The organism is Streptococcus sp. UBA3373 (assembly GCF_002360305.1).
GTDB lineage: Bacteria > Bacillota > Bacilli > Lactobacillales > Streptococcaceae > Streptococcus > Streptococcus alactolyticus.
In genome coordinates this window covers 7,543-56,863 of sequence record NZ_DEQF01000014.1, presented here as the reverse complement: position 1 = coordinate 56,863, position 49,321 = coordinate 7,543, and the positions used below count along the sequence as shown (strand labels likewise).

Here is a 49,321-nt window from a genome sequence, read left to right as displayed (position 1 = left end):
ATCCCCTTAATAATCGTTTCATAGCGACAATTTCCCTTCTGACTTTTCTAATCCAATAATCTCCTACCAGCATACCATTTCTTGACCAAGGGAGCGAATGATATGCTTTCAAACACACAAAAAGGAATAGCAGTAATAGCTCCTACTCCTTTTTGCTTTTATCATCTGATTAAATGAAATCCCCATTCCAAATCGAATTTTTAACAATCACGTAATCCACGCGCGTCAAGCTATGCAAGTCACGGCCACCTGCATAAGAGATTGAACTTTGAAGGTCTTCTTGCATTTCTTGCAAGGTGTCTTTCAAATGACCTTTGACAGGTAAAAGGATTTTCTTACCTTCGACGTTTTTGTGCTCACCTTTTTGGTATTCTGAAGCAGAACCGTAGTATTCTTTATACTGTTCGCCATCCACTTCAACTAGTTTTCCAGGACTTTCCAAATGCCCTGCAAAAAGTGAACCAATCATAACCATTGTAGCACCAAAACGGATTGATTTGGCAATATCACCGTGTGTTCTCACACCACCATCTGCGATAATAGGTTTTTGAGCGGCTTTCGCACACCAGCGCAAAGCTGCCAATTGCCATCCGCCAGTACCAAAACCAGTTTTTACTTTTGTGATGCAGACTTTACCAGGACCGATACCGACTTTTGTCGCGTCTGCACCCGCATTTTCCAACTCACGAACGGCTTCAGGCGTACCAACATTTCCGGCAATAACAAAGGTGTCAGGCAATTCTTTCTTGATGTGCTTAATCATGTTAATGACGCTATCAGAATGCCCATGAGCAATGTCAATCGTAATAAACTCTGGTGCGTCCTCTTTTAAGCTTGTGACAAAGTCATATTCGTAATCTTTAACACCCACTGAAATCGAAGCAATCAAGCCTTGGTCATGCATGCGTTTCACAAATGGTTTGCGAGAGTCTTCGTCAAAACGGTGCATGATGTAGAAATACCCATCTTTTGCTAAACTTTCTGCAATATCTTCATCAATGATGGTTTGCATATTAGCAGGTACCACAGGGAGTTTAAAGGTGTGGCGTCCCAAGGTCACATGAGTATCAGCTTCTGAACGACTCTTAATAATACACTTATTAGGAATCAATTGAATGTCTTCGTAGTCAAATACAGGCATTTCGTTATACATAATAGTTTCTCCATGGTTTCCCTATCCCTCATCTAAAGCAAGGAACACAGAAACATTTTCATAAATAGTGACCTTCCTATGACTCTTTTCAAGAATGGATCAAAGAGCATCGCTGGGTAAAAACTTACCCTTCCATTAATATATTACAATAGCGTTCGTTTTGTGTCAATTATTTTCCTTTGCTTATTTGCATTATTCGTTTATATCGGATTATTAGAATTCCCTGTAACTATCTGATTAATCTGACAAATATTGTCCGTTAGTTGCGATGACTTTCTTGTACCAGAAGAATGAATCTTTGCGGTAACGTTTGAGGGTACCGATTTCTTCGTCTGTACAATCCACATAGATAAAGCCGTAACGTTTACGAATGCCTTCGTGAGTTGAAATCAAGTCAATGGCAGACCATGGGTTGTACCCAAGCATATCCACGCCGTCAGTAATAGCCAATTGAATTTGTTCGATGTGGGCGCGCAAGTAATTGATACGGTATTGGTCATGAACTTTGCCATCTTCTGTTAGGGTATCGTATGCTCCTAGTCCGTTTTCAGTTACGAGAAGTGGGAGGCGGTAACGGCTGTACATTTCACGAACAGTTGCACGGAAACCAATTGGGTCAATTTCCCAGCCAAATTCGGTTTTTGGTAGGTTTGGATTGTCAACGCCACGGTAGAAACCAGCTTCTCCACGAGCTGTTTGTTGGTCAGCTGATGGGTTTAGGTTTTCTGTTCCATCAGAAGCAGCCACGGTTGCTGTATTGTAGTAGTTAAATCCGATGAAATCAGGTTTTGCAGCCTTCATGATAGCCAAGTCTTCTTCGGTAACAACTGGTGTAGCATCTTGTTCTTCCAAATAAGCCCAAACCAAGTTGTTGTAAACACCGTAAACCGCAGCATCTAAATAAAGCCAGTTACGGATAGCGTTAAAGTTTTGTGATGCCAAAACATCTTCTGGTTTTGATGATGCCGCATAAACAAGTGAGATATTTGGAGCAGGACCAATTTTAGCCTCAGGCAACATTTCGTGACAAATTTGCATGGCTTTGGCTTGCGCAACCAATTGGTGATGGTTTTGTTGGTAAACTTCTTTGGTTACATTTGTTGTTCCTTCTGGAATGTGGAGGGTTCCGATGACAGGACCCACCAAGGTTAGCATATTTTGTTCGTTGATGGTCAGCCAATATTTAACACGGTCACCAAAGTTTTCAAATAAGACACGAGCGTATTCTGCAAACCAATCAACTGATTCATGCGTTGACCAAGAACCACGTTCATCAAGAGCTGCTGGCATATCAAAGTGGAACATAGTCACGATAGGTTCAATGTCATATTTCAAACATTCGTTAATCAAATCATTGTAAAAGGCGATTCCTTTTGGATTCACTTCACCAACACCTTTTGGCAAGACACGGCTCCATGAAATAGAGAAACGGTAAGATTTGAAGCCCATTTCTGCCATTAAGGCAATGTCTTCTTTGTAGTGGTGGTAATGGTCAACAGATACCGACAAGTCTGCTGTTCCTGCAGGAATGTCTTTCACGTCTTGGCATGAAGGCCCTTTGCCGTCTTCTAAGGCTGCTCCTTCTACTTGGTAAGCAGATGTTGATGCACCCCACAAGAAATGTTCTGGAAATGGTTTTAAGGTTTTGTGTAACATAACGATTCTCCTTATTGCTGTGTTTTCAATAGTATTATAACAATCGCAGTTGGTAAAAACTAGTTTTATAAACCGTTTTCTTGGTACTATTCTACGATATCCTCTTTTTACTCAATTTACTTTAATGCTTTAAAAGCATTAAACAAACCATCTTCTTCCACATCATCGGTGACCATATTGGCCATGGCTAGACTGTCAGGACCTCCATTTCCCATGGCAACCCCAATCTCGCAATAATCAAGCATAGGAATATCCACCTTAGCATCGCCAAAGGCAATAGTGTCTTGTTTGTCCGCTTGCAGATACTTTAAAAGCACATCAATGGCATGGGCCTTGGTAATATCTTTGACACCTAGGTCGCCAAATAATGCCGTTTCCCCACGGCCACTCCAAGTCCCTGCTTTGAGATTTGGAAAAACTAGGACAGAATCCAAATGGTCTTGATACGTCTTGAGAATAAAACTCACCTTATTGACATCATCGCAATACAATTCATCCCCATAAACCAAGCCGTACAAAGTATCCTCTGCTTCCAAATCTTTCACCTCTGCTGCTGTTTTTCCCTTACGCATGGCGTATTGGCGCATGATAGGACAAGCCGCTTCTTTGAATTGTCTGAGGCAAAAAGGCCGTTGTTTGATTTCAAATAAAAGGCTAAAACACGCTCCTGCAACCAATCCACAATCACCTTGGTGTCTTCTTTTGATATCAGTTGGTGCATGACAACCTGACCGTCACACTCCACGTAAGAACCGTTGCCACCAATCATGCCATCAAAATCAATTGCCCAAAGCTTATCAGGCATTTCTGCGCCCATGTTTTTCCCTCCTTTTACTGTCATTATAAGAGCTGGCTAAAGGAAAAGATAGTATGATGTTAGCGTTTTCTAATAGAATGGTATGAAAAAACACCTCCTTGACTAGCAAGAAAGGTGTTGCTACTTTGATTAGTCGCGATAAACGGGCTGCGCACCAAATGTCTGTGAAACAGGCATGATTTCAATGCGATTGATATTAACGTGCTCAGGCTGGCTGGCAATCCAAGATACCGTGTTAGCAATATCCTCAGGTTGAATAGCATGTGCTCCTTCGTAGAGTTTGGCAACTCGCTCATCATCTCCCTTAAAGCGCACATTTGAAAATTCTGTTCCTTCGCACAAGCCTGGTTCAATATTAGACACGCGGATTTTAGTACCTGCAAGGTCCGCTCGTAAATTGAGGGAGAATTGTTTAACAAAGGCTTTTGATGCCCCGTAAACATTTGCGCCTGGGTAAGGAACAGTTCCAGCGGTAGAACCAAGATTGATAATCAAACCAGAATTGCGTTTGACCATATCTGGCAGCACTTGTCGTGTGAGGTAAATCAAGCCTACAATATTGGTATTAATCATGGTCATCCAATCGGTAAAATCAGCCTCATAGGCCTTGTCCAAACCTAGCGCCAAACCAGCATTATTGACCAAAACATCGATAGCGCGCCATTGTTCAGGTAAGCTAGCCAATGCCGCATCAATAGCTTTTGGCTGAGCCACATCCATTTGGAGGGGATAGACCTTGTCTTGTCCCAACTCGGCTTGCAACTCTTGCAATTTATCAAAGCGACGGGCACAAGCAATCACTTGATAGCCGTCAGCAACTAATGTTTTGACAATGGCTATGCCAAATCCAGCAGAAGCCCCTGTTACTAAAACAATTTTTGACATGATTTCTCTTTTCTATTTGCTAAATGAGAAAGTCAGTTGGATTATCCAACTGAACTTTGTGTTTATTCGTCATCATCAATAGCTTGGGCAGCTGTGATAATGGCTAATTTGTAGATATCTTCGGCACTTGAGCCACGAGATAAATCGTTAACAGGCTGGTTAAGACCTTGGAGAATTGGCCCGATAGCCTCAAACATTCCCAAACGTTGGGCAATCTTGTAACCAATATTTCCTGATTGAAGGTCTGGGAAGATAAAGACATTTGCTTGTCCTGCAACGTCACTACCTGGCGCTTTAAGAGCTGCAGTTCCAGGCACAAAAGCCGCGTCAAATTGTAATTCCCCGTCAATAGCAAGGTCAGGTCGTGCTTCCTTAGCCAATTGCAGAGCTTCTTGAACTTTTTCCACTTGGGGGGCTTTAGCGCTGCCCTTAGTTGAGAAGCTAAGCATAGCTACTTTAGGATCTAGGTTGAAAATTTTAGCGGTGTCTGCTGTGTTGACAGCAATCTCAGCGAGTTGTTGGGCATTTGGGTCTACATTGATGGCACAATCAGCAAACACCAAACGTTGTTCGGTTGTCTCACGGCTCATCAAAAATACTCCTGAAGTTCTTGATACGCCTGGTTTAGTTTTAATGATTTGAAGGGCTGGTCGAACCGTAGCTGCCGTTGAATGCATGGCACCTGATACCATCCCGTTAGCAAGCCCCATTTTAACTAACATAACTCCAAAATAATTGACATCGTGTAAGAGTTCATCAGCTTCTTCAGGTGTTACCTTGTCTTTGCGAATTTCTAAAAAAGCTGCTTTCATCTCATCAAAGCCATCGTATTCCTCTGGGTTAATGATGATGTAATTCAAATCAGCAAATCCAATCATGTCAAGTGTTTCACGAATGACCTGAGGTTCTCCTAGAATAATCGGTTCTATTAATCCCTCAAATTTCAAACGTGTTGCCGCACGCAAAACACGTTCGTCACTGCCTTCAGGAAAGACAATCTTGAGGTTTTTTCCAATGATTTTTCCGCGCAAACTGCCAAATAAAGAGCGAATTCCCATATAAACAACCTTCAATTCTAATTTTTTTGTAATTTAATGATAACGTTTTCAAAGTCTTTTGTCAAGGGGATTTTCTGGATAATCTCCTTATTGTCATAAGGATTTCTAAAACGCAAGTAATGGCAATGCAAAGCTTGACGTGTGACGCCTAAATCCATCCGACCGCCATACATATCATCTCCCAGCAAAGGAAAGCCAATGTGCGCAAAATGCACGCGAATTTGATGGGTGCGTCCTGTGTGCAACCGAATGTCCACCAAGGCCACATCACCAAAACGTTCGACCACTTGATAGCTGGTGTGAGCGTATTTGCCTGATGGGTGAACACGGCGCGTGATGATGCTGTCATCTGAGCGAGCAATTGGTGCAATAATCTCGCCGCTATCTTCCAATTCTCCCTTGCCAGAAACCAAAGCCAAATAACGTTTTTCAATAGACTTGCTTTGCAGCTGCTTATCTAGTCTGGCATGAGCGTAGCCGTGTTTGGCAAAAAGCATCAAACCACTCGTATCCTTATCCAAACGGGTCACAATATGAACCTGCTTATTAGGGTAATCATTTTCCATATAATAAGCCTTCACAAAATTAGCGATGGTGTTAGAGTGCAAAACACTTGGAATGCTAGCAAAGCCGCTTGGCTTATTGATGATTAGAAAATGCTCGTCCTCATAGACAATATCCAAAGGGTGTTTGACGGGAATGAGGGTTTCGTGCTCTTGCTCGTCAGGAATCTCAATCGTGACGACATCTCCTTTTTCTAAGAGGTAAATCGCATTTTGCTCAACGCCGTTAACCCAAATATTCCCCCCTTTAAATTTAACCTTGGCGAGTAACCCTTTTGAAACATCATGGCTTTTTAGAAATGTCTTGACCTTGGTTTGACGGTCGGCAACAAATTCAAATCTCACGAATCCAAATCTCCTATGAAAGCATCTGTGACACGTTCCCAAAAACTTGTATGCGATGGGGTTGCCACAAAGCTAATTTTTTTAGAATCAATCCGATATTCCACTTTAGATAAATTTTTATAATGCATGGTTTTATTGTCCACTGAAATGGTATAGATACCTTGGCGGGTCGGCTTGATTTCAATCTTATCTTTTTTAGGCACAACAATTGATGACCCTAAGGTGCGATAAACACGGTTATTTAAACTTGAAATTTCAGCTAACTGCATGGCTTCAATGGTTGGGTACAAAAGAGCCCCACCTAATGATTTGTTGTAAGCCGTGCTTCCTGTCGGTGTTGATACAGACAAGCCATCACCACGGAAACGCTCCAAGATAACATCGCTAACCATGACATCTGCCACCATGGTTTTTTCAATCCGTTTGATTGACGATTCGTTCAAGGCTCTAAGGTTAATGACTTTGCCGTCATCAAGGGTAATTTTCACTTTCAAGATAGGGTAAGAAGCCTTGTCGCCCTTGTCTGAGCGCAAATTATCAACCAATTTGTCGACTTCAAAATCACGGTAATCGGTGTAAAAGCCCAAATGCCCCGTGTGAACCCCCACAAAACGGACGGTGTCTAGATTTCTTTCGTACATATGGAAGGCTGAAAGCAACATACCATCGCCACCAATTGAAATCACTACATCAGGGTCTTTTTTGGTTAAGTAAAAATCCTTGTCTTCTTTAAAAATCGCAAACAATTTTGAAGCTACTCGGCGACTTTGTTTTTTTCCATTTGAAACAATAGCCACACGCATAGCTTTTTTGTTTTTACCTGTAGTATTCGTCTGTGTCATCGCTATTCCACACTCCATCATTTAATTTTCGACTCGCTGGATCAAATAAAAGCTGTGCTTCTCTGATATCTTCCCTAATTTTCCGCATTTCCTCGTCCAATTCCAAAGCAATTTTTGCCGTGATTTCCAAACGTTTCTTGATTTCTTCTGGAAATTCCCCCTTGTACTTGTAGTTCAAGGAATGTTCAATCGTTGCCCAAAAATTCATGGCCAAAGTCCGAATTTGAATTTCGGCTAGGACTGTTTTTTGACCATCTATAGTATCAACAGAATACTCAATAATCACATGGTATGAACGGTAACCACTTGATTTCATATTGTTGATGTAGTCGCGTTCTTGGATAATGGTCATATCATGTCTGCTACGCAATAGCGTCAAGACTTCCTCCACGTCATCGACAAATTGAACCATAATACGTACCCCAGCAATATCTTGCAAATCTTGAGCGATATTTTCAAGCTTAATGCCTCGGAGTGCCATTTTTTCTTGAATACTCTCAACCGATTTCACACGTCCTGTGACAAACTCAATCGGAGAGTGTCTGTTTTGCTTTCGAAATTGCTTTCGAATCCCTCGCAGTTTGATTTTTAACTCTCCTACGGTTTGGATATACGGATCCAAAAACTTTTCCCAATCCAAAAATCATCATCCCCCTTTATCATGACAAGTCCATTCTTGTCAAATAAATAACTTTTTTATAGAATTAGTATAACATTCTAATTATATCATATTCACTATTTTTATCACAAAGGAAAACTGGCTTATGACACATCTTGAAATAGAATACAAAACCTTATTAAACAAGGATGATTTTAACCGTTTGAGCCCACAATTTGCACAAGTCGCTCCTGTTACTCAAACCAACTACTACTTTGATACAGCGGCATTTGATATGAAAGCCAATCGGATGTCCTTGCGCATTCGCACATTTGACGACCGCGCCGAACTCACTCTTAAAGTGCCCAAAAAAGTTGGCAATTTGGAACACAATCACGATTTGACTTTAGAAGAAGCAAAAAACATTATTCAAACCAATCATTTTCCAAAGATTGCATTTTTTGATCACATTCGAGAAAATGGAGTTGATCCAGCTGCATTGAAGTGTTTTGGGCATTTGACAACCACTCGCCGCGAAATGAAAACGTCTATCGGTTTAATGGCGCTAGATAGCAATCAATACGCTGGCAAACAAGATTATGAGTTGGAGTTAGAGGTGGAAGATGCCGATAAAGGTAAGGCCGATTTTGACCGTTTCCTAGCCCAAAACCACATTCATTTTAAATACGCTAAAAGCAAGGTGGCTCGTTTCAGTGCCACACTAAAATAATTTCAGCCCATTTTTCGTTATAAAATGCTGAATAATTCCATCTTTTTTGATAGAATAGAACTATTAATGTTTAAAGGAGTATATTTATATCATGGCAGAACTTTACGCCGACAAACAATTTAAGCTTTTTTCTCTTTCTTCTAATGTGGAAATTGCCAAAAAAATTGCGGATGCCGTTAAGGTGCCGCTAGGAAAAGTGTCAACACGCAAATTCTCAGACGGCGAAATCATGATTAACATCGAAGAAACTGTTCGTGGTGATGATATCTACATTATCCAATCAACGAGCTACCCAGTGAATGACAACCTTTGGGAGTTGCTCATCATGATTGATGCTTGTAAACGTGCCAGTGCCAACACCGTAAACGTGGTGATTCCTTACTTTGGTTACTCTCGTCAAGACCGCATTGCCGCATCACGTGAACCAATTACTGCTAAACTAGTGGCTAATATGCTTGTTAAAGCTGGTGTTGACCGTCTTCTTACACTAGACCTTCACGCTGTCCAAGTTCAAGGTTTCTTTGACGTTCCAGTAGATAACTTGTACACTGTACCTTTGTTTGCAGAATACTGCTACAACCTTGATTTAAAAGGGGAAGATGTTGTTATTGTCAGTCCTAAAAACTCAGGAATCAAACGTGCTCGTAGCCTTGCCGAATACCTTGATTCACCTATCGCTATCATCGACTACGCTCAAGACGACTCACACCGCGAAGAAGGTTACATTATCGGTGAAGTTGCAAATAAAAAAGCCATCCTTATCGATGACATTTTAAATACAGGTCGTACGTTTGCTGAAGCAGCTAAAATCCTTGAACGCGAAGGTGCAACTGAGATTTATGCGGTAGCCAGTCACGGATTGTTTGCTGGCGGTGCCGCTGATACGCTAAATACTGCTCCTATCAAAGAAATTGTTGTAACCGATTCTGTTGACACTAAGGAACTTCTTCCTAAAAACTTGAAATACCTTTCTGCCAGTGAATTGATTGCGGATGCTATTATTCGTATCCACGAAAAAGCACCACTTAGCCCACTCTTTTCATACGACGCTAAAAAGGATTGAGATATGATTTATTTTGATAATGCTGCTACTACTCCACTAACTCCGTCTGTCATTGAGGCGATGAAGGATATCATGACCACCGATTTTGGTAACCCTTCTAGCATTCACAGGATTGGACGCCGTGCCAACTACCGCCTGCGTACTTATCGGCAAATGATTGCGTCTGCCCTCAAGACAACCCCACGCCGCATTATCTTCACCTCAGGAGCAACTGAAAGCAACAATACTGCTATTAAAGGCTATGCTTTGGCCAATCAAAATAAGGGAAAACACCTGATTACAACGGCTATCGAGCATCACTCTGTCTTACACACAATGACTTATTTGGAAGAAAGTTTTGGTTTTGAAGTAACTTATTTGCAACCTCAAAACGGGACGATTTCTGCCCAACAAGTGGCTGACGCTTTGCGTAATGATACCATTTTAGTTAGCACCATGTTGGCTAATAACGAAACAGGCGACCTCCTACCCGTCAAGGAAATCGGAGAACTCCTTGAATCGCATCAAGCTGTTTTTCACGTGGATGCTGTTCAGGCCGTGGGAAAATTGGACGTTTTTCCTGAGGAGTTAAAAGCCGACTTTTTGTCTGCTTCTGCCCATAAATTCCACGGTCCAAAGGGCGTTGGTATTTTATATTCGACGCCGCAACACTTTGATAACCTACTTCATGGTGGGGAGCAAGAAGAAAAACGCCGAGCAAGTACTGAAAACATGGTTGGTATTGCTGGGATGGCACAAGCCTTGGCCGATAGTGTGGCAAATAAAAAAGCCAATTATGACCACGTTCAAATCTTGCGTGATGCCTTTTTGGAGGCTATTTCTGGCTTGGACTATTACCTCAATGAAACAGCCAACACGATGCCTCATGTGCTTAATATCGGTTTTCCTCATCACAATAATGCCACATTATTAACCCAGTTAGATTTGGCTGGATTTGCCGTTTCAACAGGTTCTGCCTGCACGGCTGGTACGGTTGAGCCAAGTCATGTGTTAGCCAGTATGTATGGCCAAGACTCACTACGTTTAAACGAGTCTATTCGCATCAGTTTCTCTGAACTCAACACACTATCAGAAGTGCAAGAGTTCGCCCAAAAATTAGTAGAAATAATAGGAAAATAAGATGGCATTTGAAAAAACAATTACATTAACAGACTGCCTATATAGCTATACTCTTAGCGATGACGTTAAAAAATATACCCTTCGCGACACGACTTTTACTCAAAATCGTGTAGGACATTATGAATTGATACGTTTATTGGAAAAAGTCCCTAATTCTGGTGAAGGTTTTGCCCTAAAAATCACTATTAACAAAGAGCTAACAGGCTTTAAAATGAACATTACGGACAAATCTGGTCTACGCCTCGTCAACATTTTCAAATCAGAAGATAACACCATTTTACAAGAGAAATTTTACTTCTTGATGGATAGCCTTGTTGAACGTGATATTTTCACCAAAACATCCGTTTAATGATCATCAGCTTGATTTCTAGTTTTACTTAGAAATCAGGCTTTTTTTATCGGAATTTATGAAATTTGTTTTTCTTTTCACAAGCTTTTTGTTACAATAGAAGTAACAAATATGAGGAGATGGTATTGTGACGACTGATAAATCTATTCCTAAAGCGACAGCTAAACGGCTATCCTTTTATTATCGTATTTTCAAGCGATTCAATACAGATAATATTGAAAAAGCGAGCTCAAAACAAATTGCAGATGCCATGGGAATTGATTCTGCAACAGTCCGTAGAGATTTTTCTTACTTTGGTGAGTTAGGTCGGCGTGGTTTTGGTTATGACGTCAAAAAATTGATGAATTTTTTTGCGGATATTTTAAACGACCACTCGACCACGGCAGTTCTATTGGTAGGCTGCGGTAATATTGGACGGGCTTTACTACACTATCGTTTCCACGATCGTAACAAAATGCAAATTGTGATGGCTTTTGATACCGATGATAATGAATTGGTTGGGCAAACAACGTCAGACGGCATTCCTATTTATGGTATTTCAACCCTAAAAGAACACGTCAAAGAATCTGGTATTGAAACGGCGATTTTGACCGTGCCAAGTACCAAGGCTCAAGAGGTAGCTGACTACCTCGTCAGTGCTGGTATTCGTGGTATCTTGAGCTTTTCACCTGTACACCTCAGTGTCCCTAAAGACACCATTGTACAATACGTTGATTTAACCAGTGAATTGCAAACGCTATTGTATTTCATGAATCAATCAAAATAATCAGTCTAAAAATACCCTAGAAACAGGATGTTCTAAGGTATTTTTTATTTAAACTAAAATATGCTCCTCTTCTCGAAAACTATAATAACGGTATTTGCCAACAATAATGTGGTCCAAGCAGCAAATGCCAATCATCTCACAAGCCGTTTTGATTTTTTCGGTAAATCGCACGTCGTTTTCACTTGGATGGGGTAGGCCAGACGGGTGATTATGTACGATAATCACAGATGTCGCCATGTTTTTACAAGCATAATAGAGAATTTCACGCGGTTCTGCTACTGACCGTCTAACCGTTCCAATGAAAATCGTGTGTTGCTCGATGATGTGATTTTGTGTGTCTAGGTAAATGGCAACAAGATGCTCCTGCTTTTGTGCTCCCAATTCCAGCATCATTTTTTGCGCCAATTTTTCACTACTTAAAATGCGCTCGTTGTCTAGGCAAACGTCTTTGAAAATCCGTTTGGATAATTCAATCATGGCCTTGATTTCAATGGATTTGACTACTCCTATGCCGTCAATTTGTTGCAATTCCTGCAAAGAAAGGTGTTCCAAATCAGACAGGCGATTGATTTGTTTTAATATTTGCTGCGAAAGGGCTGAAACAGGGAGTTGCTTGGTGCCCGTTCGCAATAAAATGGCCAATAATTCTTGGTTGCTTAATTGTTCGGCTCCTAAATGTTGCAGTCTTTCTCGAGGCAACTGAGAAGCGGATGCGGCATCGATTCTATACATAAAAAAGTCCCTCCACTTAATTATTCGTAAGCGAAGGAACTTGTGTTTTAATCTTTGCTGTCTTTTAAACGCAAGGTACGGTGCCAATAATGTTTGTAAAGGGCACTATAACGACCTCTATAATCTTTTTTCCAAGGCTTGTCACGTCCACAAAAATGCAAGAAAACGGTATTTTCAATGATCCAGTTCAAGTTCCACTCACCTGAACTTCTGCCGTAATAAAGCACGTTGTAGCGTGCATCGTAATTGTAGATTTGGTCTGGAATGAGCACCGTGCGATGACCATATAAAGCATTTAGAATATCTTGGTCTGGCAAAAAGAGCAGGTGACTATTTTTCTCAATGTAATCCAAAATGTCTTTTCGAAAAACCGATTGCCTAATGGCTTCCAAATTCATCAAAAGCACGCCAGAATTGAAGTAACTTTCGGCTTCAAAATTTCGCAAGCGTAGCTTATTGACCAAATTTGAAATATTACCGTCTGACGTATGGCTGGCCGCTGCGTACAATTTATCCTCCAAATCCATCTCGTAGAGGGCAACCATGTCATTTAAACACAAAATGTCTGCGTCAACATATAAGATTTTATCCAAATCTTGTGGCAAGTATTCATGTGCCAATAAACGATAATAAATGGTTTCAGGATAACGATTTGTTGTCGGTGCATCTTCAAAGGATTTCTCGCCAATCACAACAGGGTGATAATCAAGACCTAGCTTATGGCAAAATGTCTCAATCGCTTCGTTTTGTGCTAGCTCCGTTTTTTGCAGTACATAAACAGAAAATTGCTGATTGGAACTGTTTTGGTGAATGGAATACAAGGTCACCATAAATTGTTGCACATAGCCATCATCGATGGCAAAGAGTAAATTCATTTTTTTCATCGTCATAGTTATTCTAAGTTGTTTGACTGGGCTTGTTGACGTTTGGCAACGTTGTCTTTAATCATTTGATAAAGACTAGCAGCAATTGGCACAGCGACAATCATTCCCAAGACACCCCAAAGTGCGCCACCGATAGTGATGGCCATCAAGACCCACATACCAGGAAGTCCAATTGACCCTCCAACGACACGCGGATAAATCACATTTCCTTCGAATTGTTGCAAAATAACCAAGTAAATCAAGAAGAAGAAAGCTTGTGAAACGGAATGAGTGGCAATGAGGATAAAACCAATGGTTGCCCCAATGTAAGCCCCAACAATCGGAATCAATGAGAAGAAGGCAACAAGGATACCGATAGTTGCTGCGTATGGGAAATCAAGCAGGAACATTCCCAAAGTGGTCAACGTTCCTAAAATCACCGCTTCAATGGTTTGACCCACGAAGAAACCGTGAAAACGCAAGTGTAAAATACCAAAAACATAGCGAATACCGTCAGCGTATTTGCTGATATAAGTATCTATCAAAACATTAAATTGACGTCCCAATTCTTCTTTACTAGCCAAGATATAGATTGAAAAAACAAGGCTAACAAAAATGTTCAAGACTGTTGAAGCAATGGTACTAACAGATGTCAACACGCCTGTTAAAACAGACAAGACTTGATTTAGGAATTGGCGACTGTAATCTGAAAGGGTGGTGGTAATATCAGACAAACTGCCAAAATAATTCAAAGATTCTTTGATGACACTATTGTCACTGATTTCCTTGATAAAATGAGAAAATCCGCTGGTATCAATCCGCAAAAGCGAATTGATACTGACGATTAAGTCTGGCAAGACAATTGAAAATAACCAAAAAATCACAAAAATAAAGGTGAGATAGGCTAAAATCATCGTTATTGACCGCTTGATTTTTTGCAAGATAGGATGTGTCAAAAAGCGGTCATAGAGGCTCTCGTAAGCACTCATGACAATATTGACAATATAAGCAATTCCCGCACCAATCATAAAGGGAATGCTGGCTTGATAAATAGTATAAACCAAAGCCGCTCCGCTATGCCAATAAGCCTGTATGGCGTAACAAATAATGAAAGCAAAGACAACATAATAGACTTGTTTTTTCTCGAATTTCATAATAACTCCTCGTTCAACATTCCCATTATAACAAATTAATACCAAATGCGCCATTGTGCGTTTTATGGTATCTAGTTCCTCTTATGCACACAAAAAAACACCTAGAACATTCTAAGTATCTTATCCTTTGTAAGTAAAACGTAACTTAGATTTGAGTTTTTCATAGAGCTCTACAACCTTTCGAGTCTAGTAATTCAAGGCCTAATGACTCTATAAAAAGTTATAACCTCTTCAGGCGAAGCTCCCATTATGTCCATTTGAATGTATCATCCTTAAGTGTATTATAACGTTTTTCATCAGATTTATAAAAAACTTTCTTCAAATGCCAATAAACTCGCTAAAAACATTTATATGTAGTCAGTTGGATATTTTTACAATTTTTAAAAAGTCGATAAAAGTTTGCTATGATAAAGCATACAGCTATTGAGAGAACTTGCTTTCTCTAACTGTGATTTGACAAAAGCTTGCAAGACCTGTACAATAGATGGGTTGAAATTATTCATTTTTCTGAAAATACCAACATTATTTCAATTGTTCCTGCCGTGTTTGGCTAGGCTTTTTCATAAGAAACGGTTGCAATAACACGGTCGGACTTGATATTTAGGAGTTTGATTTATGTACCATTTTCTATCTTCCTTAGATAGTTTTGTCTGGGGACCGCCTCTTCTTGTCTTGCTGGTTGGAACGGGATTTTACCTTTCTGTTCGCCTAAGACTGCTGCAAGTTTTCCGGCTGCCCAAAGCAATCAAACTGATTTTTGCTTCGGATTCTGACGGTCAAGGGGATATCTCAAGCTTTGCGGCCTTGGCAACGGCACTGGCGGCGACTGTTGGAACAGGAAATGTGGTTGGCGTTGCGACTGCTATAAAACTTGGAGGACCTGGAGCCCTCTTTTGGATGTGGATGGCTGCCTTCTTTGGTATGGCAACCAAGTATGCTGAAGGGGTTTTGGCTATCAAATACCGTACCAAAGACGCTGATGGCTTTATCGCTGGAGGGCCTATGTACTACATCGTTAATGGGATGGGGCAACAGTGGAAACCTCTAGCCATCGCTTTTTCTATTTTTGGTGTCATGGTTGCTCTCTTTGGCTCAGGAACTTTCACTCAGGTGAACTCGATTACCGACTCTCTCAAAAATACCGTCGGCTGGTCGCCACAAGTGATTAGTATTATCTTGGCTATTTTGGTCAGCATCATTATTTTTGGGGGAATCAAATCCATCTCAAAAGTCGCTGAAAGTGTTGTGCCTTTTATGGCTATCATCTACATCATCGCTACTGTGACTATTTTGCTTTCTCATGCAGACAATATTTTGCCAAGTTTGGGACTGATTTTCCAATCTGCTTTCACTGGAAAGGCTGCAACGGGTGGTTTTGCAGGGGCAACAATGGTAACAGCTATTCAAGCAGGGATAGCTCGAGGCATTTTCTCTAACGAATCTGGTTTGGGTTCTGCTCCGATTGCTGCGGCGGCTGCCAAGACCAATGAACCTGTTGAGCAAGGACTTGTGTCTATGACAGGAACTTTCATTGATACCATTATCATTTGTAGTTTGACAGGGCTTGCCATCATCGTAACTGGCGGCTGGTCTAGTGACCTAAATGGTGCCATGTTGACCCAATCTGCCTTTTCATCTGTCTTTGGTAATTTTGGGGTTTATGCCTTAACCTTTAGTTTGATTCTCTTTGCTTTCACAACTATTTTGGGCTGGAGCTACTATGGCGAACGCTGCTTTGAGTTTCTATTTGGCGTGAAAGCCATTCCTGTTTACCGCGTTTTCTTTATTGCCATGGTTGCTTTAGGCGGATACATTAGTTTGGAAACCATTTGGGTCATTGCCGATATCGTTAATGGTCTGATGGCTGTGCCAAACTTAATTGCCCTACTTGCCCTCTCACCTGTTATTATCAGCGAAACCAGACGCTATTTTAACAAACACCAATAATGTACCTCTCTCGTTTTTTTCCGATTGTTAAAGGAGCTATTCTTTATGTCATCTACACCAACTTCTAATCTTCAACTGGCTAAGCGTGGCCCGATTGTTAGTATAGTGGCTTACCTGCTCATCTCGATTGCCAAATTGATTGTGGGTTATAGCATTAACTCATCTTCATTGATTGCCGACGGTTTTAACAACGTTTCGGATATTTTAAGCAATGTGACCTTGTTGATTGGTCTGCATTTAGCCAGCAAACCTGCTGACGAGGACCACCGTTTTGGGCATTGGAAAATTGAAGATTTAGCCAGCTTGATCACATCATTTATCATGTTTATCGTTGGTTTCCAAGTGCTATCGCAAACCATTCACAAAATCATTTCAGGAACAACTACTACTATTGATCCTGAAGGTGCCATTGTCGGAGTGGTTTCTGCGATTATCATGTACGGTGTTTACCTCTACAACCGTCGATTGTCTAAAAAGGTCAAATCAAGCGCCCTCGTTGCCGCTGCCAAGGATAATCTTTCTGACGCCGTTGCTTCTATCGGAACGTCTGTTGCCATTATCGCCGCTTCTTTCCACTTAGTCATCATCGATAGATTGGCTGCCATTGTTATTACTTATTTCATCTTGAAAACGGCTTATGATATTTTCATGGAAAGTGCCTTTAGCTTATCAGATGGTTTTGATGACAAGGAACTCAAAAAATACAAAGAAGCCATTTTAAAATTACCAAAAGTCACTGCGGTTAAATCATTGCGCGGACGTTCATACGGAAGCAATATCTACCTCGATATCGTGGTTGAAATGAACCCTGATTTGTCTGTTTATGAAAGCCATGAAATCACGGAACAAATCGAACGCTTGCTTAATCAAGAATTTTCGATTTACGATACCGATGTTCACGTAGAACCTGCCGCTATCCCAGAAGATGAAATTTGGGAAAATGTTTACCACAGACTCCAAAAAAATGAAAAAATCATTCTCTCAAAAATCCCTGATTACGAAGAATTATTGGCAGATAACTTCCGCTTGATTTCAGACCACGGTCAGACTTATTCTAAAGAAGAAATGATTGCGCGTCAAAGACATTATGTCAGTCAATTTGAAGATTTTGAGATGACATCTATTAGCCAAAAAACCAAATTGATTACTTATACGCTTGGAGGAGAGGCTCACACCAGCATTTGGCGCCGCCAAGAAAATTGGTACCTCGTCTTCCACCAAATCACTCCAAAAAAATAAAAAAATACGAAACCCCATCTCTGAGTAGAGATGGGGTTATTTGTTACCGAATATAAGGAATTAAGCGATAACGTACTTTCTTTTGATATTCTGTATAGCCTGTTAGTTCCTTTGACAACACCTGCTCTTCATTTTTTAGCCTTTTGATAATCATGATTGGATATGGTAAAAAAACTAAAAAAGCAATTAAAGAGCCCAGTACTAAAGGCATCGTCAGAAACAGAATAATTGTTGCACTGTACATCGGATGTCTAACAAGACCGTACAAGCCTGTATTAATGACTTTCTGTTCTTCTTCTACCATAACGGTACGAGATAAGTAGGTATTTTCTCGTAAAACTTCTGCATAAAGCGCATAAGCTAGAAGAAAAAGAAGAGCAGAAACTTTGGAAATAATTTGTGGTAGTGGCAGCCAATCTAATCGAAAATCCAATCCTGCTAAGATAAAGCCCACTACAAACATAAAACCCGTAGCCGCAATAATTTTTCTTTGCTCCCCTGGTTCTTCTTTTACCTTCAAGCGCCTGCGCAACAAGTCAGGATTTTTAACCATCAAGACCAGTCTTGCTAGAAACATAGGAACAAACAAGATAACCATGAGCAAAATAGCGTTTGGATAATTTAGCGTCCCCGCAGGAATAAACAAAAGAGCAGCAACCAGAACAACACCTAACAGAAATTTGAGTAAAGCACTAAGACATAACGTGAAAGTCATACAGGACTCCTAACTAGGTCAGAATAGACGGGCACTCCTATTCCTTAACCGATTGCGTTGCGACGTCTTCGCCAAACCATTTTTGGGAAATCTTTTGGAAAATTCCTTTTTGATAAAGTGTTTTGAAACCTTGGTTAATTTTTTCAACTAGCGTTTTGTCAGCTTTTCTCGCTCCAACTGCAAAATCTTCGCCTGTAAATGCACTCGGAATGATGTTGTAGCGGTCCAGCTCGCCTTCTTGTTTCAAGTAATAATTGGCATACACTTCATCAATCAACAAGCCATCAATACGGTTGTTTTTCAAATCAATGAGGGCTTGCGTCAGCGTTTCATACTGTGTGGCATCCTTGCCAGCTACGATATCTTTTAAGACTTTTGGCGAGGCTAAAAAGGCATCATAACCTGACGAACCTGACTGTACGCCTAAAGTCTTGCCCTTCATGTCCGCAAAATCCGTAATGCCAGATGATTTTTTCGTCACCAACACTTGTTTGTTAATCATGTAGGGATTGGTGAAGCGGACTTTTTCTTCTCGCTCCTTAGTCATCGAATAGCCATTCCAAATCAAATCAATAGTGCCATTGTTTAACTCGGTTTCTTTCATATCCCAATCAATGGGCTGCCAATTAACCTTGATGCCGTATTCTTTAAAGACTGCATTGGCTAAATCAACGTCAAATCCTGTGTAGGTGCCATCTCGGTCCTCAAATCCCATGGGAACGAAGGTATTGTCAAAACCAATCGTGATTTCACCTTTTTTCACATAACTATCCCACTGGTCAGTGCTGGCTGCTTTCTTTTTAGCTGATAAATCACACCCACTCAAAGCCATCAGCAAAAGAAGGAGCGTTGTGACTATTGTCCATTTTTTAAATGTCATTTACCCACCACCTCTACTTGGGATTGATTTTTAAAATATGGTCGGAAATGGTTTCGGCAAAGGCCAAATCATGGGTTACGACAATCTGCGTCATGCCTGCTTCACGATTTTGCAAGAGTAGTCTTTCCACTTCTTGACGCAGCTCAGGGTCTAGTGCCGAAGTTGGTTCGTCATAGCCAATGATTTCAGGGTCAATCATCATGGCCCGTGCCAAAGCCACACGCTGCTTCTGCCCTCCAGATAGGGAATAAGGATAGGCGTTAACGTGTTCGCCCAAGCCCAAACGACGCAACAAGCCCATGGCTTTTTCAGTTGCTGCTTCTTTACTCATTCCCATGGTTTTGGTAGGAGATAAAATCAAATTATCTAAAACTGATAAATGGGGAAATAATTGAAAATCTTGGAAAACAAAGCCCAGCAAGTTGAGGTTTTCCAAGTGGTCAATGGGAAAGGTTTTGCCATTATAGATGATGCTACCAGAATCAATTTTTTCAAGTCCTGCTAACATACGAAGCAAGGTCGTCTTTCCCCCACCAGATGGTCCAACAAGGGATAAAATCTTGCCATCTTCAATGGTTAGGTTGAAATGATCAAAAATCTTTTTTTGACCAAACTGTTTGGAAATATTGCGTAATTCTAACATTGGTCACCTTCTTATTTGTAATAATCAAATTTCTTTTCTGTTTGTCGTGAGATGATCGTCACTACACCAATCATCAGCAAATAAAGTGCCCCTGCGATAAACATCGGTGCCAGTGAGGCATCACGGTTGGCTGCTGTTTTACTAGCAAGCAACAAGTCGCCTACCCCCAAGACATAGACCAAAGAAGAGTCTTTGACCAAGTTAATGGTTTCGTTAAAGACGCTTGGGAGAACGATTTTGAACACTTGTGGCAAAATGACATAAAAAATAGTCTGAAACGGGCTTAATTTTAAGACCTTAGCCGCTTCGTATTGCCCTTTAGGAATGGCAGCAATCCCACCACGGAAAATCTCAGCAAAATAGGCCGCGTAATTCAACGTAAAGGCCACAATGGCTGCTGGTAAACGGTCCATAACAATGCCGATGTTTGGCAAGACATAATACAAGAAAATCAATTGCAGCAGCAAAGGGGTACCACGCATAACCCAAACGTATAGGGTTAACAGCCATTCTAACGGTTTAAACTTAATCTGCATCAAAAACGCTAAGACGGCACCAAGAGGAATTGATAAGATAATCACAATGAAAAAAATCTCAATAGTTACCTTTGCACCGTCCAATAAGCTTGGCAGAATTTCTAAAATATAAGACATGTACTCTCCTAAATTAAAATTTATTCTATTATACCAAAATTTTCAGACGATTTGGGTCATATTAGAAGGATTTTTCACTTGATTTCAGAAAAAAAAGAAAGCAGGCTAAAACCTGACCTTCTTATTTTTTCTCAATTGGTGCCACACTTGCCAAGAGTTTTTTAAGCCCAACTTCTGGGAAATTGATTTTTAACTCTTGGGTTTGACCTGAACCTGTCACTGACAATACCGTGCCATCACCCCATTTTTTATGGTGGGCAATGTCGCCGATTTGCCAATCAATAGCCTCTTTGCTAGCCGAAGCACTTTGCCCAAACGGCACTGCCTTGCCAGCTTTTGCAAATGGCTGCGCACCGCGGCTTGATTGTGGTTGTACCTTGGCTTTGCGAGATTGAATCGCTTGTTGCAAGCTCATGCCCTGCCCAAATGACATGGTGTCATCACCACCACTATAACGCACTCCATAGGATGAATTGGCTGGGCGTGCTAAGCCTTGGTATTGCAACAATTCTTCGTCAATTTCACGGATGAAGCGTGACGGACGGTTGTAATTGGTCTTACCAAACAAAGTTCGCGTGTTAGCATTGGTCAAAAAGAGGAGCTTTTCAGCGCGGGTAATCCCAACATAAGCTAGGCGGCGCTCTTCTTCCAACTCGTCTTGGTCCTCAGTTGCGCGTGACAATGGAAAAACCCCTTCTTCCATACCAATCAAAAAGACAATTGGAAATTCCAATCCCTTGGCGGCATGCAAGGTCATCAAGGTCACTTCGGCACTCTCTGCTTCGCCATCGTCAGTATCAGCAATCAAAGCCAAATCATTCAAGAAACGGCTGAGTTTTTCAAGACCCGTTTCCCCTTCTGGGGCATCTTCTTGATTGTCATCAAAGTTTTTGGTAACCGTCAAGAATTCTTCGATATTTTCAATACGTGCTTGGCTTTCCAGTGTATTTTGCAAACGAAGAGCTTCTAAGTAGCCTGTCTTGTCAAGGACTGCTTCCACCAATTCGGTAACCGTCATGCCATCAAGCCCATCACGCAAGGTCATGAGTAATTGCGCCAAATCCCAAACAGCTTGTGCAGCTTTTCCTTTGACACCTGATAACATGATGTTAGCCGACGCTTCTAACAAACTCATTTGTTGCTGGCTGGCAAAATCACGGATTTTATCCAAAGTTCCAGGCCCCACACCACGTTTTGGCTCGTTAACAATACGCTCGTAGCTGATGTTGTCTGCTGCATTGGCAATGACATTGAGGTAAGAAATCACGTCACGGATTTCCTTACGACTGTAGAATTTGGTTCCACCAACCATGGTGTAAGGAATGTTCGATTTCAGCAAGGCTTCTTCAATGGTACGAGATTGGGCATTGGTACGGTAGAGAACCGCAAAATCTTTGAAGTTTCGCCCTGTTTCACGCACAATATTGTCAATCGTTGAGGCAACAAAAACAGCTTCCTCACGCTCATCACGCGCACGGTAATAAACAATAGATTCCCCAATTTCATTATCCGTCCGCAAGGTTTTTGGACGGCGGTTGCGGTTGTTTTTAATCACGCTGTTGGCTGCCTGCAAGATATTTTTGGTTGAACGGTAGTTTTGCTCCAGCAAAATGGTCTTGGCTTCTTTATAATCTTTTTCAAAATCAAGGATATTTTGCATATCCGCCCCACGCCAGCCATAAATGGATTGGTCGGCATCCCCCACAACACAGATGTTTTGGAAACGTGACGCCAACAATTTTACCAACTGGTATTGCGCGTGGTTGGTATCTTGATACTCATCCACATGAATGTACTGGTAACGTTGCTGGTAATAAGCCAAGACATCAGGATTTTTGTCAAACAAACGCAAGGTTAGCATGATAAGGTCATCAAAGTCCATAGCTTCGCTCTGATGCAATTCCTCTTGGTAAGCCTTGTAACATTTGGCAACAATTTGCGAATACATATCGTTGGCTTGTTTTTCATAAGCCACTTCGTCTAGCAAATCGTTTTTGGCATTTGAAATGGTCCCTAAAATGGCTCTCTCATTCCATTTCTTAGGGTCCAAATTTAGATTTTTGAGAATACGTTTCATCAGGGTGCGTTGTTCCCCAGGGTCAACGATAGTGAAATTACGATTGTAACCAATATGGTCAGCATCACGACGCAAAATGCGCACACACATGCTATGGAAGGTCGCAATCAAGGTATCCTTGGTCGCAGGGTTTAGTTTCATAGCACGTTCACGCATTTCACGCGCAGCTTTATTGGTAAAGGTAATTGCCAAGATATTCCAAGGATTGACAAATTTTTCATCAATCAAATAAGCAATTCGGTGGGTCAAGACACGCGTTTTACCAGAGCCAGCCCCTGCCATGATTAGCACAGGACCTTCTGTCGTTTCAACCGCAAGTCTTTGTTGGTCATTCATTCCTTCTAATAATGGATTCATTGTCTAATACCACGGCTTACCTCACTAGCTAAGTCCGTGTGTTATTCCTCCTAGATAAATAGTCATCAAGATAATGCTTATCTATTGTACCATTTTTTAGAAAAAATGGGGTCCCTTGTCGTTACTTTGTCTGACAGATGCTCAAGAAATAAGAATGAATGCTGTCGTTCTCATCCACCTCAGGATGAAAGGCCAAGCCCAGCTGATTGTGAAAGCGTGCAGCCACAATCTTACCATCTTTTTCAGCTAAAACCTCAACACCCTCGTCAACTTGGTTAATATAAGGCGCTCGAATAAAGGTTGCGGGGACCTCACCCAAATCTCCGAATGAAAGCGGCGTATTAAAGCTCCCCAATTGCCTGCCGTAAGCATTGCGTTTTACCGTGACAGGTAAAGTCGCCAAATGTGTACTCTCTTGGTCTTCAATCTGCTGAGACAGTAAAATCAAGCCTGCACACGTGGCAAGCACAGGCAAACCAGCATCAATTTTACTTTTTAAAGGTTCTAGCATCCCTAAATCACGCAATAATTTGCCCTGAACCGTTGATTCCCCACCAGGTAAAATCATGCCATCCAAGGGAGCTTGCAAATCTTTAGCCTGTCTAATGTCAATGGTTTTGGCTCCCAAAGCGACAATTTTTTGGCGGTGCTCAGCAAAATCTCCCTGTAAGGCTAAAATCCCAATCACTACCATAAAAACCTCCTAGATGCCACGTTCTGCCATGAGCAGTTGAATCTCGTCTTCGTTAATTCCCACCATGGCTTCGCCTAAATTTTCTGATAATTTTGCCAACAATTGTTTGTCTTGGTAATTGGTCACGGCTTGCACAATCGCACGCGCACGTTTTTCAGGGTCACCTGATTTGAAAATACCAGAACCAACAAAGACCCCTTCTGCTCCCAAATGCATCATCAAGGCTGCATCTGCTGGTGTTGCTACCCCACCTGCCGCAAAGAGAACAACTGGCAATTTGCCTGTTTCATGCACGTCTTTGACCAAGTGATAAGGCACTTGCAGTTCTTTAGCAGCAAGGTAAAGTTCATCATCACGAAGCGACTGGAGGCGTGCCATTTCTTGATTTAACTGACGTAAATGGCGCACAGCCTGCACCACATCTCCTGTCCCAGGTTCTCCTTTTGAACGAATCATGCTAGCCCCCTCAGCCACACGGCGTAATGCTTCCCCAAGGTTTTTAGCCCCACACACAAAAGGCACCTCAAATTGAGTTTTATCAATGTGATAGCGGTCATCTGCTGGCGACAAAACCTCGCTCTCATCGATATAATCAATCTCAATCGCTTCTAAAATCTGAGCCTCAACAAAATGCCCAATACGCACCTTGGCCATAACAGGAATAGAAACCGCTGCTTGAATTTCTTGAATCATTTTAGGGTCACTCATGCGAGAAACACCGCCAGCTGCTCGGATATCCGCAGGAATACGCTCTAGTGCCATAACCGCACAAGCTCCAGCAGCCTCAGCGATTTTCGCTTGTTCAGGTGTCGTGACGTCCATAATCACGCCCCCTTTTAGCATCTGAGCCAATTGTTTATTGAGTTGATAGCGTTGGTTTGTCATAAAAATACCTCATTTACTTTTTGATTGCTTTTCATTATAATAAAATCTGACATGGTATCAAGTGCCATTTTAAAGATTTTTAAAAAGGTCAGATTGGAGAATTATGCTAACTTACACTTTGGACGCACAGGCCAAAATCCCACTTTACGAACAACTGTATCGAGCGATAAAAACAGACATTACCAAGGGCGTCCTAAGGTCGCAGGACAAATTGCCCTCAAAAAGAAGCCTAGCCAAGCATCTAGGCGTTTCCATTGTAACGGTGGAAACCAGTTACCAGCAATTAAAGGCAGAAGGTTACATTTACAGCCAAGCTAAAAAAGGCTTTTTTGTAGCAGATATCAAGTCTCAACGTCCGATGGTGAGAAAAACAGCAAGGTTAGTTTCTCTTCCAAAAACCAGGTCAGATGCTACCTCGCCCAGCCTTAACCTTAGCAATAATCAGACCAATCCTGAAACCTTTCCCTTTGCCACTTGGTCCAAATTGCTCCGTCAGGTGCTTAATAACCACCAAACTGAATTGATGCAAGCCTCACCTAGCCAAGGGCTTTGGGAACTCAGACAAGCTATTGCCCAACATTTAAATGATTACCGTGGCATGGTGGTGGACCCTAGGCAGATTGTCATCGGGGCGGGAACGGAATACCTCTACACCCTACTGATTCAGCTGCTGGGTCTAGATAAGACTGTGGCGGTGGAGGAGCCTTCCTATCCTAAAATCACCAAGATTTACCGACAATTCAACATAATACAAGTCCCCATTGCAATGGAAAAAGACGGGCTTAGTGTGGCACAACTCCAAAAAAGTAAGGCTGATATGGTTCATTTATCTCCGTCACATCAATTTCCAACAGGTGCTATTTTATCTGTTAGCAAACGCTATGACTTGCTGAGCTGGGCTAGTCAAGGAGATCGCTATATCATAGAAGACGATTACGATAGTGAGTTTCGTTTTCAGGGCTTACCAATCCCTAGTTTGCAAGAAATTGATTGCTCAGGCCGAGTGATTTACATCAACACCTTCAGCAAAAGCCTAGCTTCAACCCTTCGCATGAGTTATATGATTTTGCCCCCACAATTGCTGGAAGTCTTTGAAAAAAAGCTCAGCTTTTATGCCAATACCGTTTCTAATCTGGAACAGTACACACTGGCTGCTTTTATCCAAGAAGGTTATTTTGATAAGCATTTAAATCGGATGCGGCTTTTTTACCAGAAAAAACGGGATGAATTGATTACCTGCTTAAAGGCTAGCCCGCTAAAGGATTACATCAGCATCCATGAACAAGAATCAGGGCTGCACTTTATCATGACTATTGACAGCCACTTGTCTGAAGATGCCATTTGCCAGAAAAGTCGGCAAAAAGGCTTGCAACTAACGCCTATCTCCCACTACTACCAACACCACAAGCCCCAATCTACCAATGCCTTCATCGTGAACTATGCCAATATTACGGCCCCACAAATTGAGCAAATTGTCCAAATGTTGACGGAAATTCTCCTATCAGAGAGTTAGTTTCCAAACATTTTAGAATATCTCATTGACAAAGTTCGCTTTTTTTGTTATCATATTTGAAAATTTAATAGCAAACCGAATGATGTTATTCAGGAGAAGAAAGGTTTTCCTTTCGCCGAAGGAGTTACGCTCTCAGGTGTCTAAGACAGGACTGGATGACGGACGGACTTCTGGAGAGACCTGATGATGACAATCATCACCACGTTAGAAACGTGGATACAGGCGCCGAAGGGGCAAAGTTGTCACAGACAACTCAAACTCTCAGGCAAAAGGACAGAAGATAAGAAATACTTGTAGGCTCTTGTTTTTTTGAGTACCAGCAGGTATTTTCCTATCACTTTTCAGGAGTTATCGTAATGATAGCTCCTTTTGTAATAGCATCGTTTGGGAGATATGGTATAGGGAGAAAAAGAATGATGCTCAATTTTTTTAACAGTCTTGACAATGTCGTCTGGGGTGCACCACTGCTTATCTTGCTAGTGGGAACAGGCTTTTACTTCACTGTTCGCCTTGGCTTACTCCAAGTCACGCGATTGCCAAAAGCCTTTCGCTTAATTTTTGCGGATGACAAAGGGCAAGGGGATATTTCCAGTTTTGCTGCCTTAGCGACTGCACTTGCCGCCACTGTTGGAACAGGAAACATCGTGGGAGTTGCAACCGCTATCAAATCAGGTGGTCCAGGGGCACTATTTTGGATGTGGGTTGCTGCTTTCTTTGGAATGGCGACCAAGTACGCTGAGGGACTTCTAGCTATCAAATACCGTACAATCGATGACAACGGGGAAGTTTCAGGTGGCCCCATGTACTACATTGTCAATGGGATGGGCAAACGCTGGAAACCTTTGGCAACCTTCTTTGCCATTGCAGGTATCTTAGTCGCTTATTTTGGAATTGGAACGTTTTCTCAGGTTAATTCCATCACATCATCACTTGAAAATTCCTTTGCGCTATCGCCTCAGATTGTCAGCATTGTGATTGCCGTCATCGTGGCTATTGTTATCTTTGGCGGTATCCAATCCATTTCAAAAGTTGCTGAAAAAGTGGTGCCTTTCATGGCCGTCGTTTACATCACGGCAACATTGATTGTTATTTTTGTGCATAGTGAGCAAATCGTGCCTGCTTTTAATGCTATTTTCAAAGGAGCCTTCACTGGTACGGCTGCTGTTGGTGGATTTACAGGTGCGGTTGTTAAAGAAGCTATTCAAAAAGGGATTGCACGCGGAGTCTTTTCAAATGAATCTGGGCTTGGTTCTGCTCCTATCGCGGCTGCAGCTGCCAAAACAAAAGAGCCTGTGGAACAAGGGCTTATCTCAATGACAGGGACTTTTATCGATACCATTATCATTTGTACCTTAACAGGACTTTCTATCATGGTAACAGGACAGTGGAAAGTCGCAGGACTCGAAGGGGCACCACTTACCCAATCAGCCTTTGCATCTGTTTTTGGAACACCAGGTATTCATGCTTTAACCTTCTGCCTTGTTTTGTTTGCTTTTACAACTATCCTAGGCTGGTCTTACTACGGTGAACGTTGTTTTGAATTCCTTTTTGGAACCAAATACATCAAACTCTACCGTATTATCTTTGTCATTATGGTTGCCTTGGGTGGTTTCCTCAAACTGGATTTGATTTGGGTGCTTGCTGACATCGTGAATGGTCTAATGGCTCTACCAAACCTAATCGCTTTGTTGGCTCTTTCACCAATCATTATTTCAGAAACCAAAGATTACTTTGTTCGTCAAAAACAAGCAGCTGACGCTGAAGAGTTGGTAGGGTTAGCAGATAACTTAGTTGAAGACTAAAAAAGAGGGAAATTTCCCTCTTTTTATGTTCTTATTTTGATTTGATATAGTTGACACCATCTGCTTTAGGAGCCACGGATTGACCAAAGAAGACTGCTAAAACAACAATTGTTAAGACGTATGGTGTGATTTTGAGGTAAACAGATGGAATGTTTGAGAAGAGCGGTAATTGTGCTCCGATGATTGCCAATGATTGTGACAAGCCGAAGAATAGACTTGATAGCATGGCACCGACTGGATTCCAACGTCCGAAAATCATGGCTGCAAGAGCGATAAATCCAGGTCCTGCGATCGTTGTAACGGCGAAGTTATTTGAAATGGTTTGAGCATAAACCGCACCACCAATACCACCGAAGAACCCTGAAATCATAACCCCTAAATAACGCATGAGGTAAACATTGATTCCAAGTGTATCCGCTGCTTGAGGGTGTTCACCAACAGAACGGAGGCGAAGACCAAAGCGAGTCTTGAACAAGATAAACCAAGATACAAATGAAATAAGAATAGCCACATAAGCAACCAATGACGTGTTGTTGAAAAAGACTTGACCGATAAATGGGATATCTTTTAAAACAGGGAATGAGAAACGACCAAAGGTCTCTGAAATGGTATTGGTTTGTCCTTTACCAAATAAGAAACGGCAAAGGAAAACGGCTAGTGACGGAGCAATCAAGTTCAATACCGTACCAGACACGATATGATCTGCACGGAAGTTAATGGTCGCAACAGCATGAAGAAGAGAAAATAGAAGTCCTACAACTCCTCCCACCAAAGAAGCAATCCAAGGTGTCGCACTGCCAAACACATCTGCACAGCTTAGATTGAAGAGAACCCCTGAGAAAGCCCCCATAACCATGATACCTTCAAGACCAACGTTGACAACCCCACCACGTTCTGAGAAGGTTCCACCGATACTTGTGAAAATAAGTGGTGCAGAATAAATGAGCATGGAAGAAACTAATAAGGCTAATGTTGTTGTAAAAGTCATTTTATTTTCCTCCTTCTACTTTTTTAGAGTTAAGAAAACGACGGATAATGTAATCAGAACCAACAAAGAAGATAATGAAAGCTGAAATAACATCAACAATCTCTGAAGGAACGCCAATCATACCAGTCTTACCAACGGAAAGTACTGCATACAAGAAAGCTGCAAACGGAATCCCAATGGCATTATTGATCGCTAATAGTGATACGGCCATACCATCCCAACCAATGCTAAGTGAACTTGTTTGCGTATAAACATTTTCAAAAGTTCCAAGTCCTTCGACTGTTCCACCAAGTCCTGCAAGGGCACCTGAAATCACCATAGACATGATGATAAGGCGTTTTGATGACATCCCTGCATATTCTGAAGCATGTGGGTTAATCCCCACAGAAGTGATTTCATAACCAAGTGTGGTTTTCTTCATCATAAACCATACGATAACCACAGCAATTAAGGCAATGAAAATACCGATATTAATACGTGAGTGGTTCGTCAAGTTAGACAACCATTCAATTTGATAAGATGCGTTTTGAGAAACTTTGATCGTAGCTTCTGTCGTACGCATGATGCTATCTGAAAAGACGTCTTGAATGAGGTATTGTGTTGAGTACAAGATAATGTAGTTCATCATGATAGTTACAATAACTTCACTTGTTCCAAGATAAGCACGTAAAATACCTGGGACAGCTGCAGCCAATCCTCCAGCCACAAGACCAATCACAATAGTACAAAGAACTGAGATTGGTTTTGGCAAATCAGGGAAAGAAAGGGCAAACCAGCCAGCCATTACCCAACCAATCAAGGCTTGTCCTGGAAGTCCGATATTGAAGAAACCAGCTTTAGAAGCAACTGAGAAACCAAGGGCAATCAAGATAAGTGGCCCCATAGCACGAAAAATTTCACCAATATTTTTGATAGAACCAAATGCAGTGTAAAGCAAGTCGTTATAAGCCCAAAATGGGTTATAACCAAAGATGAGCATGAGCACTGCTCCTAGTAACATCCCTAGAAAAACAGCTATTAAAGGAACTGCCCAGCGTTGTGTTTGTTTAGACATTAGCTTCCTCCTTTGTCACATGGCCCCCAGCCATCAAAATACCAAGTTCTTGTTTGTTTGTTTGACTAGCATCTAGCATACCTTGAATTTTACCATCGTGAATAACGGCAATACGGTCAGAAACATCCAAAATTTCATCCAATTCAAAACTAATCACTAAGACAGCTTTCCCTTTGTCACGTTCTGCAATTAAACGTTTACGGATGTATTCAATCGCACCGACGTCCAAACCACGGGTTGGTTGGCTAACGACTAACAAATCAGGGTTCAAGTCAATTTCACGAGCGATAACGGCTTTCTGTTGGTTACCACCTGAAAGTGAGCCAGCTGATACTAATTCATTTGCCGCACGAACGTCAAATTCTGACATCAATTTGCGAGCATGTTCATTAATGTTTTTATAATTCAAGAAACCATTTTTGCTAAACGGCTCTTTGTAGTACGTTTGCAAAACAATGTTTTCAGCAATGGTCATATCAAGAACCATTCCGTCACGGTGGCGGTCTTCTGGCACATGCCCAACACCAAGTTCTGTAATTTTACGTGGACGTTTGTTGGTCATGTCTTCACCTTTGATAACAATGCGACCTGATTCGACTTTGCGAAGTCCAGTAATGGCTTCTACCAATTCACTTTGACCATTGCCATCAATACCAGCAAGCCCGACAATTTCACCCGCACGCACATCCAATGACAAATTCTTCACGGCCGGCACTCCACGATTTTCATTAACCACCAAATCTTTAACAGACAAGACAACTTCTTTTGGATTAGCTGCTTGTTTTTCTGTTTTGAAGGAAACGGCACGTCCAACCATCATCTCAGCCAATTCTTCACTGGTTGAATTAGCAACTGGAACAGTTTCAATAGATTGACCGTGTCTGATAACCGTTACCCTGTCGGCAACCGCACGAATTTCGTCCAATTTGTGCGTAATCAAAATGATTGATTTGCCTTCTTTAGTCAAATTACGCATGATATTTAGCAATTCTGCGATTTCAGACGGTGTCAAAACGGCTGTCGGCTCATCAAAGATGATAATGTCAGCGTTACGATACAAGGTTTTCAAAATTTCCACACGTTGTTGTGCACCGACTGTTAGGTCTGAAATTTTAGCAGAAGGATCCACCGCTAAACCATATCGTTCCGACAAAGCTTTGATCTCTTCGCTAGCTTTTTTCAAATTAAGCACACCACCTGTTGAGATTGTTTCATTCCCCAAAATGATGTTTTCAGCAACTGTGAACGCTTCAACCAACATAAAGTGTTGGTGCACCATTCCGATTCCTATTTTTGAGGCTTTAGTAGGCGAATCCAGTTTAACCTTTTCACCTCTTACCCAAATATCCCCGCTGGTTGGTTGTAATAAACCTGAGAGAATGTTCATCAATGTTGATTTACCTGCACCGTTTTCTCCCAAAAGTGCATGAATCTCACCCTTACGAACATCTAAATTAATATGGTCATTGGCAACAAAATCACCAAATTTTTTAGTAATGTCACGCATTTCAATGACTTTTTCTTCTGCCATGTTAATCCTTTCAATATAATTATCTTTAAGTCAGTTAAGCCCATTACTCTCATTAATGAGCTTAACTGAGGAGAAAATTAAAAGTTCCTCAGCTGTTAAAAAGGCGACCTCTCGGCCGCGCTTAAAGAACGACAATTAATCACTTAAACCATCTGGAACAGTGATGTCACCGTCGATAATTTTTTGTTTTGCTGACTCAACAGCTTCCTTAATGTTGTCAGGAAGGCTGCTTGTTGTAATATCAATACCACCATCAGCAAGACCATATGTTTTTGTTTGGTCACCCTCAAACTTCTTGCCTTCAAGTTGCTCGTTAGAGATATCTTGAACGACTTGGCCAACTTTCTTGATTGTAGAAGTCAAGACAAAGTTAGATTCTTCTTTGTTTGAAGCTTTGTAGTCACCTTCGTCTGCTTGGTCACGGTCAACACCGATAACCCAAACTTTTTTATCACTATCTGCCGGTAATTTTTCATCGATTTCTTTGGCTTCAGAGAATACACCAGTACCTGAACCACCAGCTGCTTGATAGATAACGTCAGCACCACCAGCGTACATAGTCGCAGCAATTGTCTTACCCTTAGCAGAATCAGCAAATGAACCAACGTATTGAACATCCACTTTGATTGAACTATCTACTGATTCAACACCAGCCTTAAATCCAGCTTCAAAACGTGTGATTGTATCTGATTCAACACCACCTACAAAACCAACGTGTTTTGTTTTACTTTGCATAGCGGCAGCGATACCGGCAAGGTAGGCTCCTTCGTTATCTGCGAACAGAACACTCTCAACGTTGTCGTAACCAGAAACAACATCATCAACGATAACGTAGTTAACGTCTTTATTGTCTTGAGCAGCCTGATCTACAGCATCGTGAAGGTTGTAACCAATACCAAAAACAAGGTTGTAACCATTTGAAACAGCAGAATCAAGGTTTGTCGCGTAATCTGACTCACTATTAGATTGGAAGAATGTGTAGTCAGTATCTTTCTTCAAATCGTGTTCTTTGCCCCAAGCTTGAAGACCTTCCCAAGCTGATTGGTTAAATGATTTATCATCAATACCACCAGTATCTGTAACAAGGGCAACTTTCACTTTAGAATCTGAATCAGATGATGAGTTAGAACGACTACATGCAGCTAGACTCAATGCTGCAACGGCAGCAAGACCAAGACCAACAATTTTTTTGTTCATGAAAATGAACTCCTCCTTAAAAATACACGCAATAAGATTGCAAATTTATCGAGTCAGACGACTCAATCCATACAACAGGCTATAAAGCTTTAAAACTGTGGCATCAACCACATGACTATCATCACGACCGTCTTTATTATCAAGTTACTAAAAAGTTCAGTAACCTTCTGTCACGGTTTCACCACTAACGATGGCAACACCTGATGACGTTCCAATTCGAGTAGCACCTGCTTCAATGAAAGCTTCAGCATCTTCGTAAGAACGTGCACCGCCAGCTGCCTTAACGCCAATATTAGGGCCAACCGTTTCACGCATCAACACGATATCTTCAACCGTGGCGCCAGCCGCTGAAAAACCAGTTGAGGTTTTCACAAAATCTGCGCCAGCAGATACCGCTAATTGACACGCTTTAACTTTTTCGTCATTGGTAAGCAGACACGTTTCAATGATGACCTTGACCAACTTGTCTTGGCTAGCCTCAACAACTGCACGAATATCTGCTTTTACGACTTCGTACTGACCTGATTTTAACTGACCGACGTTGATAACCATATCGATTTCATCTGCACCGTTTGCGATGGCATCTTTAGTTTCAAAAGCTTTTACGCTGCTTGTGTTTGCTCCCAAAGGAAAGCCAACCACTGTACAGACTTTTACGCCAGTACCAGCCAAGGTTTTCGCACAATGAGCCACCCAAGTCGGATTGACACAGACGCTAGCAAACTGATACTCAACCGCTTCTGAAAGCAAGTGATCAATTTGCTCTTGGGTACTTTCGGGTTTTAATAACGTATGATCAATGTACTGATTAATAGGCATTTTTGCCCCTTTCTGATCTATTTTGATCGTTTCCTAAAAAACAAACCCTTTATATTTTACCATTTTTTTCAAAATATGTAAGTCCTTTTTATCATTTTTTTACAATGAAACAAAATTGTAAAATCCGAAGTATCCTTCTATCAAGAAAAAACAAGGAAATTGCCCTAAAATCCGATAATATCAATTGTGACAACCATGTCACATTTATTTATACACATAAGAACTATCGGATTTTACTGAACTTTTTCATCTTATATATAGCTAATTGACAAGAATTAGTAAGGGAGAGGAAATAGTTTTGCCCGCTTTTTTCTATTATTATTTTATAAAAATTCTAATAATGTTCTATAAAGATACAAAAACCTTTTCTAAAGAAGGCTACTAAGGCCCTTTAGAAAAGGTTGGTTCACTCTTTAATGCTTTGTAAAATATAATAACCTTTGTCGCGTTTTAAAATGGTAGCATTGCCAAAAACGTCTTCCATTTTAGCTTTGGCACTTGGTGCTCCTTGCTTTTTCTGAATAACTAGCGTCAAGCTACCACCCGAATTAAGATGCGTGATGCTTTCACCAATCATTTCATGCACAATTTGTTTTCCTGCTCTAATAGGAGGATTGGTGATGATGTAATCAAAAATTCCTTCCACTTGCTCATAGACATTTGACTGGAAAATAGTGGCCGAAATCCCATTTTTCTCAGCGTTTTTACGGGCCAAATCAAGGGCACGGTTATTGACATCAACCATGGTTGGCTTCACTCCTTGCACCTTTGCTAAGGCAATTCCTAAGGGACCATAACCACACCCAAGGTCCAAAAGCGTCTTTCCTGCTTCAAAAGAAACCGCATTGAGAAGCACTTGACTTCCATAATCAATCATTTTTTTAGAAAAAACACCAGAATCGGTCAAAAAAGAAAAGTGTTGTCCTAACAAGGTAACCTTCAACTCATGAATATCGTGAGCGCTGTCTGGATTTTCTTCATAATACATATTTGTCTTTGTCATTTCCCTACTCCTTCTCAAACGTTTTATTATTTTATCATATATTGTAATGGTTTTCAATTAGGTTATAAAATGCTATAATGAAGCAATAACCTCAGTAGGAGCGTAACATGACACGTGAGTTTATCAATTTTAACGACATTTCTCGAGAATCTTGGCAAGAATTGCACCAACATACCAAACCTCTCTTGACGGCAGAAGAACTTGAAGCTATCAAAAGCCTTAACGATAAAATCAGCATTCAAGACGTGATTGATGTGTATTTACCATTGATTAGCCTGATTCAGATTTATAAAAAGGCACAAGAAAACCTCTCTTTTGCTAAAAGTATTTTTCTAAAGAAAGAAGCCTGCCAGCGTCCTTTTATCATCGGTATTTCTGGTTCGGTAGCTGTTGGCAAATCAACTACTAGTCGTCTGCTGCAAATCCTTTTATCACGGACATTTAAAAATAGCAAAGTGGAAATGGTCACGACAGATGGCTTCATTTACCCCAATAGCGTGCTTATGGAACGGCAGATATTGAACCGCAAAGGCTTTCCTGAAAGCTATAACATGGAGTTGCTCTTGAACTTCCTCGATTCTATAAAAAATGGCATGACGGCTGAAATTCCTGTTTACTCGCATGAAATCTACGATATTTTACCTGATGAAAAGCAAGTGATTCAGTCGCCTGATTTTCTCATTCTTGAAGGAATCAATGTCTTTCAAAATCAGAAAAACACTCGCCTTTACATGACAGGTTACTTTGATTTTTCCATTTACATTGATGCTGATATCAATAACATCAAAAAATGGTATTTGGAACGTTTCGATAGTTTGCTCGAGTTGGCTAAGACAGATAAAAACAATTACTACCACCGCTTTGTGCATATGGAGCGTGAAGATGTCCTTAAAATTGCTGAGGATACTTGGGGAAGCATCAATCTCGTGAATTTGAAAAAATACATCGAACCCACACGAAACCGAGCAGAATTGATTTTACACAAGACTTCTGATCACAAAATTGATAGAATTTATTTGAAAAAGTGATAAAGACTTGCCAAAAGTCAAGAAATTCTATATAATGATATAGTTAGATTAATTTGGAGGTGAAAACATTGGCAAATATTAAATCAGCTATCAAACGCGCTGAACTTAACGTTAAACAAAACGCTAAAAACTCAGCACAAAAATCAGCTATGCGTTCTGCTATCAAAGCATTTGAAGCTAACCCATCTGAAGAGCTTTTCCGCGCTGCTTCTTCTAGCATCGATAAAGCTGAATCAAAAGGGTTGATTCACAAAAATAAAGCTAGCCGCGATAAAGCACGTCTTGCTGCTAAATTGGCTAACTAATATCCAATGAAAACTCCAAATGGAGTTTTTTTATTACCACACAAAAAGGTATTGGAGAAAATCCAATACCTTTTTGTGTTTATCAATAATGGTGGTTAAAACGCACTTCAAAAATTGTTCCTTTAGGTGTATTGTCTTTGACTGTAATGGTTCCCTTTAGGGCGTCCACGATTTGTTGAGCTAGGGACAAGCCTAAACCAAATCCACCCTTTTGACGCGTTCTTGCCTTGTCCACTCGGTAGAATCGGTCAAAAATCTTCAGCTTATCGCTATCACTAATACCGATACCATTGTCCGCAACCGTGATAATGGTGTGTCTTTCCGTTGTTTTAACGGTAAATTCAACCACGCCATCTTCATCCGTGTACTTAATGGCATTATCAAATAAGATGGTCATCAATTGTTTGAGTAAGACACGGTCTGATTTGATCGGGTGGGTAGCTAGATTTTGCCCAATAAAGATACGATTACTCTCCTCGGCAATGAGGCTGTAATTTTCAAAGACTTCATCGAACATGGTTGGCTGAATCATTTCTAAATCAACCTTCAAGACATCATCTCGCCGAGCCAAATTGAGCAAATTGGTAATCAAAAAGCGCATATTACGGACTTCGTCAAGGCTAGCCGCAATGCTTTCGCTATTATCTAAAATCGTGTCATTAGGTCTTCTAAACAAACCTTCCAAACGGTTTTGCAAAACAGCTAATGGCGTCCGCAATTCGTGACTGGCATTTTCCACGAAGGCTTTTTGCTTTTCATAACTTTCCAAAATCGGCTTACGCGTCCAATTGGCAAGGTAGATGCTCGCCAAAATGGAAATCATCCAGAAAATCACCATGACTGTGATCGTAATGGTCACGTAACGTTCATTAGCTTCATCCAGCTGCCGCACGCTAATCAAAAAAGTTGCGTACTTAATCGCTGGATAATCCGCATCATCGACTTTGACCGTTAGCACATGGTATTTTTCATTTTGCCCGAAAATGGTTTTGATTTTTTCCTCTTTAATCTCCCCAATGCTATCCTCATCAAGGCTGTAAGATAAAGCACCAAATTGGAGAAAGGCGTCCAAGGCATTTAAAATCTTGCCCTTTTTATCGTACAAAAGAACACTCACATTGGTTAGCGTTTCGCCGTTGAGGGCTGATTTGAGTTTGCTGCCATTTTCATCCGCAAAAAAGGATTCATAGTCCGAATCATCAACCTGCAAAGAATCGCTGCGCTTCATCGTCCGAGCGACATAATCATTAGCATTATAAGCAGCATTTTGCAAATTGGTATCCACTGTCGAATACAAACCAAAACGCATGATTTGCAAGATAATAACAGTCATGACGATGAAAATACCTGTAAAGACCGCGAAGAAATGGAAGAAATGCGAAAAGGTTGTCCCTGATAGTAATTTCTTAGACCACTTATTCCGCATCTTTTAGAATGTACCCCACACTACGCAGTGTTTGAAGGTTTTTGGCAAACTCAGTTCCCTTCAATTTTTTGCGTATTTTAGACACATAGACTTCCACCACCGAAATGGTCGTATCACTGTCAAATCCCCACAAACGGTCAAAAATTTGTGATTTTGGCAAAATAACGTTTTGGTTTTGTAAAAAGTAAACCAACAAATCAAATTCTTTACCAAGCAATTCAACGACTTTTCCGTCAACAGTTGTGGTATTTGTCGCGGTATCAACGGTCACTTCTTTGTAAGACAAGGTATTGCTATTGTATTTTCCAGAGCGTTTCAAAAGGGCCTGAATACGCATTTTCAACTCTTCAAGGTAGAAAGGCTTAGTCAAGTAATCATCTGCTCCCAACTCAAAACCATGCCCCTTATCATCAAGGCTTTCTTTCGCTGTCATAATCAAAACAGGCGTCGAAATACCTTTTTCACGCAATTCTTTAAGCACTTGGAAACCGTCTTTTTCAGGTAACATAAGGTCAAGCAAAATCAAGTCATAGACCCCACTTTCAGCTTCATAAAGACCTTCTTCACCGTCAAAAACCTGCATCACATCCGCAAAATCATCCAAGAAATCAAAGACAGAATTTGACAAGCTCAAATCATCTTCAACTAACAAAATCTTAATCATAGGCTATCTCCTTACAATCTTATTAACATCCTCTTAAGTTCATGTAAATCATATTTTTATTATTCTAGCCCAGATAACTTAAGACTAGCTAAATCAGATAACAGTTAAAAACGTTTGAGCTGCCTCAAACGTTTTTAATGATTTTAATGGTCATTCTTTTTATAGTTCAGCCAAAGCACTTTCAACAGCAGCTTTGCTTGTGTTAATCAAGTTGATACGAGCTGAAATTTCTTTAATACCCATTGTGATGTTACGGCTGATAGCCATGTTATCTAATTGTGGTTCAAAGAAGGCTTTGTATTCTTCCAAACGTTCAGGTGTTTTGAAAGTGTTAGCTGGGTAAATGACAAATTTGTCAAAACTCATATCGCCTCCAAGTGCAGAGGTAATCCAATCCCAGTTTTCACAAGCCCAATTCCAGAAGGCTCCTTGTGAGAAGTCCTTGTTAAGGAATGGACGGTACCAGCTCATGGCAAGGTCTTGCGGTTTCACAACATCTTTGTTTTTCAATTCGCCCAAGATGCGCTCAACGGTTGCTTTTTCTTTGGTGTTAGACAAGGCAGCAGCCAATTGACGACGGAAGTTACCATCATTAGTCTTAACGTAGCAATCCAAGTATAATGATACCAATTCTTCTGTTTCAGCGTGTTTTACTTGGTTGGCCAAAACAGATAAGCGGATTGAAGCAGGGATAGATTCGATGTTTTCTTTGTGAGCGTCAAAGATTTCTTCGGCTTTAGCCACGGCGTCCGCATTGTCTGCATAAAGCATCAAGCTAATCGCTTTTTGACGAACCATTTCATCTTCGTCAGATTCTCCAACTTGTGGTTCAAATCCTAGACGGTCATAATTCTTTTGCATCAAACGGTTAACCAAGGCTTTGAATTCAGCTTGGGCTTCACTACCTTCGTCCATAAACATATCCAAACCATCCACAACTTGCGCAATTGCTTCAGACACAAGGTAAGAAGTTTCGTCTGTCAATTTAGTCAATAATGGAATCAATTCCGCATAAGAAATCTCACCACTTTCAGCCAAAAGACGGCGTTCTTGAACTACTTGTAGTTTTGATGTGGTATCAAGTTCTGTTAATTGGTTAAGAACAGCCTTCAACAATTGACCTTTGTAATTAGTGATGTAGTGAGCTGTATTAGCAGTGTTCAAACGAAGCGCACCTTCATTTTGAGCGGCTAATTGGCTAAAGTTTGGAATAGCAAGGCGTTCTTCAGTCAAGGTTTCTGGCAAGCCTGTCCAGTTGGTATTCAATGGAATTGGCCAGATACGGTTTTGGTCTTGTCCTTCTCCGATGAAGAATTGTTTTTGGCTAAGAACAAGCGTATCATCTACTACTTCTGCTGTCACAACTGGGTAACCTGGTTGTTCCAACCAAGCATCCATAAAGGCAGCAACGTCTTTGCCTGATGCTTCTGACAAGGCATCCCAAAGGTCATGACCGATGGTATTGCTGTATTGGTGTTTTTCAAAGTAAATCTTCAAACCTGCTCTGAAATCATCATCACCGAGCCAACGACGAAGCATGTGCATCAAGCGGCTTCCTTTAGCATAAACAATGGCAGGGTCAAATAAGGTATTAATTTCATCTGGGTGGTTAACAGCTACGTGAACAGATTGCACACCGTCAGTCGCATCACGTTGAAGTGCTAAAGGCACACCTGTTGTTTGGAAATCTTCAAAGATGTTCCAAGAAGGTTCAATAGCGTCGATAGACACGTATTCCATCATGTTAGCAAATGATTCGTTAAGCCATAGGTCATCCCACCATTTCATGGTTACTAGGTTACCAAACCATTGGTGAGCTAATTCGTGAGCAACGACAAGCGCAACATTTTGACGGCTCTTAACGGTAGAATTTTCATCAACGAGCAAGTACACTTCACGGTAAGTTACCAAGCCCCAGTTTTCCATAGCACCAGCTGAGAAGTCAGGAAGTGCCACGTGGTATGACAATGGGATAGGGTAGCGAACACCAAAATAATCTTCGTAAAAATCAATCACGCGAACAGCGATATCCAAGGCAAAATCCAATGTTTTTGGATTGTGGGCTTTGGTTGAGAAGACACCAACTTCTGTTCCGTTTTTACTTGATGCTGTTTTACCTTGCAAATCACCAAGTGCAAAGGCTAAAAGATATGATGACATGCGTGGAGTGGTATCAAAAGTCCAAAGACCTGTTTCTTTGCGGCGTTCTGCATCCACTTCAGGCATGTTTGATAGAACAATTTCATCAGCAGCTTGGTCAAATTTGATGCTCAAATCAAAGGTTGCTTTTGCTTCAGGTTCGTCAACACATGGGAAGGCTTCACGAGCAAAGTGGCTTTCAAACTGTGTTGAAATTACTTCTTTTTTCATGCCATCTACTGTGTAATAAGATGGGTAGATACCTGTCATGTTATCCGTGATTTTTCCTGAGAATTCAATCACAAGTGTAATTGTCCCTGTTTCTGGTAGGTCAATACTAAGTGATTCTTGTTGGTTATCAACCTTGAAATCCAAGTTTTGATTGTCCAATAAAACAGATGCAATGGTTAAATCTTTTTGGTGGAATGAAATGACATTGTCTAAAGCTTCACCGGTAATAGCGACATTTCCTGAAAATGATTTTTCAGTACGATTGATGTCAAGAAAAATGTTGTAATTTTCAGGAACAAATTTTTCAATAAAATGTTCTACAGTTTTCATATAACTCCTTTAGAATACAGAAATGAGGTTTGATGCCTCATCCCTCACTTTAATTTGATTAATTATCACTAACTCTAGTGGCATAAAGACCACCGAACCCTAATATTATACCACAAACAGGGCCTATCTGTCAGACCTAACCTACAAAAAGTAAGTGAGTTGCCTTACAATTCGATAATTTTACCTGTTTTGAGATAAACCACCCATTCACAAATATTGCGGGCATAATCACCGATACGTTCTAAATAGGTGATGACTTGAAGGTATTCTTTTCCTGCAAAAACCGTATCAGGTTGTTGACGGATAGCTTCAACTGCCATGTTTTGGATTTCACGGAAATAGTTATCGATGACTTCATCAGAAGCAGCGACTTCATAAGCTCTTTCTTCGTCACCTGTAATATAAACATCAAGAGCTTCTTCTACCATGCTACGCACGGCTTTCCCCATTTTCTTGATTTCTTCTTCAACCTCTGGCAAACGGGTTTCACCTTTGACACGGATAGTCGCTTTTGCAATAGAAGCAGCATGGTCAGCCATACGTTCCACATCGCTTGAGGCTTTCAGAACTGTGATAACAGTTCGCAAATCGTGTGACACAGGTTGTTGCAAGGCAATGATTTCAAGTGATTTCTTCTCCAACTTGGTTTCAAAATTATTGACAACCTCATCCCCTTCAATAACCTCTTTTGCTAATTCGCGGTCGTGGCTAATGAACGCACGCACTGTTTTATTGATTTGTGATAAAACCTCAGTTCCCATCGCATAAAACTGGTTATGCAGTTTTTCTAATTCATCATCGAATTTTGACCTCAACATTATATCGCCTCCCTTATATGATACTTCCTAAATATTAACCAAATTTTCCTGTAATATAATCTTCTGTTTCTTTTTGTTTTGGATTCATGAACATCTCATGTGTTTCACCGTATTCAACGAGATTGCCGTCAAGGAAGAACCCTGTTCGGTCTGAAATACGCGACGCTTGTTGCATCGAACGTGTAACAATGAGCATGGTATATTTCTCTTTTAAGCCGTACAGTGTATCTTCGACTTTTCCTGCTGAAATCGGGTCAAGGGCAGATGTCGGTTCGTCCAACAAAATAATTTTTGGACTGGTTGCTAAAACACGAGCCACACAGACACGTTGTTGCTGACCACCTGACAAGCCAAGAGCTGAATCGTGTAAACGGTCTTTCACTTCATCCCAAATAGATGCCCCAATGAGAGAAGATTCCACAGCTTCATCAAGCACTTGTTTATCGCGAATGCCTTTCAAACGTAAGCCATAAACCACGTTTTCATATATAGACATTGGAAACGGGTTAGGTTGTTGGAACACCATACCGATTTCCTTACGCAACTCAACAGTATCCGTTCTAGGGCTATAAATATTGTGACCGTTATAGACAATAGAGCCTGTAAGAGTCACTTCTGGATTCAAGTCCCCCATACGATTGATAGAACGTAGGAGGGTTGATTTCCCAGAACCTGATGGACCAATCAAAGCGGTAATTTCGTTAGGATAGAAATTCATGGATACATTATTGAGCGCTTTTTTATTGTTGTAATAAACAGATAAATCGCTAACTTTTAAAATAGGTTCTGTCATCTCTGTCCTTCCTAACCAAAGTGTCCTGACACGTAGTCACTTGTTGATTTGAGTTTTGCATTTTGGAAGATGTTGTTGGTCTTATCGTACTCAATCAAATCTCCAAGGTAGAAAAAGGCGGTGTAATCACTAGCACGAGCTGCTTGTTGCATGTTGTGCGTTACGATGATAATGGTGTAATTTTTCTTCAACTCAAACATGGTGTCTTCTAACTGCATGGTTGCTACTGGGTCAAGGGCTGACGCAGGCTCATCCATGAGCAAGATATCTGGTTTAACCGCAATGGCACGAGCAATACACAAACGTTGTTGTTGCCCACCTGATAAGGTAAAGGCAGAATGGTGAAGGTCATCTTTAACCTGATCCCACAATGCTGCTTGTTTCAGAGAGGTTTCAACCACTTCATCCAAGAATTGCTTGTCTTTAATCCCTGCACGCTCATAAGCAAAGGTGATGTTTTTATAAATGGATTTGGCAAAAGGGTTTGGTCGTTGGAATACCATTCCGATGTGCTTACGCATTTCATAAACATTGATGTTTTTAGCGTTCACGTCAATGCCTTCGTAAAGAATTTCACCTGTTACTCTAGCAATATCAATCGTATCGTTCATGCGATTTAAACTGCGTAAGAAGGTTGATTTCCCACATCCTGATGGACCGATAAGGGCTGTGATTTTATTTTTTTCAAATTGCATATCAATGCCCTTGATGGCTTCTTTTTGCCCATAATAGACATGCAAATCTTTGGTAGCTAAAGCCAATTTATCCTCAGGAAAGGTGATAATATGTCTTTCATTCCAGTTGTAATCTGCCATCTCTTCTCCTTTAGTTTGCTGACGTTAATTTTGCATGAAGTCTTCTGCCGATGTAACGAGCTAATAAGTTAAAAATCAAGATGAAAATCAACAAGACTGCTGCACTACCTTGAGAAACTTGGGTCGCATCTGGAATGGTTCCTTCACTGTTAACTTTCCAAATGTGTACGGCCAAGGTTTCTGCTTGACGGAAAATAGAAATTGGACTGGTAACACTTAGTGGATTCCAGTTTGACCAATCAAGAGCTGGCGCTGACTGACCTGCTGTGTAGATAAGGGCAGCGGCTTCACCAAAAATACGACCTGAAGCAAGCACGATACCTGTGACAATACTTGGAAGGGCTTCTGGTACAACGACATGAATAACCGTTTCCCAGCGTGACAAACCAAGAGCCAAACCAGCTTCGCGTTGTGTGTGGTGAACATTTCGCAAACCATCCTCAACGTTACGAGTCATCTGTGGCAAGTTAAAGACCGTAAGGGCAAGGGCACCAGAGATGATTGAGAAACCGTATTGGAATTGAACAACGAAAATCAAATACCCAAACAAACCAACAACCACTGATGGAAGTGATGACAAGATTTCAATACAGGTACGGATAAAGTTCGTCAAACGCCCTTTTCGAGCATATTCTGATAGGTAAATACCAGCTCCCAGTGATAGGGGAATAGAGATGATTAAGGTAATCACCAAAAGAAAGAGGGAGTTATAGAGTTGGATCCCGATACCTCCACCAGCTTCATAAGACGATGAACGTCCTGTTAAAAATGACCAGCTAACGTGAGGAAGCCCCTTAACTAGAATATAAAGCAATAACGATGCCAAAATCGCAACAATGATTCCTGCAATGGTGTAGAGAACGGTTGTTGCTATTTTATCTATTTTTTTAGCGTGCATAATTTCTCTTTCTTTCTCTTGTAATAAATTTAACGAGCATGTTGAATCCAAGACTCATCAAAAGTAAAACTAAGGCTAATGACCATAGGACGTTATTTTGAACAGTTCCCATGACAGTATTACCAATTCCCATCGTTAGGACGGATGTTAGGGTTGCTGCTGGTGTGGTTAATGACGTTGGAATAACGGCTGAATTTCCCACCACCATTTGGATGGCCAAGGCTTCACCGAAGGCACGTGCCATACCAAAGATAACCGCCGTAAAAATACCAGGTCTTGCAGCGTTCAAAATTACACGCCAAATGGTTTGCCAACGAGTTGCGCCCATTGCCAAACTAGCTTCTTTGTAATGTCTAGGGACAGCTTTTAAACTATCAACCGTCATGAAGGTCACAGTTGGTAAAATCATGACAAACAAGACGCATACCCCTGATAGAATACCAAAACCTGTTCCGCCAAAGATTGAGCGTACAAATGGCACAATGACTTGCAAACCGATAAATCCATAAACAACAGATGGAATACCAGTCAACAATTCAATCGCTGGCTGTAAAATTTTCGCACCGTATTTTGGAGAAATCTCAGTCATAAATACGGCTGCACCAATGGCAATCGGTGTAGCGATAATGGCTGATAAAATGGTTACGATGAACGACCCTAAAATCATTGGAAGGGCTCCAAATGATCCTGAGCTTGGATTCCATTTTCCGCCGAATAAGAAGGCTAGTGGATTGACTTTATTGACAAAGAAAGTCGATAGCCCTTTTTGGGCAACAAAGACGAGAATCATTGCCACAATAAAAACAATTAAGACTAGGCAAAAAAATGTAATGCCTCGACCAAATTTTTCCAAGCGCGAATTTTTTGACGGCGAGGTTAATTGTTTTTCCAGTTCTTGATTTTTCATCACTTCTCCTTATTTTGCTGTTATTGTACCGTCAGCTGACTTGGTTACTTTCATATCATTAACAGAAATATAACCCATTTGTTTGACAATACCGTTTTGCACTTCGTCGCTCATGACAAAATCCAAAAATTCTTTTGTCAAACCTGTTGGCTCACCTTTAGTGTACATGTGTTCGTAAGACCAGAGTGGCCAGTTATTAGTTGTTACATTTTCAGCTGTCGGAGAATAACCGTTTAAATCAAGTGTTTTGACGCTATCGTCAACATAGGCAAATGCCAAATAAGAAATGGCTCCTGGTGTTTGTGAAACGATGGATTTAACCATACCATTTGAATCTTGTTCTTGACTACGGATGGCTGTTTTTCCTTTCATCACAACACTGTCAAAGGTCGCACGTGAACCTGAACTAGCGGCACGATTAATGATTGAAATTGGTAGGTCTTGACCGCCTACTTCTTTCCAGTTGGTAATCTCACCAGTGAAAATCTTTTGCAGTTGTTCTAGTGATAGGTTTTTCACATTAACCTTTTTATTGACAATCACTGAAAGACCTGCAACGGCAACTTGGTGGTCCACTAATAAGGAAGCATCGATACCGTCTTTTTCTTCTGCGAACAGGTCACTGTTCCCGATTTGGACCGCACCAGATTGTACTTGCGATAACCCAGTACCAGACCCGCCCCCTTGGACGTTAATGATCTTCCCAACGTGGATTGAAGAAAACTCATCAGCAGCAGCTTCTACAAGTGGCTGCAAGGCCGTAGAACCAACGCTGGTAATCGACTGTCCTTTATCAATCCAACTCGCACATCCCGATAAGATGACGACCATTGAAGCAATTAGCATGAGAAAGCTACATTTTTTCATTTGTTTCATTTATGATTCCTACTTATTTGAAAATATAAGGTACACCCCATGAGATAAACTTTACAAGCCTCTTACAAATACCTTACAAAAAAATAGTAACATATTAAGGAAGCATTTGCAAAGTGCTTCTCAACTTATTTTGATAAATGATATCTATAACAGTTTACGAGTAAAATCGTAAACCTTTTGGAAAGTAATTTTTAAGTACCTTTCCTGTGATTTTGGCAAAGCCTATGCCGTTCCCTTCTACCGTGACCAAATACCAGCCGTTTGCTAGCGAAGTGTCGAGCGGCACGACATTTCCTGATGCATAATGTTTGAACTGTTCTATATCAATTTCAACAAATTGGGTCACTTCTTGAGGAGAAAGGGCCAAACCCAAGGCAAAAGACGGCTCAAAGCGGTTCTTTTTAAAGGTTCCTAGATGCAGGCCGTTTCGGGCAATTTTTAACTTGGCTAAATCAGGCAAGCCCTCAGGCAAGAGATAGAGATTATCACCAAAGGTTTGCAGCGTCCCTTTCAAATCAACGGTTAGATGCTTTTTAGCAAAATCCTGCCACAAGGTCAATTGCGTCTTGTTCAAACGAGAAGAAGTTGGCTTGATGCGACGCGTTTTAGGAGGTCTAGTATCTCGCAACTTCGCCACAAACTGCCCTTCCCCTTTAAAATGATGGGGATACATGCGAGCCACTTCAGGCATATCAATTCCCCCAATCATGCCATTGATTTTGTCAATTGGGAGCAATTCTAAGCTTTCGTAGTTGTCTAGCAACCAGCTTACCACGCCTTCATTTTCCTCAGGCGACCAAGTACAAGTCGAATAAAGCAGTGTGCCGCCAGGAGCCAGCATGGTCATGGCTTCTGCTAAAATCTCCTTTTGCAAAGCCGCACATTCTGCTGGGTAATCCTCATGCCAATACTGAATGGCAGATGGGTCCTTACGAAACATGCCCTCACCAGAACAAGGACCATCAAAAACAATCAGGTCAAAATACTCTGGAAATACCTTGGCTAATTTTTGAGAACTTTCGTTGGTCACAACAACATTTCTGGCACCAAAACGCTCAATGTTTTCCACTAAAATTTTACTACGCTTGGTGGAAATTTCATTGCTAACCAAAACCCCTGTGTTATTAAGGTAACTCAATAGATGTGTGGATTTTCCTCCTGGAGCGGCTGCCAAGTCCAACACTCGCATGCCTTCTTTTGGCGCAGCAACTTGTCCCACTATCTGAGCAGCGGGTTCTTGCGAATAAACCAATCCTGACACGTGCTCAGACGACTTGCCGTTGACCTTGCCATAATATCCCCAAGGTGTATTGGGGATAGGATCGTTAAAGGTGACTTGCACGGGTTTTAGCGGATTAACACGGAATCCTGAGACGGGTTCGTCATCAAACGACGCCAAAAAAGCATCTGCTTCAGAACCAAGAAGATGTCGGTATTTTTCAATAAATGTTTCAGGTAATAACATACTTATATGATAACAATTTCACATGTTAATTACAACTTAAAAATAGGAGAAATTGTGCATTTTAAAAGGCGGTTTTCGAATGCTGAAAACTGCCTTTCTGAATTGTTTATTTGACTAACGCATGGTGACAAATTCTTCTGCGCCTGTCGGGTGAATGGCTACGGTTTGGTCAAAATCGGCCTTGGTTGCCCCCATCTTGATAGCGACGGCAAAGCCTTGAATCATTTCATCGACCCCATATCCGATACCATGTAAACCGATAACTTTTTCGTCCTTACCAAGCGTGACTAATTTCATCACGCAAGGTTGGCGATGGTCGCCCAAAGCGGTGTACATCGGTGTGAAGCTTGAACGGTAAACCTTAATCTCGTCCTTGCCAAATCTTGCGATGGCCTCTTCTTCTGTGTAGCCGATAGCCCCAATAGATGGGTGGCTGAAAATAACCGTCGGAACGTTGGTGTAGTCCATCTTAGCATGGCTTTGACCGTTAAACAAACGCTCTGATAATTGACGGCCTGCCTTGACGGCAACTGGGGTTAATTCCAATTTGCCATTGACATCGCCAAGGGCATACAAGCCTTCAACAGAGGTGTTCTCGTAAGCGTCCGTTTGGATAAATCCTTTGTCATTTAGGGCAACCCCTGCCTTTTCAATGCCAAACCCAGTGACATTTGGCTTGCGGCCAATCGCCCAAATCACAGCATCAACGGTGTAAGATTCGCCGTTTTCAAAGCCAATGGTTAAACTGCCGTCTGCATTTTTGAGGACTTCTTTTGGTATGGCATTCGTATGCAGATGCGGTCCGTTTTTAGCCATATTATCCACGAGTGTTACAACGATGTCTTTATCAAAGCGACGCAAAGGACGGTCATAGCGAACGAAGAGATGCGTTTTCGAACCGAGTGCCTCAAGCACCCCAGCCAATTCAACCGCAATGTAACCACCGCCGACAACAGCCGTGCGTTTTGGAACATCATCCAAAGCAAAAAAGCCGTCTGAGGTCATACCGTATTCTGCCCCTGGAATGTCAGGATAAAGGGCATGACCCCCCGTCGCAATGAGAATGTGCGGCGCCGTGTAATATTTGCCAGCTGCTTCAACCGTATGGGCGTCTAAAAAGCTAGCGTAGGCTTTGACACGCTCAACCCCATTATGGTCAAAACCTCTCTCATAAGAGGCATGAATACGATCGATATAAGCCTGACGATTGGCTTTTAGGGTTTGAAAATCGAACGCCGTGTCCTTGACCTGAAAACCATATTCCGCAGCGTAGGTGTTTAGCGTTTCAGCAACCTGTGCTCCATACCACATGACTTTTTTAGGCACGCAGCCTAGATTAACACAGGTACCGCCAATGTCCTTGCCTTCAAATAAAATAACCTTGGCACCGTGCATAGCGGCACGATTGGCTGAAGCAATCCCGCCAGAACCCGCACCAATGACGATGTAGTCGTAATGATTGATTTCCATAACAGAGCCCTTAGTCTTGGTTGATGAAGTCTAAAATAACGGCTTCTGATAATGAAGAATCGCAGACCACACGAACCTTGCCTGACTTAGCCACCACAAGGGCTGGAACTGTTGGAATGTTGTAAGTTAAACGCAAATCTTGTGTCATAGAATCTTGATTTTCGCTGTTTAAATAATAAACCGTCAAATCATTGTCTTTGGCTACTTGAGTCAATTTTGGTTCAAAACGGCGGCAGTAAGGACACGTTGGACGTCCGATGAAAAGGATGAATTCATCCGCTGTTTTAAGGTATTGCTCAGCTTCTTGAGCCACGATGGGTGTGAAATATTCTGCAAATGTTGACATAGTTTTTCTCTCCTTTTTCTCCTATCATATCTCATAAGAGGACAATAATCAACTTTCCCGTTTGAAAAGGGCAAATGACTAGTGGCGAATGAAAACATCATCTGCTGGGTAGTCGTCTGA

General features: G+C 41.2%; 46 protein-coding genes, 1 pseudogene and 1 riboswitch. Of the genes and pseudogenes, 11 read left to right on the top strand and 36 right to left on the bottom strand.

Translation table 11 applies throughout. The annotated features are described in order from the left end of the window. Positions 1 to 169: 169 nt before the first annotated feature. From guaC to B3R79_RS02755, 8 genes and pseudogenes are all read right to left on the bottom strand, one after another. Positions 170 to 1,153: a GMP reductase gene (gene guaC, locus B3R79_RS02790; RefSeq protein WP_293693607.1), complete on the bottom strand. Its 984-nt coding sequence runs from the start codon at positions 1,151 to 1,153 to the stop codon at positions 170 to 172. A gap of 237 nt (positions 1,154 to 1,390) precedes the next feature. Then, positions 1,391 to 2,809, bottom strand: coding sequence for a glycoside hydrolase family 1 protein (locus B3R79_RS02785; RefSeq protein ID WP_293693605.1), 1,419 nt, complete (start codon positions 2,807 to 2,809; stop codon positions 1,391 to 1,393). 116 nt (positions 2,810 to 2,925) lie between these two features. Beyond that, positions 2,926 to 3,620 (bottom strand): annotated as a pseudogene (locus B3R79_RS02780) (HAD hydrolase family protein); the annotation flags it as partial. A gap of 135 nt (positions 3,621 to 3,755) precedes the next feature. Continuing rightward, positions 3,756 to 4,511, bottom strand: coding sequence for an SDR family oxidoreductase (locus tag B3R79_RS02775; protein WP_168260774.1), 756 nt, complete (start codon positions 4,509 to 4,511; stop codon positions 3,756 to 3,758). 62 nt (positions 4,512 to 4,573) lie between these two features. Beyond that, on the bottom strand, positions 4,574 to 5,569 hold the full coding sequence (pta, locus tag B3R79_RS02770; RefSeq protein ID WP_154455449.1) for a phosphate acetyltransferase: 996 nt from the start codon (positions 5,567 to 5,569) through the stop codon (positions 4,574 to 4,576). Between the two features lie 17 nt (positions 5,570 to 5,586). After that, positions 5,587 to 6,477: an RluA family pseudouridine synthase gene (locus tag B3R79_RS02765; RefSeq protein WP_168260772.1), complete on the bottom strand. Its 891-nt coding sequence runs from the start codon at positions 6,475 to 6,477 to the stop codon at positions 5,587 to 5,589. Continuing rightward, complete coding sequence (locus B3R79_RS02760; RefSeq protein WP_293693602.1) at positions 6,474 to 7,319, bottom strand: NAD kinase; 846 nt, start codon at positions 7,317 to 7,319, stop codon at positions 6,474 to 6,476. The genes B3R79_RS02765 and B3R79_RS02760 overlap by 4 nt, the downstream gene beginning before the upstream one ends. After that, the gene (locus B3R79_RS02755; protein ID WP_168260770.1) at positions 7,294 to 7,959 is read right to left on the bottom strand and encodes a GTP pyrophosphokinase; all 666 of its coding nucleotides are present in this window, start codon (positions 7,957 to 7,959) and stop codon (positions 7,294 to 7,296) included. The genes B3R79_RS02760 and B3R79_RS02755 overlap by 26 nt, the downstream gene beginning before the upstream one ends. Positions 7,960 to 8,083: 124 nt before the next feature. On the opposite strand from B3R79_RS02755, the gene B3R79_RS02750 reads away from it, so the two are divergent. The 5 genes from B3R79_RS02750 to B3R79_RS02730 all read left to right on the top strand — a co-directional run bounded on the left by B3R79_RS02750 (position 8,084) and on the right by B3R79_RS02730 (position 11,944). After that, positions 8,084 to 8,647, top strand: a complete 564-nt coding sequence (locus B3R79_RS02750; RefSeq protein ID WP_168260769.1) for a CYTH domain-containing protein — start codon at positions 8,084 to 8,086, stop codon at positions 8,645 to 8,647. A 91-nt stretch (positions 8,648 to 8,738) separates the two neighbouring features. Then, complete coding sequence (locus B3R79_RS02745; RefSeq protein WP_154455444.1) at positions 8,739 to 9,710, top strand: ribose-phosphate diphosphokinase; 972 nt, start codon at positions 8,739 to 8,741, stop codon at positions 9,708 to 9,710. A gap of 3 nt (positions 9,711 to 9,713) precedes the next feature. Further along, entirely contained in the window at positions 9,714 to 10,829 is a 1,116-nt protein-coding gene (locus B3R79_RS02740; protein ID WP_168260767.1) for a cysteine desulfurase family protein, read from the top strand. A 1-nt stretch (position 10,830) separates the two neighbouring features. Continuing rightward, complete coding sequence (locus tag B3R79_RS02735) at positions 10,831 to 11,178, top strand: DUF1831 domain-containing protein (RefSeq protein WP_168260766.1); 348 nt, start codon at positions 10,831 to 10,833, stop codon at positions 11,176 to 11,178. Between the two features lie 127 nt (positions 11,179 to 11,305). Beyond that, positions 11,306 to 11,944: a redox-sensing transcriptional repressor Rex gene (locus B3R79_RS02730; RefSeq protein ID WP_167829273.1), complete on the top strand. Its 639-nt coding sequence runs from the start codon at positions 11,306 to 11,308 to the stop codon at positions 11,942 to 11,944. Positions 11,945 to 11,992: 48 nt separating this feature from the next. On the opposite strand, the gene radC is transcribed toward B3R79_RS02730, so the two are convergent. From radC to B3R79_RS02715, 3 genes are read right to left on the bottom strand one after another with little or no spacing between them, the layout of a single operon-like run. Then, positions 11,993 to 12,676, bottom strand: coding sequence for a RadC family protein (radC, locus tag B3R79_RS02725; protein WP_293693599.1), 684 nt, complete (start codon positions 12,674 to 12,676; stop codon positions 11,993 to 11,995). Between the two features lie 47 nt (positions 12,677 to 12,723). Then, complete coding sequence (locus tag B3R79_RS02720) at positions 12,724 to 13,566, bottom strand: glycosyltransferase family 8 protein (protein WP_293693597.1); 843 nt, start codon at positions 13,564 to 13,566, stop codon at positions 12,724 to 12,726. Between the two features lie 2 nt (positions 13,567 to 13,568). Continuing rightward, entirely contained in the window at positions 13,569 to 14,693 is a 1,125-nt protein-coding gene (locus tag B3R79_RS02715) for an AI-2E family transporter (RefSeq protein ID WP_168260764.1), read from the bottom strand. A gap of 615 nt (positions 14,694 to 15,308) precedes the next feature. Between B3R79_RS02715 and B3R79_RS02710 the strand changes: the two genes are divergently transcribed. Next, a complete protein-coding gene (locus B3R79_RS02710; protein WP_293693594.1) occupies positions 15,309 to 16,640 on the top strand; it encodes an alanine/glycine:cation symporter family protein in 1,332 nt (443 codons plus the stop codon). Positions 16,641 to 16,685: 45 nt separating this feature from the next. Next, positions 16,686 to 17,879 carry a cation diffusion facilitator family transporter gene (locus tag B3R79_RS02705; RefSeq protein WP_293693592.1) on the top strand — a complete coding sequence of 398 codons (1,194 nt, stop codon included), beginning with the start codon at positions 16,686 to 16,688 and terminating at the stop codon, positions 17,877 to 17,879. A 43-nt stretch (positions 17,880 to 17,922) separates the two neighbouring features. Here the strand turns inward: B3R79_RS02705 and B3R79_RS02700 are convergent, their stop codons facing one another. The 7 genes from B3R79_RS02700 to pdxS form a co-directional block, all read right to left on the bottom strand. After that, on the bottom strand, positions 17,923 to 18,594 hold the full coding sequence (locus B3R79_RS02700; RefSeq protein WP_293693590.1) for a methyltransferase family protein: 672 nt from the start codon (positions 18,592 to 18,594) through the stop codon (positions 17,923 to 17,925). A 37-nt stretch (positions 18,595 to 18,631) separates the two neighbouring features. Next, entirely contained in the window at positions 18,632 to 19,426 is a 795-nt protein-coding gene (locus B3R79_RS02695; protein WP_369945201.1) for an amino acid ABC transporter substrate-binding protein, read from the bottom strand. 61 nt (positions 19,427 to 19,487) lie between these two features. Continuing rightward, positions 19,488 to 20,117, bottom strand: coding sequence for an amino acid ABC transporter ATP-binding protein (locus tag B3R79_RS02690; RefSeq protein WP_154454742.1), 630 nt, complete (start codon positions 20,115 to 20,117; stop codon positions 19,488 to 19,490). Positions 20,118 to 20,128: 11 nt separating this feature from the next. Next, positions 20,129 to 20,770: an amino acid ABC transporter permease gene (locus B3R79_RS02685; protein ID WP_168260759.1), complete on the bottom strand. Its 642-nt coding sequence runs from the start codon at positions 20,768 to 20,770 to the stop codon at positions 20,129 to 20,131. 121 nt (positions 20,771 to 20,891) lie between these two features. Further along, on the bottom strand, positions 20,892 to 23,204 hold the full coding sequence (gene pcrA / locus B3R79_RS02680; protein WP_293693587.1) for a DNA helicase PcrA: 2,313 nt from the start codon (positions 23,202 to 23,204) through the stop codon (positions 20,892 to 20,894). A 121-nt stretch (positions 23,205 to 23,325) separates the two neighbouring features. Next, on the bottom strand, positions 23,326 to 23,898 hold the full coding sequence (pdxT, locus tag B3R79_RS02675) for a pyridoxal 5'-phosphate synthase glutaminase subunit PdxT (protein WP_154454739.1): 573 nt from the start codon (positions 23,896 to 23,898) through the stop codon (positions 23,326 to 23,328). 9 nt (positions 23,899 to 23,907) lie between these two features. Beyond that, a complete protein-coding gene (pdxS, locus tag B3R79_RS02670) occupies positions 23,908 to 24,783 on the bottom strand; it encodes a pyridoxal 5'-phosphate synthase lyase subunit PdxS (protein ID WP_168260757.1) in 876 nt (291 codons plus the stop codon). A 103-nt stretch (positions 24,784 to 24,886) separates the two neighbouring features. On the opposite strand from pdxS, the gene B3R79_RS02665 reads away from it, so the two are divergent. Continuing rightward, entirely contained in the window at positions 24,887 to 26,296 is a 1,410-nt protein-coding gene (locus B3R79_RS02665) for a PLP-dependent aminotransferase family protein (protein WP_293693584.1), read from the top strand. Between the two features lie 160 nt (positions 26,297 to 26,456). Beyond that, a riboswitch (glycine riboswitch) is annotated at positions 26,457 to 26,583 on the top strand. A 129-nt stretch (positions 26,584 to 26,712) separates the two neighbouring features. Beyond that, the gene (locus B3R79_RS02660) at positions 26,713 to 28,098 is read left to right on the top strand and encodes an alanine/glycine:cation symporter family protein (RefSeq protein WP_293693609.1); all 1,386 of its coding nucleotides are present in this window, start codon (positions 26,713 to 26,715) and stop codon (positions 28,096 to 28,098) included. Positions 28,099 to 28,129: 31 nt separating this feature from the next. Here the strand turns inward: B3R79_RS02660 and B3R79_RS02655 are convergent, their stop codons facing one another. The 6 genes from B3R79_RS02655 to B3R79_RS02630 form a co-directional block, all read right to left on the bottom strand. Then, a complete protein-coding gene (locus B3R79_RS02655; protein WP_168260755.1) occupies positions 28,130 to 29,086 on the bottom strand; it encodes an ABC transporter permease in 957 nt (318 codons plus the stop codon). A 1-nt stretch (position 29,087) separates the two neighbouring features. Then, complete coding sequence (locus tag B3R79_RS02650; RefSeq protein WP_293693581.1) at positions 29,088 to 30,140, bottom strand: ABC transporter permease; 1,053 nt, start codon at positions 30,138 to 30,140, stop codon at positions 29,088 to 29,090. Next, positions 30,133 to 31,671 (bottom strand): ABC transporter ATP-binding protein, encoded by a 1,539-nt coding sequence (locus tag B3R79_RS02645; RefSeq protein WP_293693579.1) that lies wholly within the window; start codon positions 31,669 to 31,671, stop codon positions 30,133 to 30,135. The genes B3R79_RS02650 and B3R79_RS02645 overlap by 8 nt, the downstream gene beginning before the upstream one ends. Positions 31,672 to 31,806: 135 nt before the next feature. Continuing rightward, a complete protein-coding gene (locus tag B3R79_RS02640) occupies positions 31,807 to 32,868 on the bottom strand; it encodes a BMP family lipoprotein (RefSeq protein WP_293693577.1) in 1,062 nt (353 codons plus the stop codon). Positions 32,869 to 33,024: 156 nt separating this feature from the next. After that, positions 33,025 to 33,687 (bottom strand): deoxyribose-phosphate aldolase, encoded by a 663-nt coding sequence (gene deoC, locus B3R79_RS02635; protein ID WP_293693575.1) that lies wholly within the window; start codon positions 33,685 to 33,687, stop codon positions 33,025 to 33,027. A gap of 406 nt (positions 33,688 to 34,093) precedes the next feature. After that, a complete protein-coding gene (locus tag B3R79_RS02630) occupies positions 34,094 to 34,690 on the bottom strand; it encodes a class I SAM-dependent methyltransferase (RefSeq protein WP_235281240.1) in 597 nt (198 codons plus the stop codon). A gap of 107 nt (positions 34,691 to 34,797) precedes the next feature. On the opposite strand from B3R79_RS02630, the gene coaA reads away from it, so the two are divergent. Then, on the top strand, positions 34,798 to 35,718 hold the full coding sequence (gene coaA, locus B3R79_RS02625) for a type I pantothenate kinase (protein ID WP_293693573.1): 921 nt from the start codon (positions 34,798 to 34,800) through the stop codon (positions 35,716 to 35,718). A 53-nt stretch (positions 35,719 to 35,771) separates the two neighbouring features. Next, a complete protein-coding gene (gene rpsT / locus B3R79_RS02620; protein WP_154454731.1) occupies positions 35,772 to 36,023 on the top strand; it encodes a 30S ribosomal protein S20 in 252 nt (83 codons plus the stop codon). Between the two features lie 82 nt (positions 36,024 to 36,105). Here the strand turns inward: rpsT and B3R79_RS02615 are convergent, their stop codons facing one another. The 12 genes from B3R79_RS02615 to traF all read right to left on the bottom strand — a co-directional run bounded on the left by B3R79_RS02615 (position 36,106) and on the right by traF (position 49,201). Further along, positions 36,106 to 37,449: a sensor histidine kinase gene (locus B3R79_RS02615; RefSeq protein ID WP_204984364.1), complete on the bottom strand. Its 1,344-nt coding sequence runs from the start codon at positions 37,447 to 37,449 to the stop codon at positions 36,106 to 36,108. Beyond that, positions 37,439 to 38,113, bottom strand: a complete 675-nt coding sequence (locus B3R79_RS02610; protein WP_154454729.1) for a response regulator transcription factor — start codon at positions 38,111 to 38,113, stop codon at positions 37,439 to 37,441. Before B3R79_RS02610 ends, B3R79_RS02615 begins: the two co-directional genes overlap by 11 nt. Positions 38,114 to 38,272: 159 nt before the next feature. After that, a complete protein-coding gene (locus tag B3R79_RS02605; protein WP_293693570.1) occupies positions 38,273 to 40,813 on the bottom strand; it encodes a M1 family metallopeptidase in 2,541 nt (846 codons plus the stop codon). Between the two features lie 164 nt (positions 40,814 to 40,977). Then, positions 40,978 to 41,631, bottom strand: coding sequence for a phosphate signaling complex protein PhoU (gene phoU / locus B3R79_RS02600; RefSeq protein ID WP_168260747.1), 654 nt, complete (start codon positions 41,629 to 41,631; stop codon positions 40,978 to 40,980). 34 nt (positions 41,632 to 41,665) lie between these two features. Continuing rightward, positions 41,666 to 42,424, bottom strand: coding sequence for a phosphate ABC transporter ATP-binding protein PstB (gene pstB / locus B3R79_RS02595; RefSeq protein ID WP_154454726.1), 759 nt, complete (start codon positions 42,422 to 42,424; stop codon positions 41,666 to 41,668). An 11-nt stretch (positions 42,425 to 42,435) separates the two neighbouring features. Then, positions 42,436 to 43,239: a phosphate ABC transporter ATP-binding protein PstB gene (pstB, locus tag B3R79_RS02590; RefSeq protein WP_154454725.1), complete on the bottom strand. Its 804-nt coding sequence runs from the start codon at positions 43,237 to 43,239 to the stop codon at positions 42,436 to 42,438. A gap of 10 nt (positions 43,240 to 43,249) precedes the next feature. Beyond that, a complete protein-coding gene (pstA, locus tag B3R79_RS02585; RefSeq protein WP_293693567.1) occupies positions 43,250 to 44,137 on the bottom strand; it encodes a phosphate ABC transporter permease PstA in 888 nt (295 codons plus the stop codon). After that, positions 44,127 to 45,044 carry a phosphate ABC transporter permease subunit PstC gene (gene pstC / locus B3R79_RS02580; protein ID WP_293693565.1) on the bottom strand — a complete coding sequence of 306 codons (918 nt, stop codon included), beginning with the start codon at positions 45,042 to 45,044 and terminating at the stop codon, positions 44,127 to 44,129. The genes pstA and pstC overlap by 11 nt, the downstream gene beginning before the upstream one ends. Positions 45,045 to 45,053: 9 nt before the next feature. After that, entirely contained in the window at positions 45,054 to 45,911 is an 858-nt protein-coding gene (locus B3R79_RS02575; protein ID WP_369945202.1) for a phosphate ABC transporter substrate-binding protein PstS, read from the bottom strand. Positions 45,912 to 46,074: 163 nt separating this feature from the next. Further along, positions 46,075 to 47,385, bottom strand: a complete 1,311-nt coding sequence (locus tag B3R79_RS02570) for an RsmF rRNA methyltransferase first C-terminal domain-containing protein (RefSeq protein WP_293693562.1) — start codon at positions 47,383 to 47,385, stop codon at positions 46,075 to 46,077. Between the two features lie 114 nt (positions 47,386 to 47,499). Continuing rightward, entirely contained in the window at positions 47,500 to 48,855 is a 1,356-nt protein-coding gene (gorA, locus tag B3R79_RS02565) for a glutathione-disulfide reductase (RefSeq protein WP_293693560.1), read from the bottom strand. Positions 48,856 to 48,865: 10 nt separating this feature from the next. Beyond that, positions 48,866 to 49,201: a conjugal transfer protein TraF gene (gene traF / locus B3R79_RS02560; RefSeq protein WP_293693558.1), complete on the bottom strand. Its 336-nt coding sequence runs from the start codon at positions 49,199 to 49,201 to the stop codon at positions 48,866 to 48,868. Positions 49,202 to 49,321 lie beyond the last annotated feature (120 nt).

What these genes read in the sequence shown, in the direction of transcription:
- B3R79_RS02605 (WP_293693570.1), bottom strand. Translation starts at nt 40,813, where the DNA reads ATGAAAACTGTAGAACATTTTATTGAAAAATTTGTTCCTGAAAATTAC.
- pdxT (WP_154454739.1), bottom strand. Translation starts at nt 23,898, where the DNA reads ATGGTAGTGATTGGGATTTTAGCCTTACAGGGAGATTTTGCTGAGCAC.
- pdxS (WP_168260757.1), bottom strand. Translation starts at nt 24,783, where the DNA reads ATGACAAACCAACGCTATCAACTCAATAAACAATTGGCTCAGATGCTA.
- traF (WP_293693558.1), bottom strand. Translation starts at nt 49,201, where the DNA reads ATGTCAACATTTGCAGAATATTTCACACCCATCGTGGCTCAAGAAGCT.
- B3R79_RS02630 (WP_235281240.1), bottom strand. Translation starts at nt 34,690, where the DNA reads ATGACAAAGACAAATATGTATTATGAAGAAAATCCAGACAGCGCTCAC.
- B3R79_RS02690 (WP_154454742.1), bottom strand. Translation starts at nt 20,117, where the DNA reads ATGTTAGAATTACGCAATATTTCCAAACAGTTTGGTCAAAAAAAGATT.
- pstC (WP_293693565.1), bottom strand. Translation starts at nt 45,044, where the DNA reads ATGAAAAATCAAGAACTGGAAAAACAATTAACCTCGCCGTCAAAAAAT.
- deoC (WP_293693575.1), bottom strand. Translation starts at nt 33,687, where the DNA reads ATGCCTATTAATCAGTACATTGATCATACGTTATTAAAACCCGAAAGT.
- pstA (WP_293693567.1), bottom strand. Translation starts at nt 44,137, where the DNA reads ATGCACGCTAAAAAAATAGATAAAATAGCAACAACCGTTCTCTACACC.
- B3R79_RS02655 (WP_168260755.1), bottom strand. Translation starts at nt 29,086, where the DNA reads ATGACTTTTACAACAACATTAGCCTTATTAGTTTCTTCCATGCTCATT.
- B3R79_RS02570 (WP_293693562.1), bottom strand. Translation starts at nt 47,385, where the DNA reads ATGTTATTACCTGAAACATTTATTGAAAAATACCGACATCTTCTTGGT.
- pstB (WP_154454725.1), bottom strand. Translation starts at nt 43,239, where the DNA reads ATGGCAGATTACAACTGGAATGAAAGACATATTATCACCTTTCCTGAG.
- B3R79_RS02720 (WP_293693597.1), bottom strand. Translation starts at nt 13,566, where the DNA reads ATGACGATGAAAAAAATGAATTTACTCTTTGCCATCGATGATGGCTAT.
- B3R79_RS02715 (WP_168260764.1), bottom strand. Translation starts at nt 14,693, where the DNA reads ATGAAATTCGAGAAAAAACAAGTCTATTATGTTGTCTTTGCTTTCATT.
- B3R79_RS02710 (WP_293693594.1), top strand. Translation starts at nt 15,309, where the DNA reads ATGTACCATTTTCTATCTTCCTTAGATAGTTTTGTCTGGGGACCGCCT.
- B3R79_RS02775 (WP_168260774.1), bottom strand. Translation starts at nt 4,511, where the DNA reads ATGTCAAAAATTGTTTTAGTAACAGGGGCTTCTGCTGGATTTGGCATA.
- B3R79_RS02615 (WP_204984364.1), bottom strand. Translation starts at nt 37,449, where the DNA reads ATGCGGAATAAGTGGTCTAAGAAATTACTATCAGGGACAACCTTTTCG.
- coaA (WP_293693573.1), top strand. Translation starts at nt 34,798, where the DNA reads ATGACACGTGAGTTTATCAATTTTAACGACATTTCTCGAGAATCTTGG.
- B3R79_RS02575 (WP_369945202.1), bottom strand. Translation starts at nt 45,911, where the DNA reads ATGAAAAAATGTAGCTTTCTCATGCTAATTGCTTCAATGGTCGTCATC.
- pta (WP_154455449.1), bottom strand. Translation starts at nt 5,569, where the DNA reads ATGGGAATTCGCTCTTTATTTGGCAGTTTGCGCGGAAAAATCATTGGA.
- B3R79_RS02735 (WP_168260766.1), top strand. Translation starts at nt 10,831, where the DNA reads ATGGCATTTGAAAAAACAATTACATTAACAGACTGCCTATATAGCTAT.
- B3R79_RS02745 (WP_154455444.1), top strand. Translation starts at nt 8,739, where the DNA reads ATGGCAGAACTTTACGCCGACAAACAATTTAAGCTTTTTTCTCTTTCT.
- B3R79_RS02695 (WP_369945201.1), bottom strand. Translation starts at nt 19,426, where the DNA reads ATGGCTTTGAGTGGGTGTGATTTATCAGCTAAAAAGAAAGCAGCCAGC.
- phoU (WP_168260747.1), bottom strand. Translation starts at nt 41,631, where the DNA reads ATGTTGAGGTCAAAATTCGATGATGAATTAGAAAAACTGCATAACCAG.
- B3R79_RS02650 (WP_293693581.1), bottom strand. Translation starts at nt 30,140, where the DNA reads ATGTCTAAACAAACACAACGCTGGGCAGTTCCTTTAATAGCTGTTTTT.
- B3R79_RS02760 (WP_293693602.1), bottom strand. Translation starts at nt 7,319, where the DNA reads ATGACACAGACGAATACTACAGGTAAAAACAAAAAAGCTATGCGTGTG.
- pcrA (WP_293693587.1), bottom strand. Translation starts at nt 23,204, where the DNA reads ATGAATCCATTATTAGAAGGAATGAATGACCAACAAAGACTTGCGGTT.
- B3R79_RS02700 (WP_293693590.1), bottom strand. Translation starts at nt 18,594, where the DNA reads ATGACTTTCACGTTATGTCTTAGTGCTTTACTCAAATTTCTGTTAGGT.
- B3R79_RS02705 (WP_293693592.1), top strand. Translation starts at nt 16,686, where the DNA reads ATGTCATCTACACCAACTTCTAATCTTCAACTGGCTAAGCGTGGCCCG.
- B3R79_RS02645 (WP_293693579.1), bottom strand. Translation starts at nt 31,671, where the DNA reads ATGGCAGAAGAAAAAGTCATTGAAATGCGTGACATTACTAAAAAATTT.
- radC (WP_293693599.1), bottom strand. Translation starts at nt 12,676, where the DNA reads ATGTATAGAATCGATGCCGCATCCGCTTCTCAGTTGCCTCGAGAAAGA.
- B3R79_RS02640 (WP_293693577.1), bottom strand. Translation starts at nt 32,868, where the DNA reads ATGAACAAAAAAATTGTTGGTCTTGGTCTTGCTGCCGTTGCAGCATTG.
- B3R79_RS02740 (WP_168260767.1), top strand. Translation starts at nt 9,714, where the DNA reads ATGATTTATTTTGATAATGCTGCTACTACTCCACTAACTCCGTCTGTC.
- B3R79_RS02750 (WP_168260769.1), top strand. Translation starts at nt 8,084, where the DNA reads ATGACACATCTTGAAATAGAATACAAAACCTTATTAAACAAGGATGAT.
- guaC (WP_293693607.1), bottom strand. Translation starts at nt 1,153, where the DNA reads ATGTATAACGAAATGCCTGTATTTGACTACGAAGACATTCAATTGATT.
- B3R79_RS02785 (WP_293693605.1), bottom strand. Translation starts at nt 2,809, where the DNA reads ATGTTACACAAAACCTTAAAACCATTTCCAGAACATTTCTTGTGGGGT.
- B3R79_RS02685 (WP_168260759.1), bottom strand. Translation starts at nt 20,770, where the DNA reads ATGTCTTATATTTTAGAAATTCTGCCAAGCTTATTGGACGGTGCAAAG.
- B3R79_RS02610 (WP_154454729.1), bottom strand. Translation starts at nt 38,113, where the DNA reads ATGATTAAGATTTTGTTAGTTGAAGATGATTTGAGCTTGTCAAATTCT.
- gorA (WP_293693560.1), bottom strand. Translation starts at nt 48,855, where the DNA reads ATGGAAATCAATCATTACGACTACATCGTCATTGGTGCGGGTTCTGGC.
- B3R79_RS02665 (WP_293693584.1), top strand. Translation starts at nt 24,887, where the DNA reads ATGCTAACTTACACTTTGGACGCACAGGCCAAAATCCCACTTTACGAA.
- pstB (WP_154454726.1), bottom strand. Translation starts at nt 42,424, where the DNA reads ATGACAGAACCTATTTTAAAAGTTAGCGATTTATCTGTTTATTACAAC.
- B3R79_RS02660 (WP_293693609.1), top strand. Translation starts at nt 26,713, where the DNA reads ATGCTCAATTTTTTTAACAGTCTTGACAATGTCGTCTGGGGTGCACCA.